The following is a 51,622-nucleotide window of genomic DNA, read 5'->3' as shown; positions in this document are numbered from 1 at the left end:
CTCCATCGACCCCGGCAAATCCTATTGGCCCGATAAACAGAAATCCCCCGGCCGGTGGCCGGGGGAAACTGATAATAATTTGTAAAGCATGTCGCTACTCATCTGTAAACGATGTCTCGACTCTTCACACGGCGGAGGATAGGGGATTTGAACCCCTGAGGGCGTTAACCCAACACGCGTTCCAGGCGTGCGCCATAGGCCGCTAGGCGAATCCTCCTCAGTTTGCTCCGTGGAGCAGGATCCAGCATATCTAAATTCTCGCTCAATCACGAATCGGACGTTTCCACGTTGCTTCCCAGCTCATTCTTGAGGCGTCAAACCCCTGAAATTCGGTCATTTTGCACCTTTTCACCATCCCGATCTTTTCTCCAAAGGCTGCCGTTTGAACAGATCAATACTGTAAACATGAGTAAAAGAGAGGTATTTCACAGCCAAGACGACCCTCGCCGACTGCCTATCAGCCCGCCCGGGACAAGGAGTATCCCCGGAATCGATGGTCTTTGGGCCGCGAACCTGGACAAAGACAATCTCTTTACCCAGATCGCCGCTACCGCCATAAACCTTTATGACCAGTCGCCGGTCACTGCATCCGCCCAGGGCCTGGAGCGGCTGAAGACCATTGCCCGGCTGCACAGCATGCTGGATGCTGCCGAGGCAGCGGTGTTGGCCGATAGCTACGAGTATTCGGTCGCCGAGACGATCAGCCACGGAACCCAAGAGCCGCTGCTGGATGACCCCGGCACAACGGAAGAAACAGCTGAAACTCATTCTGCCTACTTCTACGGTGTCAATCGCTCCGACGAGTCGCTGATCCGTTCTTCCTTTGTTGCCGAGGCATCGGTGGCAATGCGCTCCTCGGAAAAGAAAGTCCAGGACAAGTTGTTCTTCGCCGAAGGACTGCGCCATCTTTGCGCAGACACTTTGGATGCCCTGAGCGTCGGTGAGATCACGACCAGATCCGCGCAGGAGATCGTCAAGCACTCTCAGGATCTGGCACCCGAGGACGTGGCACTAATGCAACGAACCTTGCTGCCGATAGCGCGGCAGGCCGCTGACTCCGCGATAGCCCTACGTGCCAGGAAAATGCGTGAGCGATTGCATCCAAAGCCCATTGAAGAACGCCACAAGAAAGGTGCGGAGGACCGCAAGATCACCTATTGGCACGAGGCCAATGGAATGAGCGTGATTCAGCTGCATCTGCCGGTGGAAAAGGCGTTGGGCATTATCAATACGGTCAATTGGCATGCCGTACGCAATGTTGATCCAGCTGATAATCGGACCGAACAGCAACGACGGCTGGACATTGTTTGCGATGCGTTGCTCGATGGTTGGCCCGCAACCGAAGGGACCCCGCTCAAAGCTCGTGTAGCTGTCACGATTCCTGCGCTGGAAATGCTGGCCAACCCTAAACGCGCACTAGCTGACCTTGAGGGCTACGGGCCGATCCCAGTAGGGACAGCGCTGCTGATCGCAAAAGACGCCCCGTCTTTCATCAAGGTGCTCACCGATCCTTGGTCAGGGGCAGCTATAGACGTGGGCCGCGAAAAGTACCGTCCGTCCAAGGCGCTGCGTGATCTGCTGCGAAATCGGGATATCGTCTGCCGCTTCCCCGGGTGCAATCGGCCCGCCGAAGCATCCGAGATTGACCACATCGATGCATGGGCAAAGGGCGGGCACACCACGCGCAGCAATACGCATTTATTGTGCAAGCGGCATCAGATGTTCAAGCACGTGCTGGGATGGCAAGCCACCTATCTTCCGGACGGTTCAGTGAACTGGCGCTCCCCCAACGGCATGATCTGTGTTGAGCTTCCCGGCAGCGTCACCAGCGTCCAGAACTTCGACTTCGAGAAGGAGCAGACGCCCATGTTGCCTACCGTCCAGCTCAATGACCGCGTTCGACGCGTACTTGGGTGGCTAGAACCGCCTGAAGAAGCGACCGGCTGAGGACGAACAGCATTTTTGGTCAAGCTCTCTGAGCCATGATTTGCAAGCTGAGAGCAAGCGCACGCCTGCCGATTTTCATCCAAGCGCCAACCTCGGGTAGTATTTTTGGTGACCCCTCGTGTGGTGTCATCCTGTTGAACTCCCCCAGGACCGGAAGGTAGCAAGGGTAGATGGGCTCTGGCAGGTGCATGAGGGGTCTTTTACTTTCTTACGCAAGCCGAATGGAGTCCACGTGGGCGCTGGCCGTTTCGCCCCTAGCCCCTCGGGGCCACTCCACCTTGGCAATTTGCGCACGGCCATCCTCGCTTGGCTTTTCGCCCGCTCCTCGCAACGCAAATTCCTACTGCGCATTGAAGACTTGGATCGTGTTCGTTCCGGCGCCGAAGCCACCCAAATTGCTGAATTATCGTCCTTGGGCCTTGATTTCGACGGCGAAATCCTCCGACAGTCCGACCGCCTTCCGATTTATCTCCAGGCCGTTGAGCGGCTCAAGGCCCGCGGCTTGGTCTATGAATGCTTCTGCTCGCGCAAGGACATCGCCGAAGCCGGAAGTGCTCCGCATGCTGCGCCCGGCGCCTACCCGGGAACCTGCCGCGATCTGAGCGCCAGCGAACGCTCGGCTAAAGCGCAGAACCGTCCAGCCGCCTTGCGACTGCGTTCAGAAGTGAACGATTTTTCTGTTCATGACGAACTATTCGGCGATTACACCGGTGCGGTAGATGATTTCGTCCTGGTCCGCAACGATGGAGCTCCCGCCTACAACCTTGCGGTTGTCGTCGACGATGCGTTCTCAGGCATCGACCAGGTCGTGCGCGGAGATGATTTGCTCTCTTCTGCGCCGCGGCAGGCCTATCTGGCAACGCTACTGGGCTACACGGTCCCGGCCTACGCGCACGTACCGCTGGCACTGAACACCAAGGGCCAGCGCTTGGCTAAACGCGACGGTGCAGTAACACTCGAAGAGATCACCGAACAAGGTGTGCATCCAGCCAACGTTGTGGCGATTTTGCTAGAGTCATTGGGCTTGCCCAGCACAAGTTTGCAGGCAGCTCTGGAAGCTTTCGATCCGGCGAATCTGCCACGTGAACCGTGGACCGTCGAACCATTGAATATTGTCCAACAGCTGATGCCTAAAGCATCAGGCAACTGATAGGGAACCGGTGTGAGTACAGCGCTATATCGCAGATATCGTCCCGATACGTTTGGCGACGTTATCGGCCAGGAGCACGTTACCGCGCCCTTGATGACGGCGCTGGAGAAGAACCGCGTCAACCACGCCTACCTATTCTCCGGTCCGCGCGGTTGCGGCAAGACGACTTCTGCCCGCATTTTGGCCCGTTGCTTGAACTGCGAGCAGGGCCCTACGCCCGTTCCTTGCGGCACCTGCCCAAGCTGCGTGGACCTTGCCAATGGTGGCCCGGGTTCGCTGGACGTCATCGAGATTGACGCGGCCAGCCATGGTGGCGTCGATGATGCCCGCGATCTGCGCGAGCGCGCAACCTTCGCGCCAACTCGCGACCGCTACAAGATCTTCATCATCGATGAGGCCCACATGGTCACGGCGGCAGGCTTCAATGCCTTGCTGAAGATCGTTGAAGAGCCACCGGCGCACATCAAATTCATCTTCGCGACTACCGAGCCGGAAAAGGTCATCGGCACCATCCGCTCGCGTACCCACCACTACCCATTCCGCCTGGTTCCGCCAGAGGCATTGCTGGCGTACCTGCAAGTGCTCTGCGAACGCGAAAGCGTCGCGGTAGCCGAAGGTGTACTGCCACTGGTGATCCGTGCTGGCGGCGGTTCGGTCCGCGACACTCTTTCGGTGCTGGATCAGCTGATCGCTGGTGCCCGCGATGGCAACCTGGATTACGAGACGGCCATTGCACTGCTGGGCTACACCCACTCGACACTGCTCGATGAGGTCACCTTGTCGCTGCACGAATCCGATGGCGCTGGTCTGTTCGGTGCGATTGACCGCATCATCCAGACCGGTCTGGATCCCCGGCGCTTCGTTGAAGACGTGCTGGAGCGCTTCCGCGATCTGATCATCGCCAAGGCCATGCCAGAAGGCCTTGAGAAGATCTTGCGCGGCGTACCCGAAGACCAGCTTGAATCCCTTCGCTTGCAGGCTGGCCTGGTCGGCGCAGGCGAACTATCGCGCTGGGCCGATGTCACCAACAAGGCCCTGAGCGAGATGACCGGCGCAACCTCGCCTCGTCTGCACCTGGAATTGCTGGCCGCGCGCTTGATGCTGCCCGGTTCGCAGAATTCCGACAGCGCTTTTGCCGCTCGGCTGGATCGGTTGGAGCGCCATGCGATGACCGGTGGAGCGCTGCCTGCGCTTGATGAGAACGACGCTGCAAGTGCTGGTGCCTCAATGAACGCCACTCCTAACCCGGGCGCCGCGCGTCAGGGTGCTGCCGCAGTACGCGAAGCCCTGGCCGCCGCCAAATCCCGTCGTGACGGTGCACCCGAACCGGCTGAAGCGCAGGGCGAACCAGTGGCTGGCGAACAGGCCCCACAGGTTCAGCCAAATCATGCCCAGCCTCAACCGCAGGCTCCAGAGGCTCCAGCGCAAATGCAGCAGCCCGTGCAGCACGCAGAACCAGTTCTAGCTCAGCGCACCGAGCAGCCTCAAGAGACTCCGCAGCCAGTACCTGCCGAGCAGGAAACGCATCCTCAGCAGTCCGCGCCATCACAGCCACAGCCACAGCCACAGCCACAGCCACAGCCACAGCCACAGCCACATGATGATGATCCAAATGCTCCGCTGGATCCAGGCGCGGCAGCGTCGCTGAACACTGGTGAAGCCGCTGACTGGGGCGCAACTTGGGGTCCAAAGGGCGAAAACTACTCGGTGACCACCGAGGTGCAGCCTGGTCCGAGTATTCCGGCAGCTCGTCCGGAAGGCGTGGCACCATTCAGCTTGGTTCCCGATCCTTCCAGCGGTGAAGACCTGTCATTCGGCACCGGGGTCTCCATTGATGACGTGAAGCAAAATCCTGCCATGGCCGAATTCGCACGTCGTGCAGCTGCCAACCGAACACCACAAGCACCGCAGTCGGCACAGCCACAACAGGCGCCGCAGTCGGCACAGCCGCAACAGGCACCAGAAGCTAGCCAGGCTGGCGTGGGTGCTCAGCGCCATGCTGCCCACCAGGCGCAAGAACAAGCCCAACGCGAACAAGCTGAACGCGAAGCACAACAGCGCGCCGCACAAGAACAAGCCCAACGCGAACAAGCTGAACGCGAAGCACAACAGCGCGCCGCACAAGAACAAGCCCAACGCGCTCAAACACCGCAACAGCAACAGCAACAGCAACAGCAACAGCAACAACAGGGTGCTCAGCAACCTCAACATGGTGCCCCTAGCGGGATGCCGCAGAGCCAGCCAGCACCACAGGACACCGGCTCACCGGTGGCGATGTTCCAGCAAGCGTGGCCAACGATCTTGCAGCAGTTGCAGGGCAGCTCGCGCGTCCTGCATTCCATGGTTGCCACCTATGGCTCTGTGGCAGGCTTCGATGGCCGCACCCTCACCTTGGCGTTCAGCAATACTGGCCCAATCGTGAATCTGCGCAACCGGCCGGATCTGATGAATACGCTGACCGGGGTTCTGTCCCAGGTCACCGGTGCACCGATCGAAGTGGTCCTCACCGAAGGCGGCTCCAACCCCAACGGTGGTGGTTCCCCAAAAGGTGAGCGCCGGCCAATCCCGGCGCCAACCCCAGCACCAACTAAGTTCACCAAGGCTGTAAGTTCTGCTGGGGCGGCTGCGCGCGCTGCGGCACGGGCCCAAGCTGCCGCTCCGGCACCGCAGCAGCGTCCGGTATCCGCTGTGCCAAGCTCGGCACCAGTCGCGCCTGCACCACGCGCCCATGACGGGTACGACAGCTCCTACGATGACGTCCCGCCTCCAGCGGATGAACCCTACTTCGACGAGCCACCGTTCCCGGATGACCCGTACTACGTGCCAGCTGGTTCTGTTCCGGAAGCGCAGCAGGTTCAGCCGCAGCAACAGGCTCCGGTCCCGGCCGTGGCTCCGCAGCCGACCCCGGCAGCGCCAGCACCGGCGCCGGCGCCGGCGCCGGCGCCGGCGGCTAGTGCACCACGGAGTTTCGGTGGACCTCCGGTGGCTCCCAAGCCCCGGATGACTGCCGGAATGACGGCGCGCCAGGCTGAGGGCGGCGTTCCGAACATTGCACGTCCGGTTTCTTCGACCCCGTTGCACCCGGAAAGCACCACCGATTCCTTCGGGAATCTAGCGGTTGGCGAATCCGGGCAGCAGGCTCCACAAGCTATGGCGCCATCAGCTCCATCGGTTCCGGAAACCCCGGCGCCGCGGGCTGCCCAAACGCAGCCGCAGGTCCGCCCCCAGCACCAGGAACAGCCTCGCCAGGAACCGGCCGCACCGCTGCAACCCCCGGCAGCCCCGCAGCCGGCCCCTGAATCCGCTCCGGGATGGGGCGCTCCACAGGCTGAACCGGCACCGGATCCTGCGGATTCGGCACCGGCGGTCTCAGGCCGCATGAGCCGATACCAGCAGCTGATGGACCAGGCGAAGAACGCACCCAGTGCCCCGGCGCCTGCCCAGGCGGCGCGCGGCTGGGGCGGTCCTGCTTCGGCTCCCGCGCCTGCTCCGGTGCAAGAGCCCGAGGAATTTGTCCCGAGCGACGATGATATCGAGGTCGAGGATTCGGCACTGATCGGTGTTCCAGCCGTGGAACGCCTGCTCGGCGGCATGGTCATCGAGCAGCGTGACGTCAACGGGAATGTAGTGGAAATCAAACGAAGCTTGTAGCCGGCACCACGGCGAACTGTCGGAGTGAGACACTAGGGTGTACCACGGAACGATTTCACGGTATTGAAGCAAGCTAGAAAGTAGGCGCACGTGTACGAAGGTGCTGTACAGGAACTGATCGACGAGCTCGGTCGCTTGCCTGGCATCGGCCCGAAGTCGGCTCAGCGCATTGCTTTCCACATTCTTGACGCCGATGCCGAGGACATGACCCGGCTCGCCGCCTCGATCCAGCTGGTCAAGGAAAAGGTGAAGTTCTGCGAGATCTGCTTCAACATCTCGGAGCAGGAAACCTGCGCCATTTGCCGCGATGAACGTCGCGATGGCACCAAGATCTGCATCGTGGAGGAGTCCAAGGACGTCCTGGCCATTGAGCGCACCCGGGCGTTCTCCGGCAAGTACCACGTGCTCGGCGGTTCCATTAATCCGCTGGCAGGCATTGGCCCGGAACAGCTGCACATCCGCGAGCTGGTAACCCGCTTGGCCGATGACTCGATCACCGAACTGATCCTGGCCACCGACCCGAATCTCGAAGGCGAAGCCACCGCCGTGTACCTGGTGCGCGCGCTAGCCCCTTTGGGCATCCACATCACCCGGTTGGCCTCCGGCCTGCCGGTGGGCGGCGATCTGGAATACGCCGATGAAGTGACCCTGGCCCGCGCCTTCGAGGGACGTCGCGCTGCCGGCCGCACCGCGCCGGGTCCGGCCCGCGCCAAGGCCCAGAAGCAGGGATCCGAGGAGCAGGCGCCGCAAGATCAGTCCGGAGAAGCTGCAGAGAAGCCAAAAGCCCAGCTATCCGAACCTCGCCTGCTGCACGTTGGCGGTGCGCCGGTTCCTTCCAGCAACGCTGGCGAAGGGCCTTCGCATCCGGTAGTTCCCGAGATGGATAACCGTCGCAGCCAGTAGTTCTGGTTGCCTTGGAACGCTCTGCACTCTTCCGGTTCGCCGGCTTGAGCGCAGGGCGTTTTTCTATGCCCGCACGGTGATGTGGGGTGAAACACGCTTAGTTGATAATAGTCAACTATCGCCGTATAGTTGATATCAATCAACCATTCAGGCCCTCTATGCCTGACCCTAAATTTTTGGAGCTTCCATGACCGCAACCGCACCGGTCGCCAAGCCCAAGATGACTCACCGCGAAATCCTCACTGCCCTCACGGGCATTTTGATGGGCATGTTCGTCTCCATCTTGGCCAGCACCGTCGTTTCCAGCTCGCTGCCAGTGATCGTCTCCGATCTCAACGGCAGCCAGACCGCCTACACCTGGGTGGTCACCGCCACCTTGTTGGCGACCACCATCTCCACTCCGATCTGGGGCAAGCTCGCCGACCTGGGCAACCGCAAACTGCTGCTGCAGATCTCGCTCGGCATCTTCGTGCTGGCCTCGGCCGCCGCAGGTTTCTCGCAGGACACCAGCTTCCTGATCACCATGCGCGTCGTCCAGGGCCTGGCCGGTGGCGGCGTAGGCGCCTTGGCGCAGATCGTCATGGCCGATTTCCTCTCCCCCCGCGAACGCGGCAAGTACATGGGCCTGTTCGGCGCGGTCATGGCCGTTGGCACCGTGGGCGGCCCGCTGATCGGCGGCTTCGTTACTGACACCATCAACTGGCGCTGGAACTTCTTCATCGCCCTGCCTTTCGCCATCGCTGCGGTCATCCTGATCCAGCGCACCTTGCACCTTCCGGCCATGGCCAAGCGCAAGGTCAAGATCGACTACTGGGGCATCGTCCTGCTTTCCTCCGGCGTCTCGCTGCTGCTGATCTGGATGTCGCTGGGCGGCTCGCAGTTCGAGTGGGCCTCGACGACCAGCTACCTGATGATTGCCGGTGCGGTAATCCTGCTGGCGCTGTTCATTCTGGTCGAAGCCAAGTCCTCCGAGCCGCTGCTGAGCCTGGGCCTGTTCAAGAACCGCACCTTCACCTTCGCGGTCATCGCATCGCTGGCCGTTGGCGTTTCGATGTTCGGCACCTCGGTGTTCCTCAGCCAGTACATGATCATGGCCCGTGGCGCATCAGCCACCATGGCCGGCCTGATGACCTTCCCGCTGATGGGCGGCCTGCTGGTCATCTCCACCATCGGCGGTGCGATGATCTCGCGCACCGGCAAGTGGAAGGCACTGGTTGTCACCGGTTCGGTGCTGATCGTCGTTGGGCTGTTCCTGCTGGGAACCATCCACTACGACACCAACTACGCGTTGGTCGCCGCCTACATGTTCATCCTCGGCGCCGGCATGGGCCTTGTCATGCAGAACATGGTGCTGGTGGTGCAGAACTCGGTCCACGTCAAGGAACTGGGTGTAGCCTCCTCGGCCGTGAACTTCTTCCGCACCTTGGGCGGCACTGCGGGTACCGCAGGCCTGGGCGCCATACTGGCGACCACTGTGCCGAACATGATCGCCGACCGGCAATCCGATTTGGCTGCAGCCCTGGCTTCCCTGGGCGACCAAGCCAAGGAGCTGACCGCAGCATTGGGATCGGGCACCCTGCCTTCAGTTGCAGCGATGCCTGAACCGGTCCGCGTGATCTTCGAGTCCATCTACGGCGACGCAGTGCCTTCGCTGTTCACCATTGCCGCTCCGCTGTCGCTGCTCATCGTCGTGGCTGTCTGCCTGATCCCCAACCAGTCGCTGAAGACCCAGACTGCAAGTGAACGCATGCAGGAGCTGGCTGCTGAGGACCAGGACGCAGCCAAGGCAGAAACGCCAGCTGGCAACTAGGAGATCCGGTGCAGGTTTCAAGCAAAGCCGAAGACGTTCCCGCCGCTCAACGTCCCGATCTCTATGCCTCAGCCGAACAGGAGTTATTTTCACTGATCGCGCTGACGGCGCGTGCCAAGCGGGAACTGGCCACTCGGCTCGACAGCCGGCTCACCCCGGGATACCTGCCCGTGCTCGGGATGATTCTGCGCAGCCAACGCATCACCCAGTCTGAAATCTGCGAACACTTGCTGGTCGATAAAGCTGCGCTATCGCGCATGATCACCAAGCTGGAACAGCTGGCGCTGGTCAAGCGTGAAGTCGACCCGGAAGACCGGAGGGTGTTCCACATCCTGCCTACCGAGCTTGCGGTTGAAAGGTGGCATGAATGCTTCCAAGGGTGGCGTACAGAGCTCCGCTCGCGCATGACCAATTGGGACAATGAGGATCTGTCGGCACTCATCGACCTCCTGAGCCGATTGAATTTGGAAATCAAGTCCCTCTAGAGCGGTCCAATCCCAGGCCGGTCTTCTCGGAATTACCGAGAAGACCGGCCAGGGGCTTTTAAAGCCCACTACATGCACCGGCAGTTCACGGCTTCGCACAGCGCCCTCGCTCAAGGCCCATTCCCCGGCGCCAGACAGCGGCGCCGCGGCCACCTTGTTGTTGGAGCGCGTCAGGTTTCGGCACATGAGCACTTCACTGGGCAGATCAGGGAAAATCGAAATCCGCACTGGTTCAAGCGTGGAGGATTGGGCAGGCATCATGGATGCCGCGGGCCTGCGCGACATGACGCAGAACGAACGGGTTCAGAGGCTGCTTCCGCTGCTGCAGGACCGCAGAAAAGCGGCAGGCTCCTGCGGGCCCGGCGCATCGCTTCGGAGTACCGACAGCTCTAAGTCCGCCATAGACTGTCCTCATGGCAATAAAAAGCAGCAACCTCCCGGCCATCGCCAAGGCCACCGGCATTGAATGGGATCAGTGGTGCGCCAAACTGCGCGCTGGCGGAGCCGATCAACTTACGCACAAGCAGATAGCCGAACTGGCTTTCACCCACATGCCCCCAACCGTGGATACTCCGGGCTGGTGGGCTCAATCCGTGGCTGTTGCCTATGAGCAGCATATTGGCCGACGCCTGCCCGGCCAATCCCAAGACGGCACCTTCCAAGGTTCGGTGAGCAGCACCATCGATGCTGATTTGGATACCACGCTGGAACGCTGGATCGCCTGCGTCCAGGGGCTCCAGGAGTTCAACGGCCACCAGCTTTCCGAACCTGCACGCACCAGCGGCTCAGAGCGATGGCGCTATTGGCGAGCTGATTTCAGCGACGGAACCAAGACACAGGTAGACATTGGCCTCAAAGGTGGAAAATCCTCGGTTGCCATAAACATTACTAAGGCTGAAACACCTGAACAGGTGTCTGGATGGAAGAGCTTTTGGCGACAAATTTTGGCTGAATTCAAGGGGTAGCCAGTGTTTTTCAACAACCTGCATTGAGGTTCCTAGGCAATATGACCAATGGTTACCTTCACAACTAGGACATGTCGCCCCGTAGCTGTCACAATATTTATCTGGTAGATGTCTCGCGCCACAGTTCCATCAAAAACCACCGGCGGCGAGGCACAGCTTTCAACAGGTGGAGTGAGTGCCCATGGGCCTAATTGTTCAAAAGTTTGGCGGTTCTTCCGTTTCAGATGCCGAAGGCATCAAGCGTGTAGCGCGCCGAATTATTGATACTAAGTCCAAGGGCCATGACGTCGTTGTCGTTGTTTCCGCAATGGGCGACACCACCGATGACTTGCTGGACCTGGCAGGCCAGCTTACCGATGATGCACCAGCCCGCGAGATGGACATGCTGCTCTCCGCTGGCGAACGCATCTCGATGTCGCTGCTGGCGATGGCGATCAACCAGCTCGGCGAGCAGGCTGCTTCATTCACCGGCTCGCAGGCAGGCTTGATCACCGACTCCACCCACGGCAAAGCCCGCATCATGGAGGTCTCCCCGCAGCGCGTACGCCGTGCCATCGACCGCGGATTCATCGCCATCGTCGCCGGTTTCCAGGGCATGAGCAAGGAATCCAAGAACATCACCACCATGGGCCGTGGCGGCTCGGACACCACCGCCGTCGCGCTGGCCGCAGCGCTGGGCGCCGATGTCTGCGAAATCTACACCGACGTGGACGGCATCTACACCGCCGACCCGCGCGTGGTCGCCTCGGCCAAGAAGATCGAGAAGATCACCAGTGAAGAAATGCTGGAAATGGCCGCCAGCGGCTCGAAGATCTTGCACCTGCGTTGCGTGGAATACGCCCGCCGGTTCGGCGTGCCGCTGCACGTGCGCTCTTCATTCAGCACCAACGAGGGCACCTGGGTGCTCCCGGATCCCGAAGACAAAATCAAAATTCAAGAGGGAGAACCCTTGGAACAGCCAATCATCTCAGGTGTCGCCCACGACCACTCCGAAGCCAAGGTCACCATCATTGGCGTTCCGGACATCCCCGGCAAAGCAGCACAGATTTTCGGGGTTATCGCCGCTGCGCAGGCCAATATCGACATGATTGTGCAGAACATCTCGACCCGCGGTTCGGGTGCCACCGATATCTCCTTCACCCTGCCGATGACCGAGACCAAGCATGTGCTTGAAGCACTGAACACCGCGAAGCCGGAGATCGGTTTCGAGGAAATCGAGCACAATGACGAGGTTGGCAAGCTCTCGCTGATCGGTGCCGGAATGCGCTCGAATCCAGGAGTCTCCTTCACCTTCTTCGAGGCATTGCACCGCGCGGGCGTGAACGTGGACATGATCTCCACTTCAGAGATCCGCATCTCCGTGGTCACCGACGCCGACAAGCTCAACGATGCAGTACGCGCTATCCACACCGCGTTCGATCTGGATACCGACGTGGAAGCCACCGTCTACGGCGGCACCGGCCGCTAAGCGCCGACAAGCTGAAAAGGAGAACGCCTGCGAAACAATTACTGTTTCGCAGGCGTTCTCCCAATTAACTGCTATTTATTCGGTTCCAGCGTCTTGGTGTAGACGATTTCGCCCAAGCCATTGCGCAGCGTGACGGTGAACAGGTCCTGCTCATCGAGGTCGACGTGGCCGAAGAACTGGCCCTTGCCATCGCGCGGCGACTGGTTGGTGCTGCCAGACAGCGAGAAGTCCACGCGTGGTCCGAAAGTGCCATCCATTTGGTTCGGCCCGAAGGAACCGGCATTGACTGGACCGGCCACGAATTCCCAGAACTCATTGAACTCGCTGAAGGCTGCACGCTCTGGAGAGTAGTGGTGCGCCGCGCAATAGTGCACATCCGCGGTCAGGAAGACGACATTCTTGATGCCGCGGTCCTTAATGGCCTTGAGCAGGCGGGCAAGTTCCAGCTCGCGGCCTAGTGGTGCGCCGTGGTCTGCGTTGGAAATTGATTCCTGCGCCTTGCCGTCCGGAACAATGATGCCCAGCGGCAGGTCGTTGAGAATGACTTTCCAGGTTGCCTTGGACTTGGCCAAGGAATCGACTAGCCAATTCAGCTGCTCTTCGCCGAGAATTGAAGTGGACTTCTCTTCCATTCCGGCGGTGTTCTCGGACTTGTAGCTGCGCATGTCCAATGCGAACAGGTCCATTGCTGGACCACGCGAGATTTTGCGGTAGATGCGTGCTGCCTCGAATCCGGTGCCTGCGCGCATGGCGCGCGGGTCGGCGATCGGCTGGTATTCCTGCCAGGCCTGGCGGCCGCGGGCGGCAAGGGTGTTGATATCGCGCACCGTGTAGCGCTCATCTTCGATGACCTCACCCGGCCACCAGTTATTATGGGTCTCGTGGTCATCCCACTGGGCAATCACCGGAACCTCGGAATACATGGCACGCACGTTGCGGTCCATCAGGTTGTAGCGGTGCCGCCCACGGTACTCGGCCAGGGTTTCGGCCACCTTGGAGACTTCCTCGGTGACCAAGTTGCGCCAGATCTGGCCGTCCGGTTCCACAACTTCTGCGGCAATCGGGCCGTCGGCGTAGATGGTGTCGCCGCTGTGCACGAAGAAGTCCGGCTTGGTTGCATGCATGGCCGCGTAGGCGCGCATGCCACCGATTTCTTCGTTGATGCCCCAGCCCTGGCCAGCGGTGTCGCCGGACCACACAAAACTCTGGGCACGGGAGGCGTCGTGGTTGCGGCGACCGGTCAACGCCGGTGCGGTGCTGAACCAGCCGTTCTGAGTCTCGCCAAGGGTGCCGTTATCGTCCTCGAAACCGATGCTGACCGCGAAACGGGTACCGGCAGGCAGATGCTCGGCATTGATCTTTGCAGTGAAGTCAGTGGCCTCGCGGGCGTAGGCACCGCGCAAAGTCTTGGCGAAGGATCCACGGCCGCGGATGATTTCCCCCGCTTCGTCCACCGCACGCAGCTGCGCGCGCAAGCGGCCTTCCCCGGAGCTGCGAGCCCAGAGTACGGCATTGCTGGCAGAGACATCCCCCATGGAAAATCCGCTGGTCAATCCCAGGCGGGAACGCACGAGTCGGGGACTGCTGGAAGCCAGCGCTGTTCCAGTGGGCCCAACCAAGGTCAAAGCACCTGCGCCAATGGCGCCGGTGAGCAATTTGCGTCGCGAAATATTATTCATGGGATTCAGTGTTCACGACTTGATCAGCCATTTCCTTGAGCCCAGATGAACACCAAGAGAAATCGTTCGTGTCCAGTCCACACCACGAATCCAGAGATCCTGAACTCCAAAGCACGCCCATTACTGGCAGACTAGAAAAATGAGTTCACCTCAAGTCATTTCTGGCCCGCCGTCGGCTGGCCACCCAGTTCCTCCAGCTGTGCGCACTGCAGCCGGCCAGGCGGAAATCGAGGGTATCTGGCAGAACGCATTTGGCGGGATAACATACCGGCTTGGGCAGGGCGAGCCGATGCGCTTCGCCAAGTGGTCGCCGGGATGCCCTCCCGAAGAGGACGGCGATCTCCTGGCTGAAGCCCTGCGCATGCGGTGGGCGGGAGAATTCATCAGAGTCCCCGAAGTGCTCAGCTGCGGACAGCATGCTGGCGGCCAGCTGCTCGTCACGGCAGCATTGCCCGGGCACAGTGCAGTCAGCGAGCTTGGCAAAAGCGATCCGGCGCGATCCGCGTTTGCAGTGGGCGCCGGTCTGCGCCACCTGCACGATCGGCTGCCGGTCGACCAGTGCCCCTTCAGCTGGGATCTGGAATCCCGCATCCAGCACCTGCCTGCCCGGGAGCAAGCTGCTTTGCTGGCTGAAGTCCCGGAGCTTGATCTCGTGGTCTGCCATGGCGATGCTTGCCTGCCCAACACGATCATCACCGACAGCCATGATTTCAGCGCGCATGTGGATATGGGGAAATTGGGTCTTGGAGACCGCTGGGCGGATCTCGCCGTTGCCGCATGGAGCACCGAGTGGAATTACGGGCCTGGTTTCGAACAACATGTCTACGCCGGGTACGGAATCGAACCCGATGAGCGGAAGGCGTCGTTCTACCGAAAGGTCTGGGACGCAACCTAGGAGGCCGAGCCGCTAGCGTGCCACGTAACGGTGCTCGGGACGGCCACGAGTTCCGTATCCAAGCTGCAGCTCCAGGGATTCATTGGCCACCAGCGCCGCCAAATACCGTTGCGCTGTCGCACGGGCAACCCCAATTGCCTCCGCGACCTCGGCGACGCTCATGGGTTCGGTAGCATCCTTGACGCAGGAAAGAACTGCCTGTTCGGTGGGGGCGGCACCCACCGATGCGTTGGTTTCTTCGCCCCCTTGGAGCGCCCGGTACAACCGGTCCACGCCCTGCTGGTTGAACTCCGCGGTCCCGGTCAATTGGCGACGATAGCGAGCCCAGCCTTTGAGCTTGGCGGCCAGGGTCTTGGCCTCAAAGGGCTTGATGATGAACGCCAGTGCGCCCGAGCGCAACGCTTTGTCAATGTTCTTCGGTTCAATCGCCGCGGAAATCATGATCGCATCAACATCGAGTTCTCTCAGCAGCTCGATTCCACTGACATGCGGCAGGTAGAGATCCAGCAATACCAAATCAGGTTTCAGGCTCTGCACCATTTTGGGCACAACACGCGGATCCTGCACAGGCTCCAGGGCCTGGAACCCGGGAATGGCGTTGACCATCTCAGCGTGCAGCTCTCCTACCCGGAAATCGTCATCGACAATTAGCACCCGGTAGTTGCCGCTGGAATTCTCGCTCAATGTTGCGCTCCTTCAATCTCGTCGTTTTCCGTATTGGCTGGCTCGACCAGTACGGCCGGCAATCTTGCTGCGATAACTGCCCCGGAACCATCCGTCCCGCGGTCCGCTATCCAGACGTCCCCGCTGCGGGCTTGGGCGAGCCGTCTGATCAGCGGCAATCCGACGCCATGGCCATGATCACCGCCCAGATGGGATCCGGTGCTGACGTCCCGGGTGAAGATATCCTCGTCGGTGGTAATGCCGGGTCCAGAATCGGCCACGGCTATGTGCAAGGTGTTCCCTTCGGAGAGCAAGTCGATTTCCACCCAGGGTTCTGCATCTGTGCAAAGAGCTGCAGTGAAGGCGTTATCCAGCAGATTCCCCAGGACTGCGGTGGCGTCTTGGGCATCGTGGGCCGAGGCGATGTGTCCGAAAAGCATGGATTGGGCAGACACTCTCAGTTCTATGCCTTGTTCGTGGGCGCGCACCGCCTTCGCCGAAATAAACGCCGAGAGGTAAGCGTCCTGGATGGCCTCCAGCCCGGGAACCTGAGCGATCTTCGGCCCGGATTCCATCACCTCACGCAGGTAGTCTTCTGCCTGTTCGATCTTGCCCAAGTTGATCAGCCCGAGGACTGCGTGCATCCGGTTGGCGAATTCATGGCGCTGGGCGCGCAGCGCATCGGCCATGTCCTGGACTGCATCGAGTTTGGTGCCCAGCGCTTCAAGGGTGGTGACATCATGGAGCAGCACGACCAGTCCGAGGTCCACTCCGTCACGGTCGACCTTGGTCACGCGGGCTATGAGCGAGTTGCCATTGGCCGCAAAGCGCACCGGTGCCGGGTCGCATTCCTTGATCGCCCTGACCAGCCGGTGATCCAAACCAGCGGATTCAAAGTGGCGGCCGACCACGTCTTCCAATTCGGTGCGGTGCGGCAGTCCCAGCAATTGCCTGGCGGCCCTGTTGCGCACGGTAATCCGGCTATCGGCGCCAATGCCCATGACACCTTCGGTAACACCGTAGAGCACGGCCTGCTGGTCCCTGACAAGCTGGGCAATTTCGGCCGGTTCCAGCCCAAGGGTCTGGCGCTTCAAACGGCGTACGGTGACTCGTCCGGCAAGCACTGCCAAGGCTGCGCAAATCACCGCAAGCAATACAATCCAGGCGAAGGACCCAAGCAGTGCCCCGGTCAAGGAGTCAGTGGTCACGCCCACGGAAACCTCTCCGATGACCGCACCCGCGTTACTGTAGACCGGGACCTTGGCGCGCACCGATTCACCAAGGGTTCCGTGTTCCCGGGAGACCGCTTCAATGCCTTCCAGCGCCACCGGGTCAGTAGAAACCATTTGGCCCAGTTCCTCGGGGTTCGGATGGCTCAAGCGCAGTCCGCGGTCCTCGGTAATCACCACGAAATACGCTTGCTCTTGCCCAATGACAGCGCCTGCCAGTTGCTGCAGTTTTCCATCGGCGAGCGCCTTGGCATCCAGCTCGTCCAGCTTTGCATAGTGCGAGACCTGCTCAACTACTTCCGGCAAGACGGCCACCGAACGAGCTATGGTCAGCGAGGTATCTTCGGCTTTTGAATAGACGCGGTCATAGCTGGCGAAAAGCGTTCCGGCGGTAACGAGAACAATCAGAACACCTACGACCAGAAATTGAAGCCGCATGATGCGTGATGCGAAATGCCGGGTGCCGGCGCCAGAACGGAACATGCCACCCAGCATAAACCCATCTTTCCACTCTCGTGATTTTAATGAGCAAAAAGTTGGCAAAGAACTTAAGCCTTCAACAATAAGCACAAGACGCGCAAAGTGAGCACCGACACGTACCTTGAATGGGTGCCCCTCCTAGCTTGTGGGGACTAAGGATTCACTCACACTGAAATGGAGGTCGGGTCAATGCTCGTTGTACTCGGATTCCTCATGGTCGCCACCTTCATGGTGCTGATCATGACAAAACGCATGACGCCGCTGCTGGCATTGATTCTGGTTCCAACCATCTTCGGCTTGTTCACCGGTGCTGGATTCGGCCTTGGCGACATGGTCATGGACGCGGTCAAGGACATGTCCAGTACCGCAGCCCTGCTGATGTTCGCCATCATGTACTTCGGCATCATGATCGACGTCGGCTTGTTCGACCGATTGGTCTCCGGCATCCAGAAGCTAGTGGGCAACGACCCCGCCAAGGTCGTCATGGGCACTTCGCTGCTCACCGGCGTAATTTCCCTCGATGGCGATGGCTCGACCACCTTCATTGTGGTTACCGCGGCTCTGCTGCCGATCTACCAGCGCCTGGGCATGAGCCCTGTGGTCCTGACCTGTGTTGCAGGCCTGACCAATGGCACGCTGAACATCGTTCCCTGGGGCGGCCCAACGGCCCGCGCGGCAGCGGCACTTGGCGTTGACGCCTCGGAAATCTTCGTGCCGATGCTCCCTGCGCTGGGAATTTCCCTCATTGTCATTGCCCTGTTCGCATGGCAGATGGGCGTATCCGAACGCCGCCGCTTGCAGCGCGAGCGTCCGGAAATCTGGGGCACCGAACTCGGTGGCGGCAACGTTTCCACCCCAACCGGAGGAAAGAGCCCTGCTGGCACTTCCCCTGCCGGAGGCAACCTGGCCGTACTGGAATCCGTGGCTCGCAAGGGCGATGGCACCGAAGCTTCCACCTTGGACGGCACCGTCCTGGATCCGGATCGCGAGACCCTGCGCCCCAAGACCTTCTACTTCAACCTGGCACTGACCGTCGCCATCATGGTGCTGCTGGTAGTCGATGTCACTCCGTTGCCCTACCTGTTCATGGTGGGTACCGCGATCGCCTTGATCGTCAACTTCCCCAAGGTCTCCGACCAGGTGAAGATGATCGCCGCGCACTCCAGCGAAATCATTGCCGTGGTCTCCATGGTGCTCGCCGCGGCAGTGCTCACCGGCGTGCTCTCCGGCACCGGCATGGTTGATGCCATGAGCCAGTGGCTGGTGGATGTCATTCCTACCTCCATGGGTCCATACATGGCAGTACTGACCGGGCTGATTTCGATTCCAGCTACCTTCCTGATGAGCAATGACGCCTTCTACTTCGGTGTCTTGCCAGTTCTCGCCGAAGCCGGCGCGCATTTCGGTGTACCAGCGGTGGATATGGCTCGCGCCTCCATCACCGGACAGCCAGTGCACATGCAGTCTCCGCTCGTTCCAGCCATCTTGCTGCTGGTGTCGCTCTCTCGTGTGGACTTGGGCGATCACCACAAAAAGGTGCTGTGGCGTGCGTTGGTGGTCTCCTTGGTCATGCTCGCTTCGGGCATGCTCCTTGGTGTCATCCACATGGGCTAACGCCCCAGGACCAAAGGTCCGTCGTCAGCCAGGCTCCGTGCCACCCGGACATTTCCAAGCGGGTGGCACGGAGTCCGGTGTTTAACCCGGGCTGACCCTGTTGGCAGCCCGCCGGAGGCTGCCGCATGCAGCTATTCGAGCACCCAGTTGCTTCTTCCCGCCAGCCATTGACGGTCTGCACAGGGCGCCGGTTCAGCAAGCACAGTTTCCCGTGAAAAACTGGAGGCAGGGCAAGACGTGCACAGCGCGTGCTTCCCCTGGACCGGATGGACACGCCACTGGGCCACACCGCGAATTCGACCGTCTTCTCCCGACGCAAAGGAAGGCTCCAGCGCATGGAAAGAGAACCTCTGGACAACAGCATCTCCCTGGCCCAGCTCGAAGCGGTTGTCATGATTGTGGACTATGGTTCCTTCACCGCCGCCGCGGATATCCTTGGTATCTCCCAGCCCTCCTTGTCCCGGCGCATTAGTGCGTTGGAGCGCACTCTTGGCATGCCCGTGTTCCGGGCCGCTGGAAGGGACATGGTGCTGACCGAGGTTGGCCGGAGCATCATTCCTGCCGGCCGCCGCGCACTGCGTGAAGTCGCCGCGATCGGAACCATTGCCTCTTCCACGCGTGCATTGGCCACCGGATCCCTGCGCATCGCGGGGTTGCCTTCCCTGGTTGGAGGAATCATGCCCGAATACATCGGCCCCTTCCATCGCCAGCACCCCGGTGTCCGGATAGAGATCCTGAGCGTGGAGGACGACGAGCAGCTTGCCGATGCGCTTCGCCTGAATCGCGCCGATGTGGCTTTTGGCGTGAACGAGCGCATCCCCGCGGACCTCATCGGCAAATCCCTGCGCGATCAGCAATTCTCGGCGGTCGTATCCGAGGATACCGAGGTGGACCCGGACACTGGGCTAAGCACTGAATTGCTCAATTCCCTGACTCTGGCCACCCTCCCCCAGGGCACGTCGATTCGCAAGATCACCGACGAAGTTTACCGGAGCTTGAAGGCCACCGCTCCGCGGCTCATCACCACAACGCAACGCGACGCATTGGTCCATCTGGGCATCGCCGCCGGCGGCATCACCTTGGTTCCACGGATCATGGCCAGCACCGCAGTGATCTTCGGCGGCAAGCAGGTCCCGCTGAGCTTGCCAGCCAGCAGGCCCCTGGGCGTCATCTACCGCCGCGAAGAATACCGCAATCCGGCGCTGGGCGAATTCCTCGAATACCTCTGAGACAGAGATCTCCAGGCGGTTTCCGCTCTCCTGAACCTGCGCGCGAAATCGGCCTTTCATGCGCTGCATGCATGGCTCTAATCAATCATGCTATTGGTTCCAGCGGCGTTCCACGTGGTCAGCTTGATGGGTAATCCGGCCATGGTCCTACCAAGGAGAGCAAGATCGTGAATTCCCAACGAACACCTTCCTCTGCCAGGCGTAGTTCCAAACGGCCGCGGCGCCGGGTAGCTGCCATCATTGCAGCGGCGCTGGTGCTAGCAGTAGTTGTGCCGACCAGCATTGCCTTCCTGCGCCTGCAGGGAAATATTTCCGTCTCGGCGCTCAGGGCGTCTGAAGCGGATGTCCCGGACTCCAGCGAAGGCCTGAATCTGCTGGTGCTCGGTTCCGATAGCCGGGATTTCAGCTCCACCGGCTTCGGCACGGATAACGGTTCCCGACGCAGCGATTCCATGCTGCTTGTCCACTTGTCGCCAGGCAACGAGCGCATCGAGGCGGTCCAGATCCCACGCGATACCGTATTGCAGCGCCCGGCCTGCGCGGATACCGGGTCCGGCGCCTATGCCGGAGGATACGGCATGATCAATTCTGCGCTGAATTACGGTCCCGCATGCTCTGTCGCCGCGGTGGAAACGCTCACCGGAGTTCACCTGAACCACTTCATTGAGGTGGATTTCGAGGGATTCATTTCAATCATCGACGCACTCGACGGAGTCAGCGTGTGCCTGGCCCAGCCAATGACCGATCCGAAAGCGAACCTGGATCTTCCAGCCGGGCTGCAGGAGCTGGACGGAACCGATGCGCTTGCCCTGGCCAGGACCCGCCATGCCGTTGGCGATGGAAGCGACCTCGCTCGGCTCGGAAACCAGCAGAAGGTCATGTCCGCAATAGTCCAGCGTGCCACCAGCAAGGAAGTTCTCGCACGCCCGGACCGGCTCTACTCTTTCCTTGACGCGATTACCTCCTCGATGACCGTTGACCCGGAACTGAGTTCGCTACCGGAACTTGCAGGATTGGCTGCGCGGGTCAAGGACGTTCCCACGGACAAGATCACCTTCATGACCATGCCGACCCAGCCTGCACCATCAAACGCCAACCGGGTTGTCCCGGCTCCCGACGCGACCCTCATCTTTGAACGCATCAAGCAAGACATCCCGGTGAATCCGGATTCCGAGTCCGAATCCGGCTCCGAATCCGATGCAGGAGAAACTGCCACGGCGAAAACCTCCGCCCGGCAGCTTCCTGTCAGCATAGCCAACGCAGCGCGAGTGAGCGGACTGGCCGGCAAATTCGCCAACGAAGCCACGGAGCAAGGCTTCACCGTCACTTCAATCACTACCGCGGCGTCCTTGCAGGCGCAAACACGGCTGCTGATTCCGGATACTGATGCAGCCAGGAAAACAGCCGACGCATTCGCCAAGGCAGTCGATCTCGACATCGAGGCAACAGTCGCCGATGTCGAAAGCATCGAATTGATCCTGGGCCAGGATTACCCAAACCTGGGGCGGCCAGAAAAGCAGCCCGTCAAGGTGAACAGCCGCAAAGCAGACCAGAAACTCTGCGGCTGAGCCGGCCCCAAGGGCAGGCCGCGCCACCGGAAAATCCTGCCATGCCGCGATGGCTGCCAGGCGAATCTCCGTTTGCCCGCGGCTGTTGGCCTTCGTATTCCGGCTGGGCTGCACCTGCCAATTCCGTTTGACCGCGTCCCTTGCAGCGAGGTGATTCACAGTGAGCATTGCAGGCATCAATGGCAATGAATTCATCGTGCTGGCCATTTTGGCGGCCGTGCTGCTCGGACCTGAAAAATTGCCGGACTACGCAAGGAAACTAGCCACGCTGATTCGCGAGTTGCGCCGACTCGCCTCTGGTGCCCAGGAACAACTCCGCGAGGAGCTTGGCGAGGATTTCGCGGACATGGATCTGAAGAAGTTCGATCCGCGGCAATATGATCCTCGAAGGATCATCAGCGAAGCGCTGCGAGATCAACTCGAAGAGCCGCCTGCCCAAGGATTCCCGGATTCTGCCCGCTCAAGGGGACCCGAGACCAGGAGTTCATCATCACCGCCAGAACCCTCCGGTCCGGCCCCTTTTGACGACGAAAGCACTTAGGACGCCACTGCTCCTTGCCGCAAGTGTCCGCTGGCCGCGCGAGCAGTGAATACGGATCCGGTGGACAGGATTCATTCATCGCAGTCCCCAAAGCTCCACCCGGTTCCTTCATCCGGATCGCACGGATTCCGGCATCTATCCGCAACCGGTCCAGCTTCGCTGATTCGCCGGCCAACCGTGATGGCCGGCGAAAAAGGATTCCCGGGATCGGCCACCAGCCTGCTGCCGGCCTAGCTTGCAGGCATGCCGGCGCTCCAATTCGGAACGGTATTTTTCCTAGTAGTGCCTTCACAGCAATTCAGGGAGCAGGCGCCACTGCCCGGGCCCAGCGCTTTGCTTCCGGCGATGGTCGATGACTCCGGCTGCTCGCCACGCACTTGCGCTGCCCGTTCCAGGACCAGATCGACCAAGCCGCTGACAAACGACGGTGAGGTGCCAACACTGCCGGCACGGAGAAACGCCATCCCCAACTCGCGCGCGGTATCTGCCGCTTCGGTATCCAGATCGAATTTGACCTCCATGTGGTCCGAAACGAATCCGAGGGGTACAACCAGAACGCCCTCAGTTCCAGTTTCCGCAAGCTCGCGCATGCGGTCATTGATGTCCGGTTCCAACCAGGGAGTGTGCATGGATCCAGAACGGGAGCAGTACACCAGTTCGGCATCCAGCTGCTCCTCACCAGCTAGTTCCCCGCCAATCCAGGCCATGAGCTCCTCATGCTGCCGCTGGTAGCCGGCGGTGAACTTCTGCGATGATTCTTGCATCGCAGTAGGGATCGAATGGGTGACATATAGGATCTTGTGCCGGTTGCGGTCCAGGCCGCCGACGAGCTGCTTGAATTCCTTCAATCCCTTCCGCACGCAGTCCAACTGCGCATGAGCGAATCCCGGATGATTGTAGTACTGCCGGACTTTATCGATCACCACCTCGAGGCCCTCTTCTTGCAGTGCCGCCACAGTTCCGGCGAAATCCTCACGGTATTGCCGGCACGAGGAATATGAGGAGTAGGCCGACGTATCGATGGCCAGGAACCTTCTCGAGCCGTGCCTGCGCGCATGGTTTCCGACCACTTCGGTGAGGTACGGTTCCCAATTCCGGTTCCCCCAGAGCAGTGGCGTATCGATGCCGCGGGCTGCGAATTCCTCTTGAACGGCTTGCTGCAAAGCCTGGTTCTGCTCATTGATCGGAGATTTTCCGCCGAACATGTAGTAGTGCTCGCCCACCTCTTCAAGGCGCTCGTCCGGAATCCCTCGTCCCCGGGTAACGTTTTGCAGGAAGGGCAGAACATCTTCGGGCTTTTCCGGCCCGCCAAAGGACATCAGCACAACTGCATCAAACGGCGCTACCTGCATGTTTCCCATCGGGATCGTCCACGCTTTCTTCTCGGGCAACTGCCGCCATGGGCAAAATTCCCCGGAGCTGGCAGTCGCAAGCAATTACCTAGATTAGCTTTTATCTAGCCAAGCTAACAATAATTGCTTTGCCTCCTAATCGCCAGCGGGCGTCGCCGACCCCTAACGACTGCCCAGGCTATGAGCCAGTTCCAGCTCAATGCGCTCATTGCGGAACTGATGACCGGCATCGAGCAATTTGCGCGGGACAATTTTCTGATCGGCCATGGCCAGAAGGTGGGACCCTTCGGCTCCCAGCAGCAATTTGGGAGCCGCGGCAGGAACCGGAATGATGGCAGGCCGCCGCACTGCGCGCGCCAAGGCCCTGGTGAATTCGGCGTTGCTCACCGGCTGCGGTGCCACCGCATTGACCGGACCTGCCAATTGCGAATCCCAGAGCGCGCGATGGTAGATGTCCAGCAGGTCATCAAGCCCGATCCACGAAAGCATCTGCTTTCCCCCTGCAAGGGGACCGCCCAGGCCTGCGGAGAATACAGGACGCAAAACGGCGAGCATCCCGCCTTTGGGGCTCAGCACGATACCGGTCCTGATCTGCACCCGGCGCATGCCGCTGTCCCCGGCATTCGCCGCACGTTCCCAGCGGTCCACCACGTCAGCCAGGAAATCCGGAGTCCCGGCCCGCGGGGAATCGGTCTCGTCCAATGGGTGCGGTCCGGCTGAAGCACCGTAGAATCCGATGGCCGAAGCGCTGATGAAGGTCCGGACACCTGAACGTGACGCCAGCAGGGCAAGGGATCGGGTCGGTTCGATGCGGCTGGAGAGAATTGCCTGCCGATGCGCTTGGCTGAACCGGCCGAAGATGCTGGCTCCGGCCAAATGGATGACCGCGTCGCAGCCATCGAGCAGGCCCGGGTCAGGATCCAGCGGATTCCAGCGCCGTTCGCTTGCCGATTCCGGCTCGTGCCGCACGAGCTTGACGACCCGGTGCCCGCCGGTGGACAAGAAGGCGCACAAAGCCTGTCCGACTAATCCGCTTGAACCGGTCAGCGCTATCACCAGCGGCTTCAACCCGGCCTGCGCCGCCCGCTGGTGTGCGGCAAAATCGTCTGCCAGCTGGCGGTGGCGGTATGCAAGCATCGATTCGATCTGCCGTCCTGGCATATTCGACTGGATGCAGTCACCCACGGTCGTGCACTGCGCGCCCGCGGGCTCGAAGTAATGCTCATGCCGCCACTGCACCACCCGGGCAGGAAGGCCGCGAACCCCTTCGGGTTCAAGCTGGTCGACGAAACTGCGGTTCTCCGCGAACCCCTCAGGCTGGTGCTTGGCATTCCACAGCACTCCGCCGGGAAGGCCCAGCACGGCCGTCCCGTCCTTCAGCGAACCGGCTTCTTCAATGACCTTCAGCGGAAGCCACGGTGGCAAGAGCCGCTGCATGGCCCCGGGTCGCGAGAACCAGTCAAAGACAACGGATGCAGATGCCGGAAGTTGGCTGGAGCGCTCAGTGTTCATGGCCCCATCCTAGAGGCTTCAGGCAGGCCGGTTCCCGAGGATGGGAAATTGCTGGATTCCGTCGCAATGTCTGGTCCGGCGCCGCAATGAATCCCTCGGTTTCCTGCAGCACGCTATCCCGGCAGACTTGGAGCAGGAACAAGAACTTCTGGACAGAGCTTGATTGCGGACAACTAACGGACCGGCTGTTGCCCGAAGCGGCTGCCAATGCAACCAGAAAGCTAGGCATACCATGCAGGAAGATAGTCGAAGGGAGGATCCTCGCCCACCCGCCCGTCGATGGCTTCACGCAAGAGATCCGCATGCCCTGCATGCCGCCCATACTCTTCAATCAGGTCGCAGATGATTCTGCGTATCGACGCATGCTTGCCTTCGAAGGCCAACCCCGAGCCCGTGTCCAGCTTCCTTTCCTCGATAACGGACTGCTGGATTCCTCGGCTTTTGGCCACGGCCCGGTCGTAGCGTTGATAAAGATTCTCCGGATCCTCTTCCAGATCAACCACGAAGTGCTCGCGCCCGTTGGCAGTGAACCCAAGGAGGACTTCAGGTCGTTGCCCGGCAATGAAGTAGGTGAATTTCTCATCTTCGACAAGGGCAAGATGCTGGAGCAATCCGCCCAGGCTGAGCTGGCTGCTGGGCAACTTGGTTGCCAGCTGTTCGATGTCCAGCCCGTCGGCCTTGTATCTGAAAGTGGCGCGCAGCCTGTCAAGCATCCCGAACAGATGCTGCTGGTCGGAGCCGCTCATTGGCGGTTCCCAGGGAGGCAGGATTTCCATGGCGTACCCCTTTGCGAGAAGTGTGAGTTGGCGTACCAAACTGGTTTCATCGGCCCATGAATTGAATAATTAGAAGTATGCCTCTGACCGCCGCCATTTTGGAACCCTCGCAGTGGATGCCGCATGCCGCTGAGCATGAAGCACGGGCTCGGGCCTTTGGCGAACCTTTCGTGGAACGGCGGATGAAGGGCAAGAAGCATCCCATCGAGGACTTCCTGTTCACCTATTACACGCAAAAGCCGGGCCAGCTCTACCGCTGGCATCCAGGGATGAACGTGGTTCTAGCCGGAGACGCGGCCCAAGAACGCGGCGAGTGGAAGTTCTACCGCAGAGTCCAAACCGGCCACGGTACGGGATACCACTTCGATGCGGAGGCATTCGGCAAGGCGCGTGCCCGGGCCATCGAGTTCGCCCGCATCATTCTGGCCGGCACCGCGCAGCGGCCAGGAAACTTCTCCTGCTTCGGCCTGCATGAATGGGCGATGGCCTACAAATCCGAGGCCAACGGCATCCGCCATGAATACCTCCCGCTGCGCTTGGGTGCGCAGGGAACCGACGAAGTGGTGGAAACACACAAGATCCGTTGCACCCACTTCGATGCATTCCGCTTCTACACTCCCCAGGCGATCGAGCTCAACGAGCTGCAGCCGACCAGGGAAACCCAGCGCGACCTGGAACAGCCCGGTTGCCTGCACGCCAACATGGATCTGTACAAGTGGGCCTATAAGCTCTCCCCTGCGGTGCCAAGCGACTTGGTCATGGACTGCTTCGAGCTCGCCTGGGACATTCGCACCATGGATATGCAGGCGTCCCCCTATGATCTGGGCGATTGGGGCCATGAACCCATCCGCATTGAAACTCCCGAGGGCAAGGCCGCGTACGTGAGATTGCAAAAGGAATTTGCCCAGCGTGCCGACTCGCTGCGCAATCAATTGCTGGAAGTCGCCAACAACCTGCCAATCTTCCCGGAAGACTAGAACTTATTCGCGGCCGCAGGCAAGATTGATCCATGGTTACTGCACGGGGCCTTCGCCTGATTCCGGCCGGTATCGCGCTCGGCTGCGTGAGCCTCTCGCTGGCTTCCTGCGCCACCAGCATCGGACAGGGGCCGCAGACCCAATTGGAAATCACCATTCGCGATGACGGCAGCGAAATTTCACAGCAGTACTCCCTGGAATGCACCGGCGAACAAGCCGCTGAATCCAGCACATTGCCGAACGCATCCAAAGCTTGCTTGCAGCTCGAGCTTGAACCCGGTGCCATTGCCGGAGAAGTTGATCCCCAGGAAATCTGCACCGAAATATACGGTGGACCGCAACGGGCCGAAATAAGCGGAACCCTGCACGGCGAGACGGTGAATACGAGCTTTTCCCGGCATAACGGCTGCGCCATCGATCGTTGGGATGCCGCCTCGTTTCTACTCGGTTCCGTGAAAACATGAGTCGATAACCCCTGAATAACTGCGCGGAGAAACTAGAATAGTAAGACTATGGAGTTTTTCCTGCTGGTTATCGCGCTGCTATTCGCCACGATCCTGATTGTCGGCATCGGGGAACGCATTAAATTGCCCTACCCGATCTTGATGCTGATTTTCGCGACGCTGGCAGGTTTCTTGCCGTTCATGCCCGAAATGCATATTGAGCCCGAGCTGATCCTGCCGATCTTCTTGCCGCCTTTGCTTTTCGCTACGGCCCAGCGCAGCAGTTGGTCGGTGTTCCGCTTCCGCTGGAAGGCCCTGATCCGGCTGGCCGTGGTGCTCATCGTGGTGACAGCAGGCACCGTGGCCGCTACCGCGCTGGCCTTCTCCCCCATCGCTTCCATTCCGCTGGCATTGGCGTTGGGCGCAGTAGTGGCCCCGCCTGACCCGGTCGCGGTGGATGCAATTGCCACCAAGGTGAAAATGCCGCGGCGCCTGACGTCCCTGCTGGAAACCGAGGGCCTGTTCAACGACGCAATGGCCATCGTGATCTTCCAGTTGGCCGTCCAGGCAACCCTGAATGGCTCGGAAGTCGGACTCGAAATCATTCCGCAGTTCCTGCTCGGTGCCGCAGGGGCGGTAGTCCTGGGTCTGGCCATGGGCTGGGCCATCGGCGCCTTGAACCGCTTCGTTCCCAACCTGGCAGCGCGTTGCGCGGCCACCTTGGTGGCACCTTATGCGGTCTACATGATTGCGGAGGAGCTGCATATTTCAGGGGTCATCGCAGTGGTGGTGACGGCCCTTGAAATGGTGCGGCGGGACCGCCCCCAGGACTCTGCCGAACGCCTAACCCGGCAATCCTTCTGGGAAGTGCTCGAGCTGCTGGCCACCGGCCTGGCTTTCGGCTTGATGGGCATCGAGATGAACCAGGTGATCCAGGAGGAAGGCAGCAACCTGATCGGCTTCATCCCGGGCATCGCCGCGATCTGCTTCGTGGTCATCGCAGTGCGTGCGCTGTGGATGCTGGCGACCTACTACCTGCCCAACCGCAGCAAGCCCAAGATTCCTGCGCGCAAGGATGCGCTGGTGCTCACTTGGTGCGGCATGCGCGGGCTGGCGACTTTGGCCTTGGCCCTGGCACTGCCCAAGGTCGCAGCGGATGGATCGGCCATCGAGGGACGCAACTTCGTGGTGGTCGCCGCTTGCTCCGTCTTGCTGTGCACTTTGGTGCTCCCGGGCCTGACCTTGCCAGCGCTGATGCGCGTGCTGAAGCTGCGCAACAACGAGCAAGATGCCAAGCGTGCCCGCCGGGCCCTGGCCCGCCGCGCCGAGGCTGTCGCACTGGCGGCGCTGCGCAAGAACGTGCAGCTCGAAGAGCTGCCGGAGAATTACCAGCAGGCAGTGCGCCGGCGCATGAACTCGCTGCATACCATCCTGGCCAAGGACCCGGATCCGCACGATGCGATCTCGGACGAAAAGTACACGCAGATTCGCGCGGTGATCGCCAAGGCCGATTCGATCCAGGCCATCGCCCTGGAAGCCGCCCGCGACGAGCTGCTCAAGGCCCGCCGCGAACCGAATATCGACCCGCACATCGTTGACGAGATTGTCGGCCGCCTTGACCGACGCACCGCAACCCTGGATCGCTAGGCGGCCTTGCGCTCCAGCTTCACGATGACTTCGTAGTGGCTGGTCTGCGGGAACATGTCCATGACGCGAGCCTGCTGCGGAGCGTAGTTCTCCAAACGCTCCAGGTCCCTGGCCAGTGACTTCGCGTTGCAGCTGGAGTAAATGATGTGCTGGACATCGGACTCGTTCAGCCACTTCGATAGCTCTGCGGAGATACCGCGGCGCGGAGGATTCACGATTACCGCCTCTGGCGCCCAGCCGGCACCCAGCGCGAATTCGGTTGCGTCTTGGACCCTGAAATGGATGTCATCCAGCTCCATGGTCTTGGCGCTGGTCTTTGCCGATTCAACGGCTTCCCCGCTGGTCTCGATGCCGTACACGGTACGGTCCTCGGTAGCGCAATGCAGTGCGAAACCACCCACCCCGCTGTACAGATCCCAAACGCTTTCGGGGTTGGCATCGTTGATCCATTGGCGGGCCTGCCGGTACAAGGCGGCAGCGATCTCGCTGTTGGTCTGGAAGAAGCCCTGGGGGCGCAGGTGCATCGGTACGCCGTTCAGCCCGAATTCCAAGGTGGTTCGGCGGGTAAGAATGATTTCTTCTTCGCCTTCCAGCACTGCCTTGTGCTCAGGCAAGAAGTTCACCGACACCACGCTGTGGCGTGGAAGCTGCTCAAGGAATTGCGGCAGCGAATCACGCAGTGCCACAAAATGCTTCTTGGTGCGCAATACCCAACGGACCATCACCGAACCGGTATCCGACAGGGTGAGAATCACATGCTTGAGTTCGCCCTTGCGCTTGGGAACGTCGTAGGGAATGAGCTTCAGATCATGAATGAACTGCTCGATGACCGGGAATACGGCACGTAGCGGTGCTGCGATGACTCCGCAGTTGCGCAGATCGACACCGTGGCCGTCGGCATCCAGGATGCCGATGGTCGGCTGGCCGGTGGTTCCGGAAATGACCATTTTGGCTTTGTTGCGGAAGCCCTGTTCGCTGCTGGCTTGGGGCGGAAGGAATTCCAGGCCCGGGAAGCCGGCCAGCAGCTGCTGGCAATCCGCCACCTTAGATTGCAGTTGCTGGGCGTAAGGCACCGTCATCAAGGTGCATGAGCGGCAACGGGAGGCAGAAAAGTAAAGGCATTCCATGGTGCTTATGATTTTAGCGAAGATCGGCCGGCACCGAGCACAGAGAAATCTTGGCGCTGATTGACCGCAAATTTTCAGCTTTGGCCGCTAAGCTCTCAATTGATCAAAAGTTACTGAGCAGAATCCCTGCATGATGCGAAAGCCATACGGGGAAGGGTTGTTTAACCGCGAAAGGACAGATGGCACTTCATACCGGGCTATCCACGCATCGCCGTGGCATTGCATTGCTTGCACTCCCCCTTGCTGCCGTGATCGGCGCCTGCACGAGTTGCGCCGCTTCTTCACCCCAGGCTCATGAAGTTTCTTCCACCCCGGTTCCCGCCCCGTCTTCCAGCAGTGCCACCGAAAAATCCCTGCCCGCTCCGAGCAAGGCCGCAGCAAGCTCCAGCGTCCCGCTTCCGGCTCCAACCGGGAACAATGCCACTGCTCCCACCACGACTCCGAGCAATTCAGCCAAGCAGCCCGCCGGCACTCCGGCCAAGCCCGAAAGCTCCAAGACATCGCTGTCGCCCCTGGCCTCGGGTGCCAACACTGGTGCCTCCATCAAGGCGCTTCCCAGTTCAGCGGCCGAAATGTCCAAGGCCACCACGCAGCTGTTCGCTGCAGTGAATCGAGGCAAGCTGAAGGACGTCAAGTCAGCACTCAAGGATGGAGCTGACCTCGACGCGCAGGACGAGGCCGGTCGCACCGCGCTGATGCGTGCAGTCATCAACAAGAACCCTGCCATCGCCAAGACCCTCTTCGAAGCAGGCTCGGATCCCGACAAGAAGGACGACTTCTACGAGTCGCCGTTCCTGCGCGCGAGCGCCAATGGCCAGGTTGAAACGCTGAAGCTTCTCATTGACGGCGGGGCCGACCTCACGGCGGTAAATCGCATGGGCGGGACCGCCTTGACCGTCGCCAGCGAGAATGGCCGGGTTCAGGCCGTGCGCCAGTTGCTCCGCACCGATATCCCGGTAGACCAGGTTAATGACCTGGGCTGGACGGCCCTGCACGAAACCATTGTCCTGGGCCAGGGCACCGCCAATGCCATCACCATCGCGCGTTTGCTGATTATCAACGGGGCAGACCCGCATTTGGAGGACCACTCCGGTTCTGATGCATTCAAGCTAGCGCGTGAACGCCAACAGAGCCAGATGCTGACCATGCTGCAGGCCGCAGCCAAGCGCTGAGTCCTAGAGGGCGTCGAGGTAGAACCAGGCGCCGTCCTGCTTCACGAAGGTGCTGACCTCATGCTGCTGCGCTTCATGCCGGCCGTCGCGATAGTTGGCAGCGAATTCAACCACCCCGCGGGAGGCCGCCGCGCCGCCAGCACGGGTTGAAATGATCTCCAAGCCGGTCCAGCGCATCTGCGAATCCACGTCCAGTTCCTTGGGCCTCGTGCTCTCATGCCAGGTCGCCAGCAAATACTGCGACAGCCCCAGCACGAAGGCGCTGTAGCGTGAGCGCATCAGCTGCTCCGCGGTCTGCGGCAGCAAGGAGCCATCTTCCCTTCCGTCATGCAAGGGCTTGCAGCAGTTTTCGTAGGACGGCTTCACAGCGTCCAGGGCTCGGCAGGCGCAGACGGTTTGACTAGCATTTTTCACAGTTTCAGCATACGCGTCGAGCGCGCTTCGACAACCCGTGAGCCTAAGATCACATGACTTAAACCGCAGGATATCGGTGCTATCGCGCACAGGGACGTTTTCCCCATCACATTCACGGGTAGACTATGAAGGCAAGCTCGCGGAGCGCCAAATCCCCCTGGTGTGAGACGGCATCTCCGTGTGGCATTTAACTTAACCTCGCCAACAGGAGATATGCCGGATGCCCCGCATCGTTGTAGATGTCATGCTCAAGCCAGAAATCCTTGACCCTCAGGGCAAGGCCATCGCGGGAGCTCTTCCCCGCCTAGGCTTCACCTCCTTCGAAGCTGTCCGCCAGGGCAAGCGCTTTGAACTGTCCGTGGACGGCGAGGTGACCGAAGAAATCCTCGCCCAGGCTCGCGAGGCTGCAGAAACCCTGCTTTCCAACCCGGTGATCGAAGATGTCGTCAACGTCGAGGTATTCGAAGACTAATGAGCGCCGAACTTCCCCTGATTGGCGACTATTCAACGCCAAGCACTGCACTTTCCGGAGCGCGCATCGGCGTGGTGACCTTCCCGGGCACCCTCGATGACCGCGACGCCGCTCGCGCCGTGCGCGCAGCCGGTGCCGAAGCGGTGTCCCTGTGGCACGCCGACACCGACCTGCAGGATGTCGACGCCGTGGTGATCCCCGGCGGCTTCTCCTACGGCGACTACCTGCGCGCCGGCGCGATCTCCCGCTTCGCACCGATGATGGCGAAGATCGCAGATGCCGCGAACTCCCATGCCAAGCTGCCCGTGCTGGGCATCTGCAACGGTTTCCAGATCCTCACCGAGTCGCACCTGCTGCCCGGATCGATGATCAAGAACGACCACTTGAAGTTCATCTGCCGCGATCAGCTGCTGCGCGTGGAGAACAACCAGACCGCATGGACCAACGGCTTCGAAGCAGGCCAGGAAATCACCATCGTGCTGAAGAACCAGGATGGCCAGTACGTGGCCGACGAGAAGGTCCTGGACGAGCTCGAAGCTGAAAACCGCATCGCGTTCTCCTACGTGGGCTGGAACCCGAACGGCTCGCGCCGCTCGATCGCCGGCGTGAGCAACAAGGCCGGCAACGTTGTCGGCCTGATGCCGCACCCGGAGCACGCCATTGAGGCCGGCTTCGGCCCGGACCACCGCGGCACCGACGGGCTGGCATTCTTCACCAGCGTTCTGACCCACCTTGTTGGAGGCAAAAAGTGAGCCAGGAAGCCACTAAGGAATTCAATATCGACACCGTCGATAACGCAGCGGGCACCCCGGATGTAGAACTGCCATGGGCAGAGCTGGGCCTGAAGGACAACGAGTTCGCCGAGATCGTGAAGATCCTGGGCCGTCGTCCGACCGCCGCTGAATTGGCCATGTACTCGGTCATGTGGTCCGAGCACTGCTCGTACAAGTCCACCAAGAACCACCTGCGCCAGTTCGGCCAGAAGGTCACCCCGGAAATGAAGAAGGACCTGATGGTCGGCATGGGCGAAAACGCCGGTGTCACCGACCTGGGCGACGGCTGGGCCGTGACCTTCAAGATCGAGTCCCACAACTCGCCTTCCTACGTCGAGCCGTACCAGGGTGCCGCTACCGGCATCGGCGGCATCGTGCGCGACATCATCTCCATGGGCGCCCGCCCGATCGCCGTGATGGATCCGCTGCGTTTCGGCGCGATCGACCACGAGGACTCGCAGCGCGTCGTGCACGGCGTGGTCTCGGGCATCGGCGGCTACGGCAACTCGCTGGGCCTGCCGAACATCGGCGGCGAAACCGTCTTCGACCCGATCTACCAGGGCAACCCGCTGGTCAACGCACTGGCCGTGGGCGCACTGCGCCACGAGGATCTGCGCCTGGCCAACGCCTCGGGCGTGGGCAACAAGGTCGTGCTCTTCGGTGCGCGCACCGGTGGCGACGGCATTGGCGGCGCGTCGGTGCTGGCCTCGGAGTCCTTCGACGACACCAAGCCCTCCAAGCGCCCTGCGGTGCAGGTGGGCGACCCGTTCGCCGAGAAGGTGCTCATCGAGTGCTGCCTGGAACTGTTCAAGGCCTCGCTGGTCGAGGGCATCCAGGACCTGGGCGCCGCAGGCATCTCCTGCGCCACCAGCGAACTGGCTTCCAACGGCGAAGGCGGCATGCAGGTCGAGCTGACCAACGTGCTGCTGCGCGATTCCACCCTGACCCCGGGCGAAATCCTGATGTCGGAGTCCCAGGAACGCATGATGGCCGTAGTCACCCCGCAGAACATCGAAGCGTTCGAGGCCGTCATGGCCAAGTGGAACGTGGAGTACTCCTGGCTGGGCGAGGTCACCGACACCGATCGGCTGATCATCACCTGGAATGGCGAAGTCATCGTGGATGTGGACCCGAAGACCGTCGCCCACGACGGCCCGGTCTACGACCGCCCGTATGCCCGCCCGCAGTGGCAGGATGCGCTGCAGGCTGACACCTTCAAGTCCTCGGAAGCCGGCGCCAACCTGCCAGCTACCGGCGAAGAGCTGAAGGCCGCCGCCCTGGAGCTGATCGCCAGCCCGAACATGTGCGACAAGTCCTGGATCACCAACCAGTACGACCGCTACGTCGGCGGCAACACCGCGCTGGCCGCCCCGGATGATGCCGGCGTGATCCGCATCGACGAGTCCACCGGACTCGGCGTGGCCATCGCCACCGATGCCAACGGCCGCTACACCTACCTGGACCCGTATGCCGGCGCCCAGCTGGCGCTGGCCGAGTCCTACCGCAACGTCGCCACCTCCGGTGCGATCCCTGCGGCGGTTTCGGACTGCCTGAACTACGGCTCCCCAGAGGACCCGGATGTCATGTGGCAGCTGGCCGAGGGCATCCGCGGCCTGTCCGATGCGTGCATGGAGCTCGGCGTCCCGGTCACCGGCGGCAATGTCTCGCTGTACAACCAGACCGGCGACAAGGCCATCCACCCAACCCCTGTGGTGGCGACCCTGGGCAAGTTCGACGACGTCGCTCGCCGCACCCCTTCGGGCTGGCGCGAAGAGGCCGACGGCCAGGCCATCTACCTGATCGGCACCACCGCCGATGAGCTGGACGGCTCGGAGTTCGCCAACCTGCGCGGCCACCTCGGCGGCCTGCCGCCAAAGGTCGACCTGGCTGCCGAGAAGGCACTGGGCGCAATCCTGATCAACGCCAGCCGCGACGGCATGATCGACGCCGCGCACGACCTGTCCGAGGGCGGCCTGCTTGCAGCGCTGTCCGAGATGGTCCTGCGCTACGGCGTTGGCGCCCGCGTGGCCCTGGACGAGATCAAGCAGCGTGACGGCATCGATTCCTTCACCGCGCTGTTCTCGGAGTCCCAGGCACGCGCCTTGGTTGCCGTTCCACGCAGCGAAGAGGTCCGCTTCAACGACATGACCAGTGCCCGCGGTGTCACCGTGGCCCGCATGGGCATTGTCGATGCGCAGTCCGGCGTCCTGGAAGTCCAGGGCGAGTTCACCGTTTCGGTGGACGAGCTGCGCGAGGCTTCCGAGGGCACCATGAAGAAGTACTTCGGCTAGTTTCTGGCCCACCCCTGGACGGCGGTTCTCCTCATCGAGGAGAGCCGCCGTTTTGCATGCCTGGATGATGTGGCGCTAAGCAGTGCTCCAAGGTCTGCTCCAGCCCCGAGTCCGATGCGTTCTGGCGCCTGTGCGGCTGGGCTGGAGACCGGTCGAGGCGCAATCTCCGGATATAGTTGACACGTCAATAACTTTGAGTCATGATTGATGCATCAACAAAGTTCTGGACTACAGGGAGCACGCAATGAACGCCTTCGAGAACATCGAATTCGGCCTCGACACCTTTGGCGACGTACCCAGCGACAAGTCAGGCAAGCTGGTAACCCATGCCCAGGGCATCCGCGCCACGGTCCAGGAAGCCATCGCGGCCGATCAGGCCGGCGTCGATGTGATCGCTGTCGGCGAGCACCACCGCCCCGAATACGCCATCTCAAGCCCCGAGACCGTTCTGGCGGGCATTGCCACGGCGACCGAGCGGATCCGCCTCGGATCCGGCGTGACCGTGCTGTCTTCCGACGATCCGGTCCGCGTCTTCCAGCGCTTCGCTACTGTGGATGCCTTGTCCAACGGCCGTGCCGAAGTCATGCTGGGCCGCGGCTCCTTTACCGAGTCCTTCCCGTTGTTCGGCCATGACATGGCTGACTACGAACTGCTTTTCGACGAGAAGATCGACCTGTTCCACAAGCTGCTCGACGAGAAGCCGGTGACCTGGCAGGGAACCAAGCGTGCACCGCTGGAGGATATGGAAGTCTTCCCGAAGACCGAGTCCGGCCGCCTGAACACCTGGGTGGGCGTGGGCGGTTCCCCGCAGTCGGTCATCCGCACGGCGCACTACGGATTGCGCATGATGCTCGCTGTCATCGGCGGGTCCCCCGAGCGCTTCGCACCCTACATCGACCTGTACCGCCGGGCCAACGACCAGTTCGGCCACCCAACCCTGCCGGTGGGCCTGCACTCCCCTGGCTTCGTGGCAGATACCGACGAGTTGGCCCGCGAGCACATGTTCGACGCCTACAAGGAACAGCGTGACCGCATCGGCGCGTCCCGTGGCTGGAGCCCAATGGGCCGCGGTGAATTCGAGCACGAGATCAGCGAAGGCTCGCTATACGTCGGCTCGCCGGAAACCGTGGCCCGCAAGATCGCCAAGACCCTCAAGACCTTGGATATCGGCCGTTTCGATTTGATCTACTCCGGCGGCGCGGTAGAAGTTGGCGCCCGCTTGCGTGCCGTGGAACTCTACGGCGAAAAGGTCATCCCGCTGGTACGCGAAATGCTTTCCGAGAGCTAGACCCGGATTCGAAGACATGCCTGAAGGAGAGAAAATGACACAGCAGACCATCGGCATCCTCGGCGCTGGAAAGATCGGCACGGTTCTTGCCCGCCGCGCCTTGCAGGCCGGCTACAAGGTGCTCATCGCCGGCTCCGGCGACCCCGGCGCCATTGCCCTGACCATCGAGATCCTGACTCCGGGCGCGCTGGCCGTGGATCCGGCAACCGCCGCGCGGGAAGCCGACATTGCCATACTGGCCCTGCCGCTGGGCAAGTACCGGAATATTCCGGTTGCCGAGCTCGAAGGCAAGCTGGTCATCGACGCCATGAACTACTGGTGGGAAACGGATGGCATCCGCGAGGACCTGAACGGCCCTCAGGTCTCCACCAGCAAGTTGATCCAGGAGTTCCTGCCAGGTTCGCGGATCGTCAAGGCCTTCAACCACATGGGCTACCACGACCTCGAGGACGAGTCCCGTCCGGCCGGCGCCGAGCACCGCAAGGCCATCGCGCTGGCCGGTGATCTGGACTCCGACGTTGACCAGGTAGCACTGATCGTTGATGATTTCGGCTTTGATCCGCTGCCGATCGGCCCTTTGGCTGAAGGCTTGCGCCTGCAGCCGGGCCAGCCTGCTTTCGGCGCGAACAAGCCGCGGGCCGGGCTCGCAGCGCTCATCGATGCCGCGCAGGTCCAGGCCTCAGCCTAGCTGCGCGAGCACCTCGTTCAGCGCTTCGGTGGACGAGGGGTGGGTGAAGATCTGGTCGCGCAGTTCAGCGGCAGTCATGTGCTGCCGCATGGCCAATGCCACCAGGTTGACCACTTCCTGGGAGTCCACGTGCATCAGCGCCGCTCCGAGGATCTTCTCGCTGCGCGCATCGACAACGAACTTGATGATGCCCCGCGGGTCGCCCACGATCTTGGGGCGCGGCATGGCGGCGATCTCGGAAACTTTCTTCACCGCGATCCTGACCTGCAGCCCCTGTTGTTCAGCCTGCTCCTCGCTCAAGCCGACGCGAGCCAGCGGCGGGGTGGTGAAGATGGTGTACGGAACAGCAACCCGGTCCTTGGTGCTGCGTGTTCCGTCTCCCAGCAGCCCGCTGGCCACGACCCGGTGATCGTCGAGCGAGACATAGGTGAACTGGGGACCGCCGTTGGCGTCGCCCAGGGCATAGATGCCCTGGACATTGGTGGACAGGAACTCGTCCACCACGACTTCCCCGCGGGTGCCCGTCCGGACCCCGGCGGCTTCCAGCCCCAGGCCGGCAGTATTCGGCACCCGCCCCAGGGCAATCAGCACCGCATCCGCCTTCAGCTGGTGCATCCGGCCCTGGCGTTCGTAGCTGACGGTGGCGCCATGCTCGTCCTGGCTGATCGAACGCACCGAAGCAGAACTGGTGATCACGGCGCCGGCGTCTTCCAGGCAGGACTGGACTTCCCGGGCCACATCCGGGTCTTCCTTGGACAGTGCACGGCTTCCGCGATCCAGCACCGTGACTTTCGATCCGAACTGGGCAAACATGGAGGCGAACTCGATGCCGACATATCCCCCGCCCACCACAGCCAGGGTCTTGGGCAGCTGGGCATGCTGGATCGTTGTGGAATCATGCACCCGCCCGCCGATCTGCGCCCCTTGAATGTCCGGGACCGCGGGAAGCGCGCCGGTGTTGATGATGATCTTCGCCGCGCTCAGCTCCAGCTCATCGGAACCGGCAGTGACCCTGACGCTTCGAGGTCCGGTGAATGCGGCCTTGCCGTTGACCAGCAGCACCGACTCCAGGTCGTCGAGCATGGAGAAATTCTTAGCGCGCATCATGGCAGTGAGCTTGTCCCGGCGCTGGACGGCGGCTTGGAAGACCTGCTGGTCGTATCCGGCGCCATCGCGGGATTCGGCATCGTGGATCAAGGCCTTGGTCGGCACGCAACCGATATTGATGCAGGTACCGCCATGCATCTGGGTGGACTGCTCGATTAACGCCACCCGCTGCCCGGCCCGGGCCAGGGTGCCTGCCAGGGTCTTGCCGCCTTTGCCCCACCCGATGATGATCGCGTCGAGTTGTCCGTCCGCGCTTGCTGAACCCACGATGAACTCCTAGCTCTTGCCGCCTTGTCCTAGCACGAGTCTTGTTCGCGCAGGCCGCTTGCGTCAACCTTTGCCCGGACAGCCCGGAGATGAAAAATGGCGGACCACACCTTCTACAAGATGCGATCCGCCAGTTACAGGACGCTCACCTGGCTATTGGCCGGCACGGCCACGAGCAGCTGATTCGATGAGGTTATCGCCGGGCAGTGCAGCACCCGAGGCCACTGCCTCGATCCAGGTAGCGGTCGGGGCCACCGCAGCCCAGCTGGAATTCAGCACGGCCATCAGGGTTTCATGCACCTGCTGGGCGGGGATGGAACCGGCAGCGTTGACAATGTCGATCGCGCCGGTAGCATCGGAGAGCACTTCCACGGCGAACCCCAGCGGTTCGGCAGCCGCGGCAGAACCGATCACGCAGTTATTGGTCATGTAGCCCACCAGGGTCAACGTGGTGATTTCACGCTCGCGAAGCCACTCTTCCAGGCCTGTACCCGCGAAGATGCTGGCATAGTTCTTGGAGAATTGGTGCTCTGCAGCTTCCATCCGATCCTGGATCTGCGGGTGCAGGGCATAGGTAGCGGATTCCGGGGCGAAGACGGGGAATCCCTCGGGCGCTTGGTGCTGCACGACAACCACCGGGATCCCGGCCTTTGCCGCTTCGTCCATGGCATTGGCGATGGTGGCTACCGACTGCTCGCGATCCGGGTACTGGATCTGCAGCAGGCCATCAAAGTATTCCTGCTGTGCGTCGATGACGATTAGTGCTCTGCGTGGTGCGGACATAGTGAGTTCCTCTTTCCGATGTGTCGAGATGGCGCCATACGGCACCGGGTGTTTCAGGTTTTATTTAGCCGGCCGGTAGTGCTGGGCCATGAGCTGCACGGTTTGCACCGCTGCGCCAGGGGTGTGGCTGCCAAGGACCATCATCAACTCATCCGCTCCGGTCCACTGCTGCAGCGCTTCCAGGCGCTGGGCCACTTCGGAAGGCGTGCCGGCCAGGGTGCGGTTGGTGTACATGTCAATGATCGCTCGCTCATTGAGCGTGGCCGGATATCCTGCGACCTCCTGGGCGGATAGCAGTGCAAAGGGTTCACGCTTGAACATCCGCAGCATGGCCATCGCCATAGTCGAGGCCTCGGCACGGGCGTATTCTGGATCCTCGGCCGCGATGACGCTTTGGCTGATGAGCACGTACGGACGGTCGAGCACTGCCGAAGGCACGAAGTTCTCGCGGTAGATGCGCAGCGCGGTGTCGATATCGGCATCGCCGAACTGCAAGGCGAAGGCGTAGGGCCGGCCCAGCCGCGCGGCCAGCTGCGCCGAATACGGCGAGGAGCCCAGGATCCACAACGGGGTCTGCGTTTCCGGTGCGGGCAGGCGGTTCTGCTCGTTCTGCCACGGGCCGGGCACTGCATGGACTTCGCTGTAGGGGTGCCCTGCAGGGAAATCATCATTCAGGAATCCCACGAGCTCGGCCAGTTGCTCGTCGAAGGTTTCGTTGGATCCGGTTCCGCGGCGCAACGCGGCCGCGGTGGCCCCATCGGTACCTGGCGCGCGCCCGACACCCAGGTCGATGCGCCCCGGAGCCAGCGCTTCGAGCATGCCAACCTGCTCCGCGACCACCAGCGGCGCATGGTTGGGCAGCATCACTCCACCCGCGCCCAACCTGATCCGCTGGGTGTCGGCGGTAAGCCGGGCCATCATCAGCAGCGGCGATGCCACGGACAGCGCGGGCATGGCATGGTGCTCGGACATCCAGAAACGGTGATATCCGGATTGATCCGCAGCCTTGGCGATATCGATGGTGTCCTGCAGGCCATCTTGGGCGGTTTGCCCTACACCGGGTCCGCCTCCGGTGTGAACCGACAGGGCGAAGGGAGCGGAGCCGAATCGTGGCACTGGCTGCAAGGCCAACCTCTTTTCTCATGTTATTTCAATTTTTTACCGTGATACACACACTAGCAGATGATCACGGTAAAACAATACTGATACCATGAGGAACATGTCCCAGATGCCCCTTCCCCCGAGCCCCGGAACCGCGCAGCACTGCAGCATCGATCTGGCCAACAGCGAAATCCAGCTGCCTGGCGGCAAGAGCTTCGACGCGCTGGCTAGCCCGGAGGACACCACGCAATGGCTCATCGTGCGGGGTCTCGTGCCCCAGGAAGCGGCGCTGCAAAGCTATTGCCAGAATCGGCTGGTCACCCTTCGCAGCCAGATCAGGAAAGCTTTCCATGCCAGCGCAACGGGCACGCCCGTGGCCCGGGAAGTGCTGCAGGGCATCAACGCCGCACTGCTGGCAGCACCGAGCACCCCATTGCTGCACCATGAGCCGGGCAAAGGATTCTTCCGCGCATTGGAACACCCCGCCACGCAATTGACCGAGCACGCCATGTCGCGACTTGCCGAGGACGCCGCAGCACTGCTGAGCAGCGAAGAAGCGGGCCTGCTGGCCCAATGCGAGGCCGAGCCATGCACCCGCTACCTGCTCAAGACCCATGGCCGCCGGCATTGGTGCTCCACGCGTTGCGGTGATCGCGTGCGGGCGGCCCGTTCGTACGCCAAGAAGAAGAGCCAGCAGGATTCTTCTGCCGCCTAGCCCATGGCCTGAGGATTCCCGCCAGCGGCGCAGCCGAGCACCTTGCATGCCGTGGCACGTGCCAAGCAGCATGGAACACTAAAGGCTCCCACCATCCGTAGATGCTGGGAGCCTGAGGAACTGCGGGCGGAACGCCTAGATCTTCTTGACGATGGAAGACTTCAGTTCCATCTGGCCGAAGCCGTCCACCTTGGCGGCGATATCATGGTCGCCAGAGCCTTGGACCAAGCGGATATTGCGCACCTTGGTTCCAGCCTTCAGCGCACTCTGCGCGCCCTTGACCTTCATGGTTTTGGTGATGCTGACGGTATCTCCGTCCTGCAGCGCATTGCCGACAGCATCCTTGATCACTGCTTCGACAGCTTCGGCTACTTCGGCCTCAGCGTTCCATTCATGTGCGCACTCTGGGCAGACCAGCAGGGCATCCATTTCGTAGGTGTACTCGCTGGAGCATTCAGGGCACGGTGGCAAGGTATCAGACATGAAGCTGATTTTAGTGACCGGATATGCCCCATGTCGAATGAATCGGATATCGAATAATCCCCGGAATTCCGCGCTGGAAATGGCACGAACCCCAGGCCTTGAACACTTCCTGCCCTCCAGCTTGAAATTACTTGTTTTCCACGCCGGATATACCCCATACTCAGGCATACAGGCTGGTGCCCACACCGGCCGGGTTAGGGGCACACCATGTCTAAGCACCACAAGTACAAGAGCTACGGTCCGCAGTACACGGTGACGCCAAGGGAAGGGCTCACCCTGGAAATCCTCGCTCAGGCCGAAAAGGCCGGGGCAAAGGCAGGATACGCGATGGCCAAAGAGCAGCTGTACCGGAACATCGGCAACAGCTCTGTGCTCAACGAGCAGGAAACCGACGAATTGCTGGCCGCTGCCGAACGTGCCGGCGCCGCGGCGGCACTCACCGCGGCACGCAAAGTCCTGGATAAGACACTGCGCACCTCGTTCAAGCACTACCACCACTCAACGGCGCAGGGGCCCGCGCAGCAGCTTGCCCCGCAGCCATTTGCTCCTGCGCAGACGCGCAGCTACTCGGAAACCTACGAGGAGCCCTTGGCCCAGCACACCCCCGCCTTGGGATATCTGGATCCGCCAAGGGAAAAGGTGGATCAGCACATTCTGACCATCACCCGGGTAGAACAGCTGAACGCCCAGATGGTGCGCATCATTGCCGGCGCCCCCGATCTGGATGGCTACCGTTCCAACGGGGCGATTGATGAATACGTGAAAGTCTTTGCCGCTGACCCCGCCCTCGGATTAGAGCCTCCCTATGATCTGCGCGCCTTGCGGCAGCGCCTGCCCCGCGACCAGGTTCCGCGTTCCAAGTCGTACACGATACGTTGGATCAACGCGGTTGTGCCGGAAATAGCGATCGACTTCGTAGTTCATGGGGAGCCTGGGACTGTTGGCCATTGGGCCGGGACAGCGCAGCCCGGGGACCCACTGGTTATTTCCCCCTCACGGAGCAAGTCATCATTGTCGCTGAATGCCGACTACTACGTGCTGGCCGCGGATGAAGCAGGCATCCCGGCGATCTGCAAAGCCCTCGAAGCATTGCCCTCGGATGCGCGCGGTCTAGCGTTGCTCGAAGTTGCCGATCAGAACGCAATGTTTGACGTGAAACATCCTCCAGGCGTTGATTTACGCTGGGTGCCGCGTGACGGCGTTCCGGCGGGCCGCAGCTCACTGCTGGCCGATGAGCTCCGTTCCTTGCCGCTGCCCCATCTGCGGCTTGGGCTAATCGCTCATGCCGAGCGTTCCACGGTCAAAGAGATCAGCCAAGTTGCGCGGCACTGGCACCTCGACAAGCGTTCCTCCCACATTTCCTCTTACTGGACCCTGCGCGAGGGGAGATTACGCCGCTAAAAGCTGGATCAGAGTGATCCGCAGCATCACAACGGCACGCACAGGGACAAGCTCTTTAACTCCGGATAACCTTGGAAGCATCGCATCCGCACTGGTTATCCGAGGAGTGTCCATGGCTCAGCCCGATAGCACCAGCAACTTCGCGCGCTTTCTCGGCGGTGTTTTGCTGATTGCCCTCGGACTCGTCCTGATGCTCAACTCGGCGAGCGCGGTCCGGCTGATTATTTGGCTGCTGGGCGCTGGCCTGTTGATTGCGGGCCTGGTGCGCCTTGCCGAGGCTCAACAGGACTCCGTTCGCCGCTGGCCAGTGATGCTTTCTGGCGGCCTGCTGGCGCTCAGCGGGGTCGCCCTCCCGCTCTGGCATCGCGCCAGCTTGCCGGTCCTGGCTTTGGCGACTTCACTGGTTCTTCTCCTGGGCGGAGTGCTCAGACTTGCAGCGGTGCTCCGCGGGCAGCGGCAGCATTCCTTCCGCGGCGCTCTCACAGCACTTGCCGGTGTCTTTGGCGCGGCTCTGGTGATGTTTTGGCCCAGGCTTTCCTTGTGGGTGCTCGGCGTCGCTTTCGGCGGCTGGTTATTCCTTTTGGGAGTCCACTGCTTGTGGTCTTTTCTCCGGCCTCGCCTTCCGGCAATTCCTGGCTGGCTCCGCGCTGCGCGTAGCGCTAGCCTGACAGGATTGAGCGCCATTGGCCTCGTCGCCGTGCTCGGACTCGGAACGATCACCGCTTTTCTGCATAGCCAAAGCGATACGGCCGCCGCGGATGATTTCTATTTGCCGCCAGCTAGCGTTCCTGCTGCCCATGGCCAGTTGCTGCGCGCGGAACCGCTGGCCAAGAGCACTCTGCCGAACACTCTCGCCTGGCGAATTCTGTATACGACGCAAGGTCACGATGGCTCTCCTGCAATAGCTTCGGGCGTGGTGACCGTGGCCGAGTCCGCCACGGGAACCCTACCTGTCATCTCATGGGCCAATGGGACCAAGGGCGTCATGTCCCAGTGCGCGCTGTCCATGGGACCGAATCCTTATGATGATGGTCCAGCTGCTGCCCGTGAAACCATGTTGGCTGGCGGATGGGCAGTAGTCGCTACCGATTACGTCGGCTTGGGCACCGCCGGCCCTCATCCCTATTTGATTCCGGCTGCCGAGGCGTACGCGGTGCTTGACGCGACTCTTGCTGCAGGTCAGCTGCAAGACCTGCATTCACGAGGAGTCCGGCTAGGACAGTCCAGCGTAGTGTGGGGCCATTCCCAGGGCGGGCATGCGGCTCTGGCTACGGCTGAAGCCGCCGGGGACTACGCTCCGAACCTGGAGATTCTCGGCATCGCCGCCATGGCCCCGGCAACCAACCTTCCGGAATTGGCCGAGTCGGTTGCTGATACCGCGGCGGGAAAAATCATTTCCAGCTACATTGCCGCCAGCTGGAACCAGCTGTATCCGGATCTGGGCATCGACGAGCGGTTGACGACCCGTTCTCGCATGGCGGTAAACCAGCTATCCCAGAATTGCTTTTCCGGTACGGGCGCGCTGACCGGCTTGGCCCAGGCCAGCCAGCTCTTCGAACCGATTCTCAGTTCCGAGGCTCTCGACGGCCAGCTGCACTCGGTGCTGAAACGCAATTCGTCCATCGTTCCGGCGGGCTACCCGGCGTTCATTGCCCAGGGCGCTGCTGATTCATTGGTCTTGCCCTCGATGCAGCGCGAGTTCTTCAGAAGTTCTTGCACCCCGGATGCCCAGATTGGTTACCTCGAGTACTCCGGACTGGACCACATGCCGCTCGTCGGGGCAGACTCGGCACTCAATGAAGATCTTGTCGCCTTCACCCACTCGCTGCTTGAGGGGAAGCCAGCTTTCCCTGAAGGCTCCACCCTGTGCAGGAAATAACCGTTTGCGATGCCACTCTGATTCCTTTTGTTCTTGTACCAGCGCACGGGCCCGTGTCTGGGGAACATAAAATAGGTTCGGAAAGACTTCCAGTAATTCATTGCCGTTCAATGCCGCCTAGCCATTTTCTGGCCGTCGGCCCAGGAGAATCCTAGTGCGTCCCAGCTTGTCCCGAATCGCAGTTGCCTTGTGCCTTGGCATCTTGGCCTTTTCCCTTGGCTCTTGCGCGGCGTTACCTGACGAGCAAGGGAGAGATGCGGGCACCGCGGCATTTGAAGCCGGGCATTGGCCACGCACCTTGACTGATTCAATGCATGACCCCATACGGATCCCGGCAAAACCTGAACGTATCGTCTCGACCTCGGTAGGACTCACGGGTTCACTGCTGGCCCTGGACGCGCCGGTCATTGCCAGCGCAACGGCGCCGGCGGGGCCTGATACCGATGGCGACGGTTTCTTCAAGCATTGGGCTGATGTTGCCTCGGACCGCAAAGTTGATCCGCTCTACGAGATCGGGAAGTTCGATCTGGAAGAAATCGAGGACCAGAAACCCGACCTCATCATCGTGGCGGCAACAGGAGCAGACTCCGAAGTCGACAACGTAGGTGCGCTGAGGAAGATTGCACCAACCATTGTCGTGGACTACGCAGATAAGGACTGGAACGAACTTTCAAAGTTGCTCGGGGAAGCCACTGGTACCGAAGAACGAGCACAGCAGAACACTGCAGCCATTAACGAACGGGTTTCAGCACTGAGAAGCATGCTGGCAATCCCATCCGGAACCACGGCTTCAATCATTTCCTACGCAGCCCATGGCATATCCCCGATCGCTAAAACCACCGGGCCGCATGCGCAGCTGTTCAGAGGACTCGGCTTCACGGTGGTATCCACGCCAAAGAAGTTCGACACTTCCACACAGCCAAGGGAAGATTTCAGTTTCGTCAGCTACAGGGATCTGCCAGCAACGCTCACTGGAGATGCCACCTTCCTCTTGGCCGCAAACAAGAAAGCGACCACGGCATTTACCTCGGATGAATCACTAGCCCAGCTGCCATCGGTGCAGAGCGGCAGCGTCTTTCCGCTCACCACTGCCCACCTTCTGGACTACTACGCAACCCAGAAGATCTTGGACTATTTCGAACACGATTTTCCAGGTCTGGGCTCTTCTGAGCTCGAGTAGCAGCATTCCTTGAAGCCGGTACATCCGACCTCACGCCACAACACGGATCATGGACGGCTAAATGGTCCGCTCCACTGCCTATAGTTCAAGTCAGAGCATCTTCTAGCTCAAGCACCAGCCACCTTAGGAGTAGTACTACCGCATGCGTTCGCTGCGCCGCACCTTATCTTTGTTCGCCCTCCTGTCCACCCTGGTTCTGAGCTCGTGCTCTTCATTGGAGACCATTGAGTTCCCGCCCCTTCCTGATGCCCAAGCCGCACCGACGCCAAGCACCGCAGAACAACGTGATATCTACGCAGAATCCCTTGAACTGCTCAATGAAGTTACGGTCAAAGGCCGCGCACCAAAAACCGGCTACGACAGAGCGGAATTCGGCAAGGGATGGAAAGATCCGGACCGCAATGGATGCGATGCGCGCAACGACATCCTCTCGCGTGATTTGGTGGACGTGACATATAAACCGGCCACGCGACCCTGCGTTGTATTGAGCGGAACGTTCGATGATCCCTACACGGGCAAGACCATCGAATTCAAGCGCGGCCAAGGCACCAGCACCTCCGTGCAAATCGACCATGTTGTCGCCCTGTCCGATTCCTGGCAAAAGGGCGCGCAGCGCTGGGATGCCGAGATCCGCTTGGAATTTGCCAATGACCCGCTGAACCTGCTGGCTTCCGATGGCCCCACTAATGCTTCCAAAGGCGACAAGGACGCGGCATCATGGTTGCCACCCAACAAGAGCTTCCGTTGCACTTACGTCTCGCGGCAGACCCAGGTAAAAGCCAAATACGACGTTTGGATGACCAAGGCAGAGCACACCGCGATCGGGAACATCCTCAAATCCTGCATCTAGCAGTCAGGCAGCTTCGCCGGCCCTCATAGCCGTACGCAGGACATCGCACGGAAACATCCACCTTAAGGCTTATCGTCAAATCGATGGACTTGTGGCAAAATGGATATTATTCAACACGTTAGCGATTATGTTCTGCGATGGCTTGGCCTGATCCTCTACTGCAAGGGCGCATGATGAAGACACGAATCCCCGGAGTCCTCCTACTGGTTTCCAGCGTGTGCATCTTCAGTTTTGCACTGACCACCACGCAGCGCGAGGCAGCCACTGCCTGCTGGGTCGTCTCCACCCTCATGTTCATTGGAGCAGCCATGCTGCTGCTGAGTGCGATCCTTGGAACTTCCACCGTCACCGCAGGTGACCCGCGGCATAAGCGTCAGCAATAACTGCATACTCCTCTAATCAGAAGCAACCTCTTGGCCTATGGCTGGGAGGTTGCTTCTGTTGAATAACCGACAGTACTTGTACTTCTGCACCTAAATTTAACGCCAAAGCATCGACAGGTTCATTCAGATGCGATAGACATATGTCTTGTCACACTCGTCACTTTTAGGAGTACCCATGCCTGCATTCAGGCAGATAAGAAAACTCGGTCTCGCTTCGCTGGCAACGATTTCGCTGGCCGCCACCGGTGCCGCAACAGCTCAGGCTACATCCACGCAGAGTGCTTCCCTGTCGCCAGCCGCGGGTACTGAAGCCGTCACCATTGATCTAGTTGGCATCAATGACTTCCATGGCCGCATTTCTGCTGACAGAAGCTCTGCCGGCGCTGCTGTGCTGTCCGGTGCTGTAGATGGAATGCGTGCAGAAAACGAAAACACCCTATTCGTCTCCGCCGGCGATAACATCGGCGCCTCAACCTTCGCTTCCGCCTCGCAGGATGACGAACCAACCATCGCTGCCCTGGGTGCTGGCGGCCTGGATGTCTCGGCAGTAGGCAACCACGAGTTCGACAAGGGATTCGCGGACCTGACCGGACGCGTCATCGACAGCTACGCCGATTCCAGCGGTGTCAACGGCGCAGACTTCGCACTGGGCGCCAATGTCTATGAAAAGGGCACCACGGCTCCTGCCCTCCAGGAATACGCGATCCGCGAGATCTCCGGTATTTCCGTGGGCTTCATTGGCACCGTTACCGAAGACATGCCTTCACTGGTTTCCCCAGCTGGCATCGCCGACCTGGATTTCGGCAGCGAACTGGAAGCAGCGAACCGTGTAGCTGAGCAGCTCTCCGATGGCGATGAAGCGAACGGCGAGGCAGATGTAGTGGTGCTGCTGACCCACAACGGTTCCGCTGGCGATCAGTGCGCAGATATTGCCGAAGAAGACAGCGCCTATGGCGAGCTCGTTCGCGAGGCCAGCAACGAGATCGACGCGATCTTCTCGGGCCACACCCACCAGTCCTACGACTGCGAAATCGCGGGCCGCCCGGTGATCCAGTCCCACCAGTACGGCACCACTTTGGGCAAGGTTTCCTTGCAGGTAGATCCTGAGACTGGCGAAGTCACCGAGGCCGCTACCGAGCGCATCGCCTTGGCAACCGAGGGCGCTGACGGCGAATGGGTGGGCAACTTTGATGCCAATGCCGAGGTCGCAGAAATCGTTAGCGCCGCTGAAGCGGAAGCTGAAGTGGTCGGCAGCGTGAAGATCGGCGCCATCTCTGAAGACATCCTTCGTGGTGGAGAAGAACCCGGCCAGGACCGAGGCGTTGAATCCACCCTGGGCAACACCGTAGCCGACATCCACCTATGGGCTACCTCTAATGAGGATTTCGCCAGCGAACCAGCCGAGATCGCATTCATGAACCCAGGCGGCCTGCGTGCCGACCTGCTCTACGGCCAAGATGGCACAGTGTCCTACAAGGCCGCAGCCGAGGTCCAGCCATTCGCCAACACCCTGATCACCTTCAACCTCACCGGGGAGCAGATCCGCGAGGCCCTGGAGCAGCAGTGGCAGCCTGCAGGTTCGGAACGCAACAAGCTGCATCTGGGCATTTCCGAGGGTCTCGCCTACACCTACGTCGAGGATGCTGCCCAGGGCGAGCACATCAAGGACATCACCTTCAAGGGCGAGCCGCTGGACGAGGAAGCAACCTTCCGTGTCGCAGCCAATGCATTCCTGGCTACCGGTGGCGATAACTTCGCCGCGTTTGCCGCCGGCACCGATCATGCTGACTCCGGCCAGATCGATTTGGACGCCACCGTGAACTACTTCAAGGCACATGACGTTGTTGAGCCGGCTCCGCTGGGCCGCGCGGTCCTGCAAGAGCCTGTTGCGCCAACGCAGTCGCCGGATCCTTCGGATGAGCCAACCGGGGAGCCAACTGAATCGCCGGAACCATCTGAGGATGCAACCGACGACGCGACCGAAGAACCTACCAGTTCGCCAGAGCCAACTGGGGACGCGACCCGGTCCCCTGACTCGTCTGGCGAGCCTAAGGACGAGCAGAAGGATGATTCCCAGAACCGGGACTCCGAAGATCTAGCCGATACCGGATTCGGCACCAGCTGGATCGGCATCGTCGCCGGTGTCGTTGTCCTGGCAGGCATCGCCTTGGTACTGATACGCCGCTTCGGCAACAAGGCCGGACGCTAGAGCCCAAGGGCAAAGATAAAGGCAAAGGGAAGAACCAAGAGGTTCTTCCCTTTGCCTTTGTCCCAATAACTTAGTCGATGACCAGTTCGCCCATGGAATCCCAGCCTTCGCCGTCTACCTTGCGGGAAACGATCTTCGGGGTGGAGACCAGGTGTGGTCGCATGGACTCAAGACCGGCTGCGAAGTGGGCGGAGTTCACGTGGTTTGCCGCGGCTTCGTCATCGCGGAAGGCCTCAACCAGGACGAATTCGTTGGGGTCTTCGACGCTCACGGACCAATCGAAGAAGATGTTGCCCTCTTCGGCGCGGGTTGCCGCGGTGAATTCAGCGACATGGCCCATGAAGTTCGGGGTGGATTCTGGCTTTACTTGGTATTTAACAACGATGAAGTACATGTCTCTAGTCTAGGGTTCCCTTGTTAATTGCGCCTTGCAAACGAATGTATTCTTTATCCCTTAGGGGCATGCCGTCGACCACTAAATCGTATGAATCCTCGATGAGCTCGCCCATCAGTTGCGGGTCGAGTCCTGCACGAACCGAATTCCAGTGCTTCTTATTCATGTGATAGCCCGCGGTGATCTGCGGATGCTCGCTGCGCTGCTGGTCTGCCAGAGCCGGTTCGCATTTCAGGTTCAGCACCAATTCGCCTTGCAGGTGCATGAGCAACCCAAATATTTTGCCTTTGCCCGGATCCCTGCCCGCCACCTTGAATACGGTGCTGTCAGGGCCAAAGGGATAATCGGCGTAAGCGCACGGCATGCGCAGGCACAGCTGCGTCCACGCATTTTCCAATTCTTCTTGCCCAGCTGTTGTTGCCATCAATGCCTCGCTAGCGAAATGGGTACTCGATCTTGGGACAGGTATCCATCACTACATCCAGTCCCGCATCCTTGGCCCGTCGGGCGGCGGCTTCGTCAATGACGCCCAGCTGCAACCACACCGCCTTCGCTCCCACGGCGATGGCTTGGTCAACGATGTCTCCCACCTTGGAAGAGTTCACGAAGCAATCCACCACGTCAATGGGGCCTGGAATGTCAGCAAGCTTCGCGAAGCCCGCTTCGCCCATTACAGTTTCCGCGCCTAACGACACCGGAATAATCTGCATCGACAGTTCATCACGCAGGAAACGGGCGATGGACGGAGCTACGCGAGCAGGGTTGTTGGTCAGCCCGACAACCGCCCAGCGTCCAGGCGTGCTCAACAGCCTGCGGATTGTTGCCGAATTATTTACGTGCTGCGTGTCCATGCACGACACCATACCGCGTCGCTGGCACTTTTGGCGTCCAGGTACTGAAGTTCGTCCAGTTGGCAGGACCCGCCCATGCCACTGGCCTTCCAAGCGTTCGGAATTCACTGCTGCAGCTGAACCGCTTTCCCAGTGGCTGCCGCGCTGTTCTGCGAGAACGCCCCGCGGTGCTTAGCCGCCGGATGATGCGCGGGCAGGTAATCGCCACGGCCAAAGACCTTTTGGCGCAGGCTGCCCTCGGCATATCCACTTTGGGCCAGGCCACGGCGGCGCAGTTCGGGCAGCACTCCGTCAATGAAGTTGTCGTAGGAGCCGGGAAGAACATGATTCATCACGTTCAGGCCATCGATACCAGCATCCTGCCAGCGTTCGAGCTCATCGACAATTTGTTCCGGGGTCCCCGAAATCTGCTGTGCCTTGGCGCGGTAGTAGGCCAAGTCGCGCAGGGTCGGATTGCCGCCGGGCACCGAAGCCCGGGCTGCTTCAAGTACTCCCTGCGCGCCCTCGGTCTGGATCTGGCCGATCGGGGTATCCAGGTCCAGTCCGCCCAGATCCACTCCGATACCGCCGCCGATATGCGCGATGATGGCGTCCAAGTCCAGGTACTCGTCGTATTCGGCTTCCAATGCCTTGGCTTCAGCTTCCGTGGAACCGACGAGGAAGGACAAGCCGGCAAAGACCTTGATGTCATCGCGGCCGCGTCCGGCAGCAGCCAGGTGCTCGATCAGCTGGGCATTCTTCTTCGCCACGTACTGTGCGTGCGGGGCAAAGAGGAAGGTCGCCTCGGCGTGAGTGGCCGCGAACTGCGAA

44 protein-coding genes, 1 tRNA gene, 1 other RNA gene and 1 pseudogene (1 of these 47 cut by a window edge) are annotated in these 51,622 nt (G+C 60.9%); 30 read left to right on the top strand and 17 right to left on the bottom strand.

Annotated features, from left to right (window positions below; translation table 11 throughout):
* Nucleotides 1–132 precede the first annotated feature (132 nt).
* Nucleotides 133–217 (bottom strand) — tRNA-Ser (locus tag ACIOU9_RS15945).
* A gap of 5 nt (nucleotides 218–222) precedes the next feature.
* On the opposite strand from ACIOU9_RS15945, the gene ACIOU9_RS15940 reads away from it, so the two are divergent.
* The 9 genes and pseudogenes from ACIOU9_RS15940 to ACIOU9_RS15900 all read left to right on the top strand — a co-directional run bounded on the left by ACIOU9_RS15940 (nucleotide 223) and on the right by ACIOU9_RS15900 (nucleotide 12,379).
* Entirely contained in the window at nucleotides 223–1,947 is a 1,725-nt protein-coding gene (locus ACIOU9_RS15940; RefSeq protein ID WP_332594873.1) for a DUF222 domain-containing protein, read from the top strand.
* Nucleotides 1,948–2,054: 107 nt separating this feature from the next.
* An RNA gene (gene ffs, locus ACIOU9_RS15935) (signal recognition particle sRNA small type) lies at nucleotides 2,055–2,151 on the top strand.
* A gap of 28 nt (nucleotides 2,152–2,179) precedes the next feature.
* Nucleotides 2,180–3,097, top strand: coding sequence for a tRNA glutamyl-Q(34) synthetase GluQRS (gluQRS, locus tag ACIOU9_RS15930; protein WP_402697508.1), 918 nt, complete (start codon nucleotides 2,180–2,182; stop codon nucleotides 3,095–3,097).
* A 12-nt stretch (nucleotides 3,098–3,109) separates the two neighbouring features.
* On the top strand, nucleotides 3,110–6,748 hold the full coding sequence (locus ACIOU9_RS15925; RefSeq protein WP_402697506.1) for a DNA polymerase III subunit gamma and tau: 3,639 nt from the start codon (nucleotides 3,110–3,112) through the stop codon (nucleotides 6,746–6,748).
* Nucleotides 6,749–6,838: 90 nt separating this feature from the next.
* Nucleotides 6,839–7,429: pseudogene (gene recR, locus ACIOU9_RS15920) on the top strand (recombination mediator RecR); the annotation flags it as partial.
* A gap of 409 nt (nucleotides 7,430–7,838) precedes the next feature.
* A complete protein-coding gene (locus ACIOU9_RS15915) occupies nucleotides 7,839–9,461 on the top strand; it encodes an MFS transporter (RefSeq protein WP_105657996.1) in 1,623 nt (540 codons plus the stop codon).
* A gap of 8 nt (nucleotides 9,462–9,469) precedes the next feature.
* Complete coding sequence (locus ACIOU9_RS15910) at nucleotides 9,470–9,946, top strand: MarR family winged helix-turn-helix transcriptional regulator (protein ID WP_105657995.1); 477 nt, start codon at nucleotides 9,470–9,472, stop codon at nucleotides 9,944–9,946.
* A 413-nt stretch (nucleotides 9,947–10,359) separates the two neighbouring features.
* Nucleotides 10,360–10,911: a hypothetical protein gene (locus tag ACIOU9_RS15905; protein ID WP_332488429.1), complete on the top strand. Its 552-nt coding sequence runs from the start codon at nucleotides 10,360–10,362 to the stop codon at nucleotides 10,909–10,911.
* 181 nt (nucleotides 10,912–11,092) lie between these two features.
* A complete protein-coding gene (locus ACIOU9_RS15900) occupies nucleotides 11,093–12,379 on the top strand; it encodes an aspartate kinase (protein WP_105657993.1) in 1,287 nt (428 codons plus the stop codon).
* 71 nt (nucleotides 12,380–12,450) lie between these two features.
* Here the strand turns inward: ACIOU9_RS15900 and ACIOU9_RS15895 are convergent, their stop codons facing one another.
* The gene (locus ACIOU9_RS15895) at nucleotides 12,451–14,058 is read right to left on the bottom strand and encodes an alkaline phosphatase D family protein (RefSeq protein ID WP_332488426.1); all 1,608 of its coding nucleotides are present in this window, start codon (nucleotides 14,056–14,058) and stop codon (nucleotides 12,451–12,453) included.
* Between the two features lie 139 nt (nucleotides 14,059–14,197).
* Here ACIOU9_RS15895 and ACIOU9_RS15890 point away from each other — a divergent pair, with 139 nt between their 5' ends.
* Nucleotides 14,198–14,953 (top strand): aminoglycoside 3'-phosphotransferase, encoded by a 756-nt coding sequence (locus ACIOU9_RS15890; protein ID WP_332488424.1) that lies wholly within the window; start codon nucleotides 14,198–14,200, stop codon nucleotides 14,951–14,953.
* Nucleotides 14,954–14,965: 12 nt separating this feature from the next.
* Here the strand turns inward: ACIOU9_RS15890 and ACIOU9_RS15885 are convergent, their stop codons facing one another.
* Both ACIOU9_RS15885 and ACIOU9_RS15880 read right to left on the bottom strand, forming a co-directional pair.
* The gene (locus ACIOU9_RS15885; RefSeq protein WP_105657990.1) at nucleotides 14,966–15,637 is read right to left on the bottom strand and encodes a response regulator; all 672 of its coding nucleotides are present in this window, start codon (nucleotides 15,635–15,637) and stop codon (nucleotides 14,966–14,968) included.
* On the bottom strand, nucleotides 15,634–17,328 hold the full coding sequence (locus tag ACIOU9_RS15880) for an ATP-binding protein (RefSeq protein WP_332488422.1): 1,695 nt from the start codon (nucleotides 17,326–17,328) through the stop codon (nucleotides 15,634–15,636). Before ACIOU9_RS15880 ends, ACIOU9_RS15885 begins: the two co-directional genes overlap by 4 nt.
* Nucleotides 17,329–17,514: 186 nt before the next feature.
* Here ACIOU9_RS15880 and ACIOU9_RS15875 point away from each other — a divergent pair, with 186 nt between their 5' ends.
* The 4 genes from ACIOU9_RS15875 to ACIOU9_RS15860 all read left to right on the top strand — a co-directional run bounded on the left by ACIOU9_RS15875 (nucleotide 17,515) and on the right by ACIOU9_RS15860 (nucleotide 22,277).
* Nucleotides 17,515–18,939, top strand: a complete 1,425-nt coding sequence (locus tag ACIOU9_RS15875; protein ID WP_105657989.1) for a CitMHS family transporter — start codon at nucleotides 17,515–17,517, stop codon at nucleotides 18,937–18,939.
* Nucleotides 18,940–19,274: 335 nt separating this feature from the next.
* The gene (locus ACIOU9_RS15870) at nucleotides 19,275–20,168 is read left to right on the top strand and encodes a LysR family transcriptional regulator (RefSeq protein WP_105657988.1); all 894 of its coding nucleotides are present in this window, start codon (nucleotides 19,275–19,277) and stop codon (nucleotides 20,166–20,168) included.
* A gap of 167 nt (nucleotides 20,169–20,335) precedes the next feature.
* A complete protein-coding gene (locus ACIOU9_RS15865; RefSeq protein ID WP_332730624.1) occupies nucleotides 20,336–21,736 on the top strand; it encodes an LCP family protein in 1,401 nt (466 codons plus the stop codon).
* Between the two features lie 160 nt (nucleotides 21,737–21,896).
* Complete coding sequence (locus ACIOU9_RS15860) at nucleotides 21,897–22,277, top strand: twin-arginine translocase TatA/TatE family subunit (RefSeq protein WP_286134254.1); 381 nt, start codon at nucleotides 21,897–21,899, stop codon at nucleotides 22,275–22,277.
* 230 nt (nucleotides 22,278–22,507) lie between these two features.
* On the opposite strand, the gene ACIOU9_RS15855 is transcribed toward ACIOU9_RS15860, so the two are convergent.
* The 3 genes from ACIOU9_RS15855 to ACIOU9_RS15845 form a co-directional block, all read right to left on the bottom strand.
* On the bottom strand, nucleotides 22,508–23,638 hold the full coding sequence (locus tag ACIOU9_RS15855) for a ferrochelatase (RefSeq protein ID WP_105657986.1): 1,131 nt from the start codon (nucleotides 23,636–23,638) through the stop codon (nucleotides 22,508–22,510).
* A gap of 153 nt (nucleotides 23,639–23,791) precedes the next feature.
* Nucleotides 23,792–25,141 (bottom strand): TIGR01777 family oxidoreductase, encoded by a 1,350-nt coding sequence (locus ACIOU9_RS15850; protein WP_105657985.1) that lies wholly within the window; start codon nucleotides 25,139–25,141, stop codon nucleotides 23,792–23,794.
* 221 nt (nucleotides 25,142–25,362) lie between these two features.
* Nucleotides 25,363–25,917 (bottom strand): DinB family protein, encoded by a 555-nt coding sequence (locus tag ACIOU9_RS15845; protein WP_105657984.1) that lies wholly within the window; start codon nucleotides 25,915–25,917, stop codon nucleotides 25,363–25,365.
* A 77-nt stretch (nucleotides 25,918–25,994) separates the two neighbouring features.
* Between ACIOU9_RS15845 and ACIOU9_RS15840 the strand changes: the two genes are divergently transcribed.
* From ACIOU9_RS15840 to ACIOU9_RS15830, 3 genes are read left to right on the top strand one after another with little or no spacing between them, the layout of a single operon-like run.
* Nucleotides 25,995–26,894, top strand: a complete 900-nt coding sequence (locus ACIOU9_RS15840; RefSeq protein WP_105657983.1) for a 3-methyladenine DNA glycosylase — start codon at nucleotides 25,995–25,997, stop codon at nucleotides 26,892–26,894.
* Nucleotides 26,895–26,926: 32 nt separating this feature from the next.
* Nucleotides 26,927–27,358, top strand: coding sequence for a hypothetical protein (locus tag ACIOU9_RS15835; RefSeq protein WP_105657982.1), 432 nt, complete (start codon nucleotides 26,927–26,929; stop codon nucleotides 27,356–27,358).
* A gap of 48 nt (nucleotides 27,359–27,406) precedes the next feature.
* Nucleotides 27,407–28,984: a sodium:proton antiporter gene (locus ACIOU9_RS15830; protein WP_105657981.1), complete on the top strand. Its 1,578-nt coding sequence runs from the start codon at nucleotides 27,407–27,409 to the stop codon at nucleotides 28,982–28,984.
* Here the strand turns inward: ACIOU9_RS15830 and ACIOU9_RS15825 are convergent.
* The gene (locus tag ACIOU9_RS15825) at nucleotides 28,981–30,111 is read right to left on the bottom strand and encodes a methyltransferase domain-containing protein (RefSeq protein WP_105657980.1); all 1,131 of its coding nucleotides are present in this window, start codon (nucleotides 30,109–30,111) and stop codon (nucleotides 28,981–28,983) included. The two genes, ACIOU9_RS15830 and ACIOU9_RS15825, sit on opposite strands and share 4 nt — an antisense overlap.
* A gap of 179 nt (nucleotides 30,112–30,290) precedes the next feature.
* Between ACIOU9_RS15825 and ACIOU9_RS15820 the strand changes: the two genes are divergently transcribed.
* On the top strand, nucleotides 30,291–31,283 hold the full coding sequence (locus ACIOU9_RS15820) for an ankyrin repeat domain-containing protein (protein WP_105657979.1): 993 nt from the start codon (nucleotides 30,291–30,293) through the stop codon (nucleotides 31,281–31,283).
* Between the two features lie 3 nt (nucleotides 31,284–31,286).
* Here the strand turns inward: ACIOU9_RS15820 and ACIOU9_RS15815 are convergent, their stop codons facing one another.
* Nucleotides 31,287–31,697 carry a YchJ family protein gene (locus ACIOU9_RS15815; protein WP_181148880.1) on the bottom strand — a complete coding sequence of 137 codons (411 nt, stop codon included), beginning with the start codon at nucleotides 31,695–31,697 and terminating at the stop codon, nucleotides 31,287–31,289.
* Nucleotides 31,698–31,917: 220 nt separating this feature from the next.
* Here ACIOU9_RS15815 and purS point away from each other — a divergent pair, with 220 nt between their 5' ends.
* The 5 genes from purS (at nucleotide 31,918) to ACIOU9_RS15790 (ending at nucleotide 37,209) form a co-directional block, all read left to right on the top strand.
* Entirely contained in the window at nucleotides 31,918–32,169 is a 252-nt protein-coding gene (gene purS, locus ACIOU9_RS15810) for a phosphoribosylformylglycinamidine synthase subunit PurS (RefSeq protein WP_102598679.1), read from the top strand.
* Nucleotides 32,169–32,921 carry a phosphoribosylformylglycinamidine synthase subunit PurQ gene (gene purQ, locus ACIOU9_RS15805; RefSeq protein ID WP_402697504.1) on the top strand — a complete coding sequence of 251 codons (753 nt, stop codon included), beginning with the start codon at nucleotides 32,169–32,171 and terminating at the stop codon, nucleotides 32,919–32,921. The genes purS and purQ overlap by 1 nt, the downstream gene beginning before the upstream one ends.
* Nucleotides 32,918–35,233, top strand: a complete 2,316-nt coding sequence (purL, locus tag ACIOU9_RS15800; protein ID WP_105657977.1) for a phosphoribosylformylglycinamidine synthase subunit PurL — start codon at nucleotides 32,918–32,920, stop codon at nucleotides 35,231–35,233. The genes purQ and purL overlap by 4 nt, the downstream gene beginning before the upstream one ends.
* Nucleotides 35,234–35,477: 244 nt before the next feature.
* Entirely contained in the window at nucleotides 35,478–36,521 is a 1,044-nt protein-coding gene (locus tag ACIOU9_RS15795) for an LLM class flavin-dependent oxidoreductase (protein WP_332595241.1), read from the top strand.
* Between the two features lie 16 nt (nucleotides 36,522–36,537).
* Nucleotides 36,538–37,209 carry an NADPH-dependent F420 reductase gene (locus tag ACIOU9_RS15790; protein WP_388024568.1) on the top strand — a complete coding sequence of 224 codons (672 nt, stop codon included), beginning with the start codon at nucleotides 36,538–36,540 and terminating at the stop codon, nucleotides 37,207–37,209.
* Here the strand turns inward: ACIOU9_RS15790 and ACIOU9_RS15785 are convergent.
* The 3 genes from ACIOU9_RS15785 to ACIOU9_RS15775 form a co-directional block, all read right to left on the bottom strand.
* Entirely contained in the window at nucleotides 37,201–38,583 is a 1,383-nt protein-coding gene (locus ACIOU9_RS15785; protein WP_388024570.1) for an FAD-dependent oxidoreductase, read from the bottom strand. The genes ACIOU9_RS15790 and ACIOU9_RS15785 overlap by 9 nt on opposite strands.
* Before the next feature lie 153 nt (nucleotides 38,584–38,736).
* Nucleotides 38,737–39,366 carry a cysteine hydrolase family protein gene (locus tag ACIOU9_RS15780; RefSeq protein ID WP_105662391.1) on the bottom strand — a complete coding sequence of 210 codons (630 nt, stop codon included), beginning with the start codon at nucleotides 39,364–39,366 and terminating at the stop codon, nucleotides 38,737–38,739.
* Between the two features lie 60 nt (nucleotides 39,367–39,426).
* A complete protein-coding gene (locus tag ACIOU9_RS15775; RefSeq protein WP_388024655.1) occupies nucleotides 39,427–40,482 on the bottom strand; it encodes an LLM class flavin-dependent oxidoreductase in 1,056 nt (351 codons plus the stop codon).
* Nucleotides 40,483–40,585: 103 nt separating this feature from the next.
* Between ACIOU9_RS15775 and ACIOU9_RS15770 the strand changes: the two genes are divergently transcribed.
* Nucleotides 40,586–41,182 carry a CGNR zinc finger domain-containing protein gene (locus ACIOU9_RS15770; protein ID WP_332728319.1) on the top strand — a complete coding sequence of 199 codons (597 nt, stop codon included), beginning with the start codon at nucleotides 40,586–40,588 and terminating at the stop codon, nucleotides 41,180–41,182.
* Nucleotides 41,183–41,317: 135 nt separating this feature from the next.
* Here ACIOU9_RS15770 and ACIOU9_RS15765 read toward each other — a convergent pair whose 3' ends face one another.
* Complete coding sequence (locus ACIOU9_RS15765) at nucleotides 41,318–41,665, bottom strand: zinc ribbon domain-containing protein YjdM (protein WP_332595209.1); 348 nt, start codon at nucleotides 41,663–41,665, stop codon at nucleotides 41,318–41,320.
* A 207-nt stretch (nucleotides 41,666–41,872) separates the two neighbouring features.
* Here ACIOU9_RS15765 and ACIOU9_RS15760 point away from each other — a divergent pair, with 207 nt between their 5' ends.
* The 6 genes from ACIOU9_RS15760 (at nucleotide 41,873) to ACIOU9_RS15735 (ending at nucleotide 49,567) form a co-directional block, all read left to right on the top strand.
* Nucleotides 41,873–43,066: a siderophore-interacting protein gene (locus ACIOU9_RS15760; RefSeq protein WP_388024572.1), complete on the top strand. Its 1,194-nt coding sequence runs from the start codon at nucleotides 41,873–41,875 to the stop codon at nucleotides 43,064–43,066.
* A 112-nt stretch (nucleotides 43,067–43,178) separates the two neighbouring features.
* Entirely contained in the window at nucleotides 43,179–44,945 is a 1,767-nt protein-coding gene (locus ACIOU9_RS15755; RefSeq protein WP_388024574.1) for a lipase family protein, read from the top strand.
* Nucleotides 44,946–45,099: 154 nt separating this feature from the next.
* Nucleotides 45,100–46,125, top strand: coding sequence for a Fe2+-enterobactin ABC transporter substrate-binding protein (gene fepB, locus ACIOU9_RS15750; RefSeq protein ID WP_286172249.1), 1,026 nt, complete (start codon nucleotides 45,100–45,102; stop codon nucleotides 46,123–46,125).
* A gap of 142 nt (nucleotides 46,126–46,267) precedes the next feature.
* Nucleotides 46,268–46,975, top strand: a complete 708-nt coding sequence (locus ACIOU9_RS15745) for a DUF1524 domain-containing protein (RefSeq protein WP_388024577.1) — start codon at nucleotides 46,268–46,270, stop codon at nucleotides 46,973–46,975.
* Nucleotides 46,976–47,145: 170 nt separating this feature from the next.
* Nucleotides 47,146–47,358, top strand: a complete 213-nt coding sequence (locus ACIOU9_RS15740) for a hypothetical protein (protein ID WP_105657967.1) — start codon at nucleotides 47,146–47,148, stop codon at nucleotides 47,356–47,358.
* A gap of 175 nt (nucleotides 47,359–47,533) precedes the next feature.
* On the top strand, nucleotides 47,534–49,567 hold the full coding sequence (locus tag ACIOU9_RS15735) for a bifunctional UDP-sugar hydrolase/5'-nucleotidase (protein WP_133834327.1): 2,034 nt from the start codon (nucleotides 47,534–47,536) through the stop codon (nucleotides 49,565–49,567).
* Between the two features lie 70 nt (nucleotides 49,568–49,637).
* On the opposite strand, the gene ACIOU9_RS15730 is transcribed toward ACIOU9_RS15735, so the two are convergent.
* From ACIOU9_RS15730 to ACIOU9_RS15715, 4 genes are all read right to left on the bottom strand, one after another.
* The gene (locus tag ACIOU9_RS15730) at nucleotides 49,638–49,961 is read right to left on the bottom strand and encodes a putative quinol monooxygenase (RefSeq protein WP_105657965.1); all 324 of its coding nucleotides are present in this window, start codon (nucleotides 49,959–49,961) and stop codon (nucleotides 49,638–49,640) included.
* A 4-nt stretch (nucleotides 49,962–49,965) separates the two neighbouring features.
* A complete protein-coding gene (locus ACIOU9_RS15725; RefSeq protein WP_133834326.1) occupies nucleotides 49,966–50,385 on the bottom strand; it encodes an MmcQ/YjbR family DNA-binding protein in 420 nt (139 codons plus the stop codon).
* 10 nt (nucleotides 50,386–50,395) lie between these two features.
* Nucleotides 50,396–50,812, bottom strand: coding sequence for a CoA-binding protein (locus ACIOU9_RS15720; RefSeq protein ID WP_133834325.1), 417 nt, complete (start codon nucleotides 50,810–50,812; stop codon nucleotides 50,396–50,398).
* A gap of 104 nt (nucleotides 50,813–50,916) precedes the next feature.
* On the bottom strand, nucleotides 50,917–51,622 hold the 3' portion of the coding sequence (locus ACIOU9_RS15715; RefSeq protein WP_105657963.1) for an NtaA/DmoA family FMN-dependent monooxygenase. The gene runs 713 nt beyond the window's last position; only the last 706 of its 1,419 coding nucleotides appear in the window; its start codon lies beyond the right edge, outside the window — the gene reads right to left on this strand; its stop codon occupies nucleotides 50,917–50,919.

Source organism: Glutamicibacter sp. NPDC087583 (assembly GCF_044743685.1).
Classification (GTDB): Bacteria; Actinomycetota; Actinomycetes; order Actinomycetales; family Micrococcaceae; genus Glutamicibacter.
The sequence above is the reverse complement of the archived record's forward strand: the minus strand, read 5'-3'. Positions and strand labels throughout refer to the sequence as shown.

Excerpts from the sequence above, each read along its gene's own strand:
- ACIOU9_RS15915 (WP_105657996.1), top strand. The coding sequence starts at position 7,839 with ATGACCGCAACCGCACCGGTCGCCAAGCCCAAGATGACTCACCGCGAA.
- ACIOU9_RS15905 (WP_332488429.1), top strand. The coding sequence starts at position 10,360 with ATGGCAATAAAAAGCAGCAACCTCCCGGCCATCGCCAAGGCCACCGGC.
- ACIOU9_RS15900 (WP_105657993.1), top strand. The coding sequence starts at position 11,093 with ATGGGCCTAATTGTTCAAAAGTTTGGCGGTTCTTCCGTTTCAGATGCC.
- ACIOU9_RS15895 (WP_332488426.1), bottom strand. The coding sequence starts at position 14,058 with ATGAATAATATTTCGCGACGCAAATTGCTCACCGGCGCCATTGGCGCA.
- ACIOU9_RS15890 (WP_332488424.1), top strand. The coding sequence starts at position 14,198 with ATGAGTTCACCTCAAGTCATTTCTGGCCCGCCGTCGGCTGGCCACCCA.
- ACIOU9_RS15880 (WP_332488422.1), bottom strand. The coding sequence starts at position 17,328 with ATGTTCCGTTCTGGCGCCGGCACCCGGCATTTCGCATCACGCATCATG.
- ACIOU9_RS15875 (WP_105657989.1), top strand. The coding sequence starts at position 17,515 with ATGCTCGTTGTACTCGGATTCCTCATGGTCGCCACCTTCATGGTGCTG.
- ACIOU9_RS15870 (WP_105657988.1), top strand. The coding sequence starts at position 19,275 with ATGGAAAGAGAACCTCTGGACAACAGCATCTCCCTGGCCCAGCTCGAA.
- ACIOU9_RS15855 (WP_105657986.1), bottom strand. The coding sequence starts at position 23,638 with ATGGGAAACATGCAGGTAGCGCCGTTTGATGCAGTTGTGCTGATGTCC.
- ACIOU9_RS15850 (WP_105657985.1), bottom strand. The coding sequence starts at position 25,141 with ATGAACACTGAGCGCTCCAGCCAACTTCCGGCATCTGCATCCGTTGTC.
- ACIOU9_RS15845 (WP_105657984.1), bottom strand. The coding sequence starts at position 25,917 with ATGGAAATCCTGCCTCCCTGGGAACCGCCAATGAGCGGCTCCGACCAG.
- ACIOU9_RS15840 (WP_105657983.1), top strand. The coding sequence starts at position 25,995 with ATGCCTCTGACCGCCGCCATTTTGGAACCCTCGCAGTGGATGCCGCAT.
- ACIOU9_RS15835 (WP_105657982.1), top strand. The coding sequence starts at position 26,927 with ATGGTTACTGCACGGGGCCTTCGCCTGATTCCGGCCGGTATCGCGCTC.
- ACIOU9_RS15830 (WP_105657981.1), top strand. The coding sequence starts at position 27,407 with ATGGAGTTTTTCCTGCTGGTTATCGCGCTGCTATTCGCCACGATCCTG.
- ACIOU9_RS15825 (WP_105657980.1), bottom strand. The coding sequence starts at position 30,111 with ATGGAATGCCTTTACTTTTCTGCCTCCCGTTGCCGCTCATGCACCTTG.
- ACIOU9_RS15820 (WP_105657979.1), top strand. The coding sequence starts at position 30,291 with ATGGCACTTCATACCGGGCTATCCACGCATCGCCGTGGCATTGCATTG.
- purS (WP_102598679.1), top strand. The coding sequence starts at position 31,918 with ATGCCCCGCATCGTTGTAGATGTCATGCTCAAGCCAGAAATCCTTGAC.
- purQ (WP_402697504.1), top strand. The coding sequence starts at position 32,169 with ATGAGCGCCGAACTTCCCCTGATTGGCGACTATTCAACGCCAAGCACT.
- ACIOU9_RS15795 (WP_332595241.1), top strand. The coding sequence starts at position 35,478 with ATGAACGCCTTCGAGAACATCGAATTCGGCCTCGACACCTTTGGCGAC.
- ACIOU9_RS15790 (WP_388024568.1), top strand. The coding sequence starts at position 36,538 with ATGCCTGAAGGAGAGAAAATGACACAGCAGACCATCGGCATCCTCGGC.
- ACIOU9_RS15780 (WP_105662391.1), bottom strand. The coding sequence starts at position 39,366 with ATGTCCGCACCACGCAGAGCACTAATCGTCATCGACGCACAGCAGGAA.
- ACIOU9_RS15770 (WP_332728319.1), top strand. The coding sequence starts at position 40,586 with ATGTCCCAGATGCCCCTTCCCCCGAGCCCCGGAACCGCGCAGCACTGC.
- ACIOU9_RS15765 (WP_332595209.1), bottom strand. The coding sequence starts at position 41,665 with ATGTCTGATACCTTGCCACCGTGCCCTGAATGCTCCAGCGAGTACACC.
- ACIOU9_RS15760 (WP_388024572.1), top strand. The coding sequence starts at position 41,873 with ATGTCTAAGCACCACAAGTACAAGAGCTACGGTCCGCAGTACACGGTG.
- ACIOU9_RS15755 (WP_388024574.1), top strand. The coding sequence starts at position 43,179 with ATGGCTCAGCCCGATAGCACCAGCAACTTCGCGCGCTTTCTCGGCGGT.
- ACIOU9_RS15745 (WP_388024577.1), top strand. The coding sequence starts at position 46,268 with ATGCGTTCGCTGCGCCGCACCTTATCTTTGTTCGCCCTCCTGTCCACC.
- ACIOU9_RS15740 (WP_105657967.1), top strand. The coding sequence starts at position 47,146 with ATGATGAAGACACGAATCCCCGGAGTCCTCCTACTGGTTTCCAGCGTG.
- ACIOU9_RS15735 (WP_133834327.1), top strand. The coding sequence starts at position 47,534 with ATGCCTGCATTCAGGCAGATAAGAAAACTCGGTCTCGCTTCGCTGGCA.
- ACIOU9_RS15730 (WP_105657965.1), bottom strand. The coding sequence starts at position 49,961 with ATGTACTTCATCGTTGTTAAATACCAAGTAAAGCCAGAATCCACCCCG.
- ACIOU9_RS15725 (WP_133834326.1), bottom strand. The coding sequence starts at position 50,385 with ATGGCAACAACAGCTGGGCAAGAAGAATTGGAAAATGCGTGGACGCAG.
- ACIOU9_RS15720 (WP_133834325.1), bottom strand. The coding sequence starts at position 50,812 with ATGGACACGCAGCACGTAAATAATTCGGCAACAATCCGCAGGCTGTTG.